The 57,671-nt window shown below is 42.9% G+C and carries 39 protein-coding genes and 1 pseudogene (1 of these 40 running past the window's edge); 19 read left to right on the top strand and 21 right to left on the bottom strand.

Features of this window, described 5'->3' with window-relative positions; translation table 11 throughout:
- Positions 1-1,553 carry the 3' portion of a hypothetical protein gene (locus B2400_RS17780; protein ID WP_293935514.1) on the top strand. The gene continues 769 nt to the left of window position 1, outside the view, so only the last 1,553 of its 2,322 coding nucleotides appear in the window; the start codon falls outside the window, past its left edge; the stop codon is at positions 1,551-1,553.
- 79 nt (positions 1,554-1,632) lie between these two features.
- Entirely contained in the window at positions 1,633-4,152 is a 2,520-nt protein-coding gene (locus tag B2400_RS17775; RefSeq protein ID WP_293935512.1) for a BamA/TamA family outer membrane protein, read from the top strand.
- Positions 4,153-4,200: 48 nt separating this feature from the next.
- Here the strand turns inward: B2400_RS17775 and B2400_RS17770 are convergent, their stop codons facing one another.
- The 14 genes from B2400_RS17770 to B2400_RS17705 form a co-directional block, all read right to left on the bottom strand.
- A complete protein-coding gene (locus B2400_RS17770; protein ID WP_293935510.1) occupies positions 4,201-5,232 on the bottom strand; it encodes a carbohydrate kinase family protein in 1,032 nt (343 codons plus the stop codon).
- Between the two features lie 24 nt (positions 5,233-5,256).
- On the bottom strand, positions 5,257-6,408 hold the full coding sequence (locus B2400_RS17765) for a Gfo/Idh/MocA family protein (RefSeq protein ID WP_293935508.1): 1,152 nt from the start codon (positions 6,406-6,408) through the stop codon (positions 5,257-5,259).
- On the bottom strand, positions 6,405-7,244 hold the full coding sequence (locus B2400_RS17760; protein ID WP_149524295.1) for a class I fructose-bisphosphate aldolase: 840 nt from the start codon (positions 7,242-7,244) through the stop codon (positions 6,405-6,407). Before B2400_RS17760 ends, B2400_RS17765 begins: the two co-directional genes overlap by 4 nt.
- 33 nt (positions 7,245-7,277) lie before the next feature.
- Positions 7,278-8,042 (bottom strand): PIG-L deacetylase family protein, encoded by a 765-nt coding sequence (locus tag B2400_RS17755; protein WP_293935505.1) that lies wholly within the window; start codon positions 8,040-8,042, stop codon positions 7,278-7,280.
- Between the two features lie 7 nt (positions 8,043-8,049).
- Positions 8,050-8,979 carry a hypothetical protein gene (locus tag B2400_RS17750; protein ID WP_260044238.1) on the bottom strand — a complete coding sequence of 310 codons (930 nt, stop codon included), beginning with the start codon at positions 8,977-8,979 and terminating at the stop codon, positions 8,050-8,052.
- Between the two features lie 53 nt (positions 8,980-9,032).
- Positions 9,033-10,115 (bottom strand): Gfo/Idh/MocA family protein, encoded by a 1,083-nt coding sequence (locus B2400_RS17745; RefSeq protein ID WP_286651560.1) that lies wholly within the window; start codon positions 10,113-10,115, stop codon positions 9,033-9,035.
- A 12-nt stretch (positions 10,116-10,127) separates the two neighbouring features.
- A complete protein-coding gene (locus B2400_RS17740; RefSeq protein WP_293935502.1) occupies positions 10,128-10,727 on the bottom strand; it encodes a 3-keto-disaccharide hydrolase in 600 nt (199 codons plus the stop codon).
- Positions 10,728-10,745: 18 nt separating this feature from the next.
- Positions 10,746-11,573 carry a 3-keto-disaccharide hydrolase gene (locus B2400_RS17735; RefSeq protein ID WP_293935500.1) on the bottom strand — a complete coding sequence of 276 codons (828 nt, stop codon included), beginning with the start codon at positions 11,571-11,573 and terminating at the stop codon, positions 10,746-10,748.
- Between the two features lie 164 nt (positions 11,574-11,737).
- Positions 11,738-14,671, bottom strand: coding sequence for a PVC-type heme-binding CxxCH protein (locus B2400_RS17730; protein ID WP_293935499.1), 2,934 nt, complete (start codon positions 14,669-14,671; stop codon positions 11,738-11,740).
- Positions 14,672-14,713: 42 nt separating this feature from the next.
- Positions 14,714-16,159, bottom strand: a complete 1,446-nt coding sequence (locus B2400_RS17725) for a neutral/alkaline non-lysosomal ceramidase N-terminal domain-containing protein (protein WP_293935497.1) — start codon at positions 16,157-16,159, stop codon at positions 14,714-14,716.
- Between the two features lie 35 nt (positions 16,160-16,194).
- Positions 16,195-17,655 carry a neutral/alkaline non-lysosomal ceramidase N-terminal domain-containing protein gene (locus B2400_RS17720; protein WP_293935495.1) on the bottom strand — a complete coding sequence of 487 codons (1,461 nt, stop codon included), beginning with the start codon at positions 17,653-17,655 and terminating at the stop codon, positions 16,195-16,197.
- A 182-nt stretch (positions 17,656-17,837) separates the two neighbouring features.
- Complete coding sequence (locus B2400_RS17715; protein WP_293935493.1) at positions 17,838-19,364, bottom strand: hypothetical protein; 1,527 nt, start codon at positions 19,362-19,364, stop codon at positions 17,838-17,840.
- Between the two features lie 20 nt (positions 19,365-19,384).
- Entirely contained in the window at positions 19,385-21,019 is a 1,635-nt protein-coding gene (locus B2400_RS17710) for a RagB/SusD family nutrient uptake outer membrane protein (protein ID WP_293935492.1), read from the bottom strand.
- Positions 21,020-21,047: 28 nt separating this feature from the next.
- Complete coding sequence (locus B2400_RS17705; RefSeq protein ID WP_293935490.1) at positions 21,048-24,275, bottom strand: SusC/RagA family TonB-linked outer membrane protein; 3,228 nt, start codon at positions 24,273-24,275, stop codon at positions 21,048-21,050.
- Positions 24,276-24,882: 607 nt separating this feature from the next.
- On the opposite strand from B2400_RS17705, the gene B2400_RS17700 reads away from it, so the two are divergent.
- On the top strand, positions 24,883-25,599 hold the full coding sequence (locus B2400_RS17700) for a GntR family transcriptional regulator (protein WP_293935488.1): 717 nt from the start codon (positions 24,883-24,885) through the stop codon (positions 25,597-25,599).
- Between the two features lie 621 nt (positions 25,600-26,220).
- Complete coding sequence (locus B2400_RS17695) at positions 26,221-26,421, top strand: hypothetical protein (protein WP_293935486.1); 201 nt, start codon at positions 26,221-26,223, stop codon at positions 26,419-26,421.
- A gap of 15 nt (positions 26,422-26,436) precedes the next feature.
- Here B2400_RS17695 and B2400_RS17690 read toward each other — a convergent pair whose 3' ends face one another.
- Positions 26,437-26,940 (bottom strand): hypothetical protein, encoded by a 504-nt coding sequence (locus B2400_RS17690; protein ID WP_293935483.1) that lies wholly within the window; start codon positions 26,938-26,940, stop codon positions 26,437-26,439.
- Positions 26,941-27,372: 432 nt separating this feature from the next.
- Between B2400_RS17690 and B2400_RS17685 the strand changes: the two genes are divergently transcribed.
- The 8 genes from B2400_RS17685 (at position 27,373) to B2400_RS17650 (ending at position 38,851) form a co-directional block, all read left to right on the top strand.
- On the top strand, positions 27,373-27,897 hold the full coding sequence (locus B2400_RS17685) for an RNA polymerase sigma factor (RefSeq protein WP_293935480.1): 525 nt from the start codon (positions 27,373-27,375) through the stop codon (positions 27,895-27,897).
- A gap of 63 nt (positions 27,898-27,960) precedes the next feature.
- Entirely contained in the window at positions 27,961-29,100 is a 1,140-nt protein-coding gene (locus B2400_RS17680; protein ID WP_293935477.1) for a FecR family protein, read from the top strand.
- 199 nt (positions 29,101-29,299) lie between these two features.
- Positions 29,300-32,929 carry a SusC/RagA family TonB-linked outer membrane protein gene (locus tag B2400_RS17675; RefSeq protein WP_293935475.1) on the top strand — a complete coding sequence of 1,210 codons (3,630 nt, stop codon included), beginning with the start codon at positions 29,300-29,302 and terminating at the stop codon, positions 32,927-32,929.
- Positions 32,930-32,941: 12 nt separating this feature from the next.
- Positions 32,942-34,420, top strand: a complete 1,479-nt coding sequence (locus B2400_RS17670) for a RagB/SusD family nutrient uptake outer membrane protein (RefSeq protein WP_293935472.1) — start codon at positions 32,942-32,944, stop codon at positions 34,418-34,420.
- 7 nt (positions 34,421-34,427) lie between these two features.
- Entirely contained in the window at positions 34,428-35,810 is a 1,383-nt protein-coding gene (locus tag B2400_RS17665) for a substrate import-associated zinc metallohydrolase lipoprotein (protein ID WP_293935470.1), read from the top strand.
- Positions 35,811-35,816: 6 nt separating this feature from the next.
- Entirely contained in the window at positions 35,817-37,130 is a 1,314-nt protein-coding gene (locus B2400_RS17660) for a DUF4302 domain-containing protein (protein ID WP_293935468.1), read from the top strand.
- Between the two features lie 266 nt (positions 37,131-37,396).
- The gene (locus B2400_RS17655; RefSeq protein WP_293935465.1) at positions 37,397-37,678 is read left to right on the top strand and encodes a hypothetical protein; all 282 of its coding nucleotides are present in this window, start codon (positions 37,397-37,399) and stop codon (positions 37,676-37,678) included.
- Positions 37,679-37,840: 162 nt separating this feature from the next.
- On the top strand, positions 37,841-38,851 hold the full coding sequence (locus tag B2400_RS17650) for a LacI family DNA-binding transcriptional regulator (protein ID WP_293935462.1): 1,011 nt from the start codon (positions 37,841-37,843) through the stop codon (positions 38,849-38,851).
- A gap of 1 nt (position 38,852) precedes the next feature.
- Here the strand turns inward: B2400_RS17650 and B2400_RS17645 are convergent, their stop codons facing one another.
- The 4 genes and pseudogenes from B2400_RS17645 to B2400_RS17630 all read right to left on the bottom strand — a co-directional run bounded on the left by B2400_RS17645 (position 38,853) and on the right by B2400_RS17630 (position 43,260).
- The gene (locus B2400_RS17645) at positions 38,853-40,193 is read right to left on the bottom strand and encodes an MFS transporter (RefSeq protein WP_260042764.1); all 1,341 of its coding nucleotides are present in this window, start codon (positions 40,191-40,193) and stop codon (positions 38,853-38,855) included.
- 74 nt (positions 40,194-40,267) lie between these two features.
- Positions 40,268-40,795 (bottom strand): annotated as a pseudogene (locus tag B2400_RS17640) (alpha/beta hydrolase); the annotation flags it as partial.
- 225 nt (positions 40,796-41,020) lie between these two features.
- Positions 41,021-42,139, bottom strand: a complete 1,119-nt coding sequence (locus B2400_RS17635; RefSeq protein ID WP_293935458.1) for an alcohol dehydrogenase catalytic domain-containing protein — start codon at positions 42,137-42,139, stop codon at positions 41,021-41,023.
- Positions 42,136-43,260 (bottom strand): alpha/beta hydrolase, encoded by a 1,125-nt coding sequence (locus tag B2400_RS17630; RefSeq protein ID WP_293935455.1) that lies wholly within the window; start codon positions 43,258-43,260, stop codon positions 42,136-42,138. The genes B2400_RS17635 and B2400_RS17630 overlap by 4 nt, the downstream gene beginning before the upstream one ends.
- 121 nt (positions 43,261-43,381) lie before the next feature.
- Between B2400_RS17630 and B2400_RS17625 the strand changes: the two genes are divergently transcribed.
- Complete coding sequence (locus tag B2400_RS17625) at positions 43,382-44,227, top strand: AraC family transcriptional regulator (protein ID WP_286651037.1); 846 nt, start codon at positions 43,382-43,384, stop codon at positions 44,225-44,227.
- A 6-nt stretch (positions 44,228-44,233) separates the two neighbouring features.
- Here B2400_RS17625 and B2400_RS17620 read toward each other — a convergent pair whose 3' ends face one another.
- Positions 44,234-45,817, bottom strand: a complete 1,584-nt coding sequence (locus B2400_RS17620) for an alpha-amylase family glycosyl hydrolase (RefSeq protein WP_293935451.1) — start codon at positions 45,815-45,817, stop codon at positions 44,234-44,236.
- 20 nt (positions 45,818-45,837) lie between these two features.
- Positions 45,838-46,656: a phytanoyl-CoA dioxygenase family protein gene (locus tag B2400_RS17615; RefSeq protein ID WP_293935448.1), complete on the bottom strand. Its 819-nt coding sequence runs from the start codon at positions 46,654-46,656 to the stop codon at positions 45,838-45,840.
- A gap of 428 nt (positions 46,657-47,084) precedes the next feature.
- Between B2400_RS17615 and B2400_RS17610 the strand changes: the two genes are divergently transcribed.
- From B2400_RS17610 to B2400_RS17585, 6 genes are read left to right on the top strand one after another with little or no spacing between them, the layout of a single operon-like run.
- The gene (locus B2400_RS17610; protein ID WP_293935446.1) at positions 47,085-50,048 is read left to right on the top strand and encodes a SusC/RagA family TonB-linked outer membrane protein; all 2,964 of its coding nucleotides are present in this window, start codon (positions 47,085-47,087) and stop codon (positions 50,046-50,048) included.
- A 17-nt stretch (positions 50,049-50,065) separates the two neighbouring features.
- The gene (locus B2400_RS17605; protein ID WP_293935443.1) at positions 50,066-51,646 is read left to right on the top strand and encodes a RagB/SusD family nutrient uptake outer membrane protein; all 1,581 of its coding nucleotides are present in this window, start codon (positions 50,066-50,068) and stop codon (positions 51,644-51,646) included.
- 17 nt (positions 51,647-51,663) lie between these two features.
- Entirely contained in the window at positions 51,664-52,680 is a 1,017-nt protein-coding gene (locus tag B2400_RS17600; RefSeq protein ID WP_260042772.1) for a SusE domain-containing protein, read from the top strand.
- Positions 52,681-52,693: 13 nt separating this feature from the next.
- Positions 52,694-54,529: a glycoside hydrolase family 13 protein gene (locus B2400_RS17595; protein WP_293935440.1), complete on the top strand. Its 1,836-nt coding sequence runs from the start codon at positions 52,694-52,696 to the stop codon at positions 54,527-54,529.
- Positions 54,530-54,538: 9 nt separating this feature from the next.
- Positions 54,539-55,189 (top strand): beta-phosphoglucomutase, encoded by a 651-nt coding sequence (pgmB, locus tag B2400_RS17590; RefSeq protein ID WP_293935438.1) that lies wholly within the window; start codon positions 54,539-54,541, stop codon positions 55,187-55,189.
- Positions 55,190-55,210: 21 nt separating this feature from the next.
- Complete coding sequence (locus B2400_RS17585) at positions 55,211-57,520, top strand: family 65 glycosyl hydrolase domain-containing protein (RefSeq protein ID WP_293935434.1); 2,310 nt, start codon at positions 55,211-55,213, stop codon at positions 57,518-57,520.
- Positions 57,521-57,671: the final 151 nt, after the last annotated feature.

Here is a 57,671-nt window from a genome sequence, read left to right as displayed (position 1 = left end):
TATTGAACGATATTCTCGCAAATATCGTCAATTTTGAAGGCGTTAAATCTTCATTTTACCCGATCCTGAAACTTAATGGAATTCCTGTGCTTTCTTCAGATATGGCAAAAGATAGCATGCTTTTAGGTGATTCCGTGTTTTACGACAAAGAGATCATACAGGGCGGATTGATGAAATACTTAGACGATCCTTACATCTTATCTTTTGGCGTAGAAGAAGGAGTTGAATCTCGAGCATCAGAGTTGAAAAGGAGTTTGCAGAAGACGGGATTAACCTCCTATATCTGCTTTCCATTAATTCATAATCAAGGATTGGTTGGAATTTTCGAACTCTATACAAAGGGTGAAGCCCGCTTAAACCGCAATATGCTCATTCAGGTACGATCGTTTTACGCGCTCTTGGCACAATTAGCGTATGATATTGTTCTATCCTTTAAAAGCGAATTAAACAACGTTATTCTTCATAAGTACACCTCCCTGCAATCTGCTGTGGAGTGGAAGTTCAATCAAGTAGCAGCGGAATACTTGGGCGAGGTTATTCACCTAAGTCCGGAGCCAGAACTGGAAAAGATTGTCTTTAATCGGGTTTATCCGTTCTATGCGGCGGTGGATGTTAAGGATTCGAGTCTTTTGCGCAATAAATCCTACAGAGAAGACATTCTAAAACGCGTCAACTTTGTTGCAAGTCTCATAGACCGGATGAAAGACATAGGTGTTTTATGCGTTGATAAAACATTTGTCGATCGATTTGAAGAGGTCAATAATTGGGCAACGGGGTCTAACTTAGAGCATTATCTACTCGATATACTATCCTTCTTTCAAGAAGATGTTCCAACCTTTCTGGATAAACTTGAAAAAGCAGAACCAACGATAAAAGCTTCCTTAGCGCAATGTCGCAGTAAATTGCAATACAGCTACGAAGACATGAATTCTAGCAATGAGTCTTTTGAGCGATCATTGCAAAAAATAAATCAGGTGGTGAAAGCTGAAATGAATCTATTTAATGCGCAGGTTCAGGAGATTTTCCCTTCCTATTTTGAAACGTTCCGGACGGATGGAGTAGAATACGACCTATACGTAGGGCAATCTATTTCCCCAAGAAATACATTCAAAATGGGCATGCTGAATCAAATCCGTAAGGAGCAGATTATCAGCATTGCTAAGATTGGACAGGCAACTCATCGATTAAAGGCATCCCTTGGCATCCCTTTAGAAACGACGCAATTGATCTTTATACACCCCAATCCTATTGATATTAGTTTTCGGGAGGATGAACGCAGATTTGATGTGGAGGGCTCTTATAATATCAGGTATCAGATTATCAAAAAACGAATCGACAAAGCTTTGATTCTAGATACCAACGAGCGTTTGGTGCAGCCGGGTCATATTGCCGTTGTCTACAGCAGAAGTCAGATAGCGCGCGATTTGCGAGTGTGTCTTCAGGAAGTTGCTCAAATGGGATTAATAGAACCAAATATCGAGGAGGTTCAATTAGAGAATCTTCAGGGCGTAAGCGATCTGAAAGCTATGCGCGTAAAAATAGTGTTAAAGTAAATTATAAGAATATAGGATGATGGCAGCATTCAGGCTCGTATCTATCAAGAATCTAATGGTTATATGCCTCTTATTGGGCATGTTGAAAAGTAATGCCCAGCAAGCAGACAGCATAACGACGGTTATCGCATCTGAATATGACCAGGTTGGCGCGGTACATCGCTTTTGGTTAGGCGATAGTTATCGAAAGCTCTACAATACGCCAGTGAGAATGCGTGTTATGGATCTGTCGAAGGAAAAAGGAGGCCTGCAAATCGTGAAGCTTGGCGGAGGGATGCAAACACAATCCTTACGACTGGCTGATCCTAAGGGTGTAGAATGGGTGCTCCGCTCCATTCAGAAATATCCTGAACGAAGCCTTCCGGAAAGTCTTCGAAAAACCATCGCTAAAGACATTGTACAAGATCAGATAGCCATTGCACATCCTTTCGGAGCATTGACCGTCCCTACGTTCAATAGGGCGCTTGAGATTCCACATTCTGCCCCTGAATTAGTTTATGTCGCGGATGACCCCGCACTTGGTGAATACCGGCCGATCTTTAAGAACAGACCTTACATGTTCGAGGCGAGAATGCCTTTCGAAAATGAAAAAACAGACAATACGGCGAAGGTAATTGAAAAGCTGTTGGAAGATAATGATACTAAAGTTGACCAGAAGCTGACTGCTAGAGCGAGGCTTTTAGATTTTGTGCTGGGCGATTGGGATAGACACGAGGATAACTGGCGCTGGGATCCTGAGAAGGAGAAAGGTAAGAAAACCTATAGCCCGGTTCCGCGCGATCGGGATAAAGTCTATTACAAAACTTCCGGTATATTCCCCATTCTGTTGTCTTATCAATGGTTGAAGGCTAATGTGCAGCCCTTTAGTCCGCATATCCGCAATGTTGCGCATTGGAATTTTAATGCCCGACATTTCGACCGATTTTTTATTAATCACTTAGATAGGGAGGGATGGCAAGAGCAGGTGAAGCAGATTCAACAGGTAATGTCGGATTCATTGATTCATCAAGCGATGTTGCAGATGCCGGATACGATTGTGAAGCTCAGTGCTGTCGAGTTAGAGACGAATATCCGCTCGCGTCGTGACGAGCTTGCCGCAACCGTCGATGAATATTATATGTCGCTTGCCAAGGTGGTGGACATCCCGCTATCAGCGAAACGTGAATTTGTCGATATCGACTATAACAGCGATGGCAGTATCACGCTGGATGTGCACAACAAGAAGAAAGATGGCACCGAGGGCGCCAGAATCATGAAAAGACGTTTCTTGCCTTCGGAAACGAAAGAGGTAAGAATTTACGGTATTGCCGGTGAAGACGAATATAAAGTCCATGGGAGCGGACAATCGCCTATTAAGATACGCCTGATCGGAGGGAAGTCACACGACTTATTTGCTGCTAGCAATAGCTTTGGCAAAGGGAACCAACTTTATATTTACGATAATAAAGCCGATACAGCGAATAGCTATGACAATATGAGCATGGCGAAGTTTCGTTTGAAAAAGGATACGGCCGTACATGCATATCAGTATGACAATTTTGTGTATGACCGCCAGGGGGTCTTAGTCAATCTCAATTATGGCGTGGATAGAGGTCTCATCTTTGGTCTTGGATACCTGATCGAAAATCAAGGATTTCGTAAAAGCCCATACGCTTATCGGCATGAGTTTTTGGCAAATTACCTAACAGGCGGCCAATCGTTCATATTAGAATACAAGGGAGATATTAAAAAACTCGTAGGCGATCAGGATCTGCAAATTCATATGCGCGCTTTAGGGCCATTCAATCAAAGTAACTTCTTTGGATATGGTAATAACACCGAATATCTAAAAGATGAAGAGCATGAGATCTCTTTCTACAGGAACCGATATGATTACGTCAATGCGGATATATTCCTAGGATACGAAGCGTTCAAAAATGCACGCTTGTTTTATGGTTCTACATCGGAGCTGTATCACAGTAAAGCTGATAAGAATGAAGAACAGTTCTTTCATGGTTTTAATCAGACCCATCCGGGAGAAGATATTTTCGGAACAAAATTCTTTACCGGGCTAGCTGCGGGATTCGATTTTGATACACGCGATAATAAAGCCAATGCGAAGAAAGGTTTGCGCTTATTCACGCGCTTGGATTGGAAAGCCGAGCTTGCCGGTCAACAAAGACAATATACTGCTCTAGAGAGCTCCTTAAGCCTTTATAAAACGGTCTTCAATGATTATCTGACACTAGCAAACCGCACAGGCATGCAAACTGTATTCGGCGATCCTTATTTTTATCAGCATGCGCAGATAGGAGGAGAGATGAGTCTACGCGGATTCAACTCTCAACGTTTCACTGGGAAAACAGCGCTGTATAACAATCTGGATGCTCGATTAAAGTTGGCAAACTTTAGTTCCTACTTACTTCCAGGAACGGTTGGTCTGATTGGTTTTTATGATATCGGTAGAGTTTGGATGCCGAACGAGAAGTCCGACAGCTGGCATATGGGTGCAGGCGGTGGGTTCTACTTTATGCCTGGCGACCTCATGATTATACAAGCGGTTGTAGGTGCTAGTAAAGAGGCGGTATTGCCTTATATCCGTATTGGACTGTCATTCTAAACTAAAACGCTACAACCTTCTGAAGGCTGTTGACGAGGATAAGCAGGTCTATTCTACAGCGCGGTAACCGTACTGTTCGCCGAGCTCGAGACAGCCCTGTAGGTCTAATATGCCATCCGAACAGGTTACATGGGTCAGACTGGCTGCTGCTGCACAAACACCGAGCTTAAGACTGTCTTCCATTGACCACTCTTCGTGGATGCCATAAAGTATGGCCGCTGCTAGCGCATCACCTGCGCCATTGCTTCCGATAATCTGCTCAGGCTTTAATCTAACGCTGGGCTGAAATAGGCTCGCGCCGTTTCGTTGTGCAGCATATACGCCCGCTGGATAATGAATAATGATCCATTGATTTACACCTAGATTAAACAAATAATCGCAAACCTCCTGACAACGATCTTGCATCTGCTGCGGTTCTTCAATATTCATCAAGTTGATCCCAGAGAGTTTGCTGGCTTCGAATTCGTTTAGGAAAAGGTAGTCAACATAGGGTAGCGAGCTTGGAACGACCGATTGAAATCTGTCGGAATCTTCACTAACTAAATCTATCGAGGTATTGAAACCGGCATTTTTCGCTTTTTCTAATAGATGGGATGCATCGGTACGGCCATCTTCTTTGATTTCATCCAATTTGTCCAATAGGAGTAAATAACCTAGATGAAAAATGCGAGCATTTGAGTTCTGAAAATCAAAATGTCGTAGACAGAGTTGCGCGCTTGCACCTCGATGATGAAAGAAAGTGCGCCTACCTGTTGGTTTTACAGATACGACGGTGGTATAGGAGGTGGACACATTGGGTATCATGGCAATTTGTTGGGTATCAATGCCAATCTGTTTACAATGGTCAACAATGCGGATACCGTGGAAATCATTGCCTACGAGTCCTAATCCTTCTAGTGGAAAACTCGCACCGAGCTGTGTCAGGTCGGTGAGAATATTGTAGGCAGAACCTCCATTGCTGATATATTCATCCAAGATGTTAACAAGCGATTGTTCTTCCGGAAACTTATCGATTACTTTCACCTCGTCCAGAATCCAACTTCCTGCTGCAAGAATACCCGATCGTGTCTTTTTTTCCATTATATTTTTTTGAATTGTGCGGTTTTAATTTACCGCGACTTCCTGTTCTAATACGACTGTCTTATTGTTTGCATGTGATGCTAAAGCTGCGGCGAAAACCTCATGGCTTGCAATGGCTTCCTCTAAGGTTACACAGCCAAATCGCCCAGCTAATTGCCCCTCGCGTTCGGCGAAATAAGCTGCAAGCATCTGTTGGAAGACGTCCGGAAATCCGGGTTCAAAGATGCCGCCGGTTACAGTTGGAAAGGGCACTTCAAATCCTAAGTCTACACGCTGCCAGGATTGCTCTTTGCCTTCGTTCCAATTATAGGTCCACAGCGCTTTGATATCTTTTGTACTATAACGAATACCACCTTCTGTACCTAATACTTCAATAAACCAAGTATTTGTTTCGCCTGGAGCGAGGCGTTTCATCTCTAACAACATTGGCACTGTTTCGCCATTTTCCATCTGCACGCGCGTGCTCAATGTGGCGTTGTTCCAGGTGTCGGCACTTGCTATACCGCCCTTGCCATCTGGTCTTTCGGTGATGATTTTTTGTAAATGTGCATATAGCGATTGTGGTTTCCAACCCAATCTAAGGGGGATATGGAGTGCATGTATGCCCAAGTCGCCCATTACACCAATTTCGCCACAATAGGCAGACTGTCGCTTCCAATTGATGGGTTTGTTGGGGTTCATGTCGCTGGCATGTAGAAAGCCAGCTTTAATTTCTATAATTCTTCCTAGTCGTCCAGATTTTACTTCCGATACGACGCGTTGTGGTCCAGGAAAAAACGGCATTTCAGAGCTGCATCGTGCAAACCGACCCTCTTGGTTTGCGACGTTGGCAATTCTTCTCGCTGCAGCAAGATCGATCCCAAAGGGCTTTTCACCCAATAGATCTTTTCCTGCCTGCAGGATGTCGATGTACAGCGATTCGTGCATATGATGGGGCACAGCAATGTAGACCACGTCGACCAGGTCGCTATGAATTAGCTCCTTGTAGTCCGTCGTCAATAGCGAGACGCTACCTATCTGCTTATACCAGCTTAAAGCCTGTTGATCAATATCGCATACTGCGGTCAATTGAACCTGAACAGGAAAGTCTTTTAAAGCAAACCATCTTCCAAATGCACTGGCGGCCTCTTTGCCCATTAAGCCTCCGCCGATAATACCGACATTTACCGTTTTCATATTCCGTCTTTTAATAAGCTAATAACATCTTCTGGTTTTGCGCCACGGTGTACAATTTCCATTAAAGCGCGCGTCATGCCTGCGGGGTTAGCATGTTGAATAACATTCCTTCCATATACAATTCCGCAAACCCCTTGTTGCATCAATTGATAGGTACGATCTAATATTTCCTGATCGCTGGCTTTCCCTCCGCCGCGTACAAGCACCGGGATATCGCCCGCTACTTCGACAACCTTATGGTAGATCGACACATCGTCCGTAGGATCGGCTTTGATAATGTCAGCACCTAATTCTACGCCTTGACGAACTAAAGGGATTATTTTCTCCGGATCGCCATTGACCATATAACCGCCTGCTTCGTTATTCGGACGAAAGACCAACGGCTCGACCATTAATGGCATCCCGTAGCGTTCGGCTTCGGGTTTAATCTTCAATATATTCTGTATACATTGGTCGGTCACTTCCGGTTCATCAGGGATACTAAATAAATTGACCACTACACAGGTAGCATCTAAGCGAAGGGCTTGCTCTACCGGGTTTTCGATCATTCTGCTGAACAGGCTGCGTGGAAGTTGTTTTCCATAAACATTTGCAACGTCCGTTCTCAGCACCAGCGAAGGTTTATGACGACCAGGAATTCTTTGTAGGTAATTTGCTTGTCCGACGGTCAGTTGAATAGCATCTGGAGCGGCATCAACGAGCACTTCAACGGCTTTTTCTACATCTTCGATTCCATTCAGGAAAGCATATTCGTTAAAAAAGCCATGATCTATAGCGACGTCAAAGCAGTTGCCCGACTCGTTGTTAAATAGTCGATTTAAGCGATATAATTTCATGTGTCTAGGTTATTATTTTATCCAATTTGTTTATTAACGCTCGTGGACTAAGTCGCCGAGCTCCTCTTTTAAGATATTGTTCTGCGGATAGGCATGGCCCAAATGCTGTCGATATCCTTCGCCGTAACTTGCGTTGATTTCTTTTCCTCTTTTCTCGCCAAAGCTTTTCATGGCAATGATGTATTCATCCATTCCATGATGATCGCGAAGCCAGTTTCTTTGGGAGGCATGGCATGCCAGCATATCTTCTTTCAGTTGGATTTTGGAAGAGATGTCGACGATCATTCCCGGCTCTACGGGCTTTCCAAAGCGGTCTTTGCCTTCCATGGCATCCACATAATAAAGATGTGGTGTATAGAAATAGGGCTCTAGGCCTTCTGTTTCAATATTCATTATTCCGGCACTAAAGCAGGCTGTTTGAATAATCTTGCTGGTCATTTCATGGTCGACCATGTAACAGGATGGGCTCATGGTAATAACGACGCTAGGCTTCGTTTTACGAATCAAAGCTATGGCCTTGACGATGGTTTCTCTGTCGTACATGACGAATACATCGTCGCGTTCCAAGCAATGATAGTCTGCATCCAGCATCGCAGCGGCATCTGCGGCTTCTTGCTTTCGAATCTTGCTTATTTCTGCTCTTGGATGTACTGTCGTACCACAGTCTCCTGGCGTCATAGTAGCCATCACAACATTCCAACCCTTGTCTTTCAAGAGCGCTAAAGTTCCTGCGCAGCTGATTTCTGCATCATCAGGATGTGCTACGATGGCTAATACCGTTTTGTTTGTGTTCGTCATATTCAGCTTAGTGCATTTCGGTTGTTACAGATTTAATTGCCGGACGGTAGTAATGAAATTCTACGTTCGGGTGATCGGCTAATAGGGACATAGGAACCGCGGTGTCGACAATTCCTTTTGATATCATAAATGGTGTCAGGCGCATTCCGAAAGCATTATCATGATTTCCGGCTTGCCAGATGGATACACGCTCCGCTTTCCATGTTTCAACAGGTCCTACGGTCGTCGCTTGTTGCGGTACACCAACAACATAACCACCTCCGGAAGTTCTGGCATTCTGCATCAACGTAATCGGATGGAGGTCAACAATTCTCGCGCTCAGGTTTCTATACTCTTCCACGGTTGGAGGATTATCTGCATATTTTCCGGTACGCTGTAGTGGATCGTTGAATGCCCAATGTTTGGCATCGCCCTGTCCGCCTTGCATCGTCACACAGCGAAACTCATCAAAGCTCTTGGTGTATTCCGCCAAGCTCGACGCCAAAGGATAATGTATATTTTCATCCGGCATGCGCAGTTCCGGCTTGATATGGTTGAACAGCATGTCGTTATTTGCTTTCACGAAGGATAAGGGATGTGTAGCTGGAACCTCTGTGCCATTTTCATACCATTCATCCATTCCCCAGAAATGACAGTTTTTTAGGGATATATTCAAGCTGTTTACCAGTTGAGCAACTAGAGGTAGCTGTTCAGTCGGCCCAATGGGGCCGCAAATTCCAGCAGGAGAGGAGGCTGTGGCTTGTTGCCAGGCCTCAATGTATTGCAATGCCTCCGCCAGGTAAAAAGACTCTAGTGTATCGTGGAAAATCACTTTGAATCCTGGTCTGGAAAGCTGTAAAATATCTTCTGCCGTCAATTGTGCTGCATCGCGCATAATCTGTTCATCGATGGTCGTATAATCCCACCAGCCTTCGGCCAACATGCTCTTTTTTCTCATTTCTCTTCTATTGATTTAGGAAATTATGTTTGATTGAACTCGAATTCTTATTGTTATAAGCGAACCACCTGCCCTGTCTTCACCGACTCATCCGCGGCAAAAGCGATTCTTAAACTATTTACAGCATCTTCCATATGATCGCTCAGGTCGATGTCTTCTTTTATCGCTTTTAAAAAATAAGCCTGCTCGCGATCGCATAAGCCTTGATGATCCGGCTCATCGGTCAAGTCGAGCCATTCGTCTTCTAGGGCGAATTTTTCGTTCTCATCGAGTGCCGAATGATGGCGTAATATGGATTCCGTCTTCGTATGTGCTTCGATGGATCCTGACTTGCCCGTTCCGCCGGCTTCTTTAGCGACAATGGATACAGAACCTTTCGGACCTACCACATCTTTCACAAAGAAGGCTGTTTCGGATACCATTGGTCCCCAACCCGCCTCGTACCAACCTACCGAACCATCTTCGAAACGAATCTGGAGGTTGCCGTAGTTATAGTTGTCTGCCGGGATTTCATCCGTCAGTCTAGCCCCAATTGCATATACTTGCGTAGGTTTAGAACGGGTCATTTGACACATCACATCAATATAATGCACACCACAGTCTACAATCGGACTTAAGCTTGCCATGAGGTTTCGGTGCAAGGTCCACATCGCTGTATCGCTCTGTTGGTTCAGGTTCATGCGCATTACCAATGGCTTGCCGAGGTCGGACGACATCTCTACAAATTTGATCCAGGAAGGATGGTGTCTTAGAATATAACCGACTACGAGTTTTTTTCCGGTCTTTAATGCTACTTCCTGTACATGCTCTGCCCCTTTCACAGAGCTTGCAATTGGTTTTTCGACAAAGACATGTGCTCCGGCTTCCATAGATTTCACTGCATATTCTTCATGCGTATCTGGATAAGTCGATATACAGACCGCATCGGGTTTGGTTGCCGCTAAGGCAGTTTCAAAATCGTCAAATAGTGGATAAACATTGCCCATTTTCTCGTTCAGCACTTCTTTGCTTTTCCCTCGGGATACAATGCCGCATATTTCAAAGCCATCCATTTTATGGTATGCCCAAGCATGTGAGGCGCCCATGTTGCCACATCCTACGACCAGCACACGCACTTTATTGTTTTCCTTTTCCATAGCTTGATCTTTTTATAGTTCTTTAATACAGATGTCTCTCCATCTCACTTTAATACCTCCTCCGTCGTGGATTTGAAGTGCAATAAAACCCTTCGCTTGACCGATCTTCTCATCATCTAATTGCACCATTTGCTTACCGTTCAGCCAAGTAGTAATCTTATTTCCCTTGGCCAAGATTTTCATGGTATTCCAACCATCAGGGCTTAATGCTTTTTGCGCTTCCTGTGTAGGCTTGATTAACCAGCCTCGACCATAGGATTCATAGATACCGCCGGTATGTAGTCCCGGCGGAGCTACTTCCACTTGCCAACCTTTGATCTTGACACCTTCGATGTCGGAGCGGATGAATACCCCCGAGTTTCCATTGGCTTCTAATTTGAATTGAACCGATAGTTCAAAGTCTTTGTATGGGCTATTGGTTGATAAATAACCGTAGCCTTTGTCTGGCCCGCTTTCACAAACAAGTTCTTTATTTTCCACATACCATTTCTCGGTTCCATGAATGGTCCAACCGCTAAGGTCTTTGCCATTAAAGAGTTGCTTGCACTGTGCCATCGCTTGGTTGCTCACAAGTAGCAACGCTAGGCTGAGCACGGAAAGTATCGTTTTCATATAATTGCTTTTTTAGGTTTATTTTTTACCAGCTTTCAATGGGATCATATCCAGTCGGCGAACAAACATTTCTGCGCCTTCCGACTGCACTTGAATCTTTCCTTTTGAAGGTCGAACGTTGATGGCTTGGTTTACGAGCTTGCCATTAACGTAGATGTCGATTTTATCGCCTTTAACCACACATTCTAATTTGTTCCACTCACCTACAGGTTTGTCTACATCCTTCGCGCCACGGAAGCCTAAAACGTCTTTCCAGTTCGGGTCTCTTCCCCACCAATTGATACGCCCTTTATTGACTGTCACGAGTTCACCGCCCTTCTGGTAAACAGGAGTCGTGCCGTGACGTTCTTTAGCAACCGGACTGGTGATGGAGAACGCATCTGTGCCATCCCCCACGACGATAAAGTCGCCGACGCCGCCTTCGATGATATTACATTCGATAGAGCGCATCCAGATACCTGAATAGCCGCCATCTTCACCCACGGAATGAAAAAGTAATCCATTATCGCGTGCTGCATTTTTACGGGAACCAAATGTCATTTCGCCCCATTTGAACTCCATAATGAGTTTATAATTTTCGTATTCCTCATCGGTGGTAATACATCCCCATTCTTCGCCGGAGATGCGTAGAATTCCATCATTGATCGTGAATACACCCTTTGGATCTTGGTTTCTGCCCCGATCTTGAATAAAGATATACCAACCGTCAAGATTCTTCTTGTTGAACAATTGAATGGTTTTCGGTTTAGGCTTTTCGCCGTCGGTTTCTTTCTTGGGATCTGTGTGGGCTAATGCCGTTGAACTGAGCATTATAAATAGACATGCTATTCCGAGTAATTTTCTCATAATTTAGCCTCCTTATGTATAATTAGTATTTTCAGTTTAAGTATTACATCTTGGAACGTTTGACGCTCCAAGATGTAAAAAAAAAGGTTATTTTACTTTTGATTTTTAGGTTGATTACACAAATATATAAATTCCAGTTGTATATACAAGTTAAATTGAAAAAATTAGTTCGAATCTCCTTTTTTAAGGTATTCGATTAGATTTGCCATGTCTTCCTTGGACATTGCTTTTTCCATTCCATCCGGCATTAATGACAGTCCTGAATTGGTCAAAGTCTCAATATTACTGCGCAGCACAGCTTCATCAGCTCCTGTTGCTGTCCGAAGGGTAAGACCATTGTCCGTTTCGGATACCACCCAACCTGACTTTGTACTGCCATCTTTCGTTTTAACGATCACCGATTGGTATTGCGGATAGACTTCATAATTGGGTACCAGAATATGTAAGAGCAGTGCATCTGCCGGCTGATTCTTGATGCCGGAAAGGTCGGGACCTACTTGCCCCCCTTTGCCACCATAGGTATGGCAGACAGCACACTGGGCCTGAAAAATAGCCGCTCCTGCGGAAGCCACAGGTTTCGCATTTTTCAGCACGTTTTTATATTCTTCATAGACCGCCATACGATCACCGCCTTCAAGCTCTTTGAATAAAACCGTTGCTCGATCAGCGATAGCTTTGTCCTTACTTTTCATAAGGCGAGTTCTATCGATCGAGGATATTTCAGCGGCGGCAATCTGGCCGCTTTCAATAGCTTTAAACAGGACCGGCAGAAATTTCGTATTGGAAATAAGCGCAGAGATCACAGTAGGTTTTACTTTCGGGGAGTATGCCTTCCATTTCGCTTTGTCTGTTAACAATTCGGCACCTTTTGGATCCTGCAGTTTCGCAATGGAATTTATGGCTTGAATCTGCACCTGCGGTGAATAATGAGCGCTCAATAGCTGACGCAGTGCATCATTAGATTGTTCATAACTCGTGTAGCCTAATAGTGAGATAGCGCGGCTTTGCTTATCCGCCGTATCTTTTAAGGCTATCTCCTTAATTTTACCAACAAAGCTATCCAAGCTTTCGTTTGAAGTGCTGTTGATGGCGTATAATAGTCCTTTATTATTTGGTTTAAGTTCTTGCTTTCTACCATTCAATGCTTCTGATAGCCCTAGCATGGCTGATATTTTCCACTCGTCTACAGCATCCGGAGTCACCAAGCGATGGAAGAAATCGGAAGCCTCAGCAATCGTTCCACCATGGCCTAGCAGTCTTCCTAGGTCTTGCATCACAGCGGCGTAAGCTTTCGGTTCGGCCGATTTCATGCCAGTAAAAGCGGTGATAAACTCTTGAGAACGACCCGACAGCCCGCTTAAAACGGCTGCACGGCTCCACTTGTCTGCACCATCTTTAGCTGCAATTTTAGCTAAGGCTTGTACAGCTTCGTTTGTGTTGATATTGCCTAACGCGATCGCCGAATAATATCTTACGCGTGCCGAAGGATCTTCAGCGAGCTTGTTCAGGGCGGATTTCGCCTGATCGTATTTTGTATTGCTAGCAAGGATTTGTACCGCTTGCTCACGAATGGAAGCTTCGTCGCTCGCTAATGCTTGATTGAGACTTTCCAAGCTAAGCATTCCCAAATTATGAGCTAACCAAAGTGCTCGGGCTTTCCCCTCGTTATTGGAACTCTTAGCAATGGTTTCTTTTAGTAAGTCAGCGATATCAGCAGGCTTGGATTCTAAAAGTAAGCGAAAAGCGGTCGCTCTTTTCCATTCATCGGCTGAGCTTAGCGCGTCAACCAAGTCTTTGTTTGTAGATCCTGTGGCCACTTTTCCGGTTTTATCCTCATCCCCTTTGTCGAAGTCCTCGCGCACAACTCTATAGATTCTTCCATCTGTTTTTCCGGCTTCAAAATCCAGTTGCCCACGCATCTCTTCAGGAACATAGGCCGGATGATCAATAACCTTCCGGTGCATGTCGACAATGTACAGGGCTCCTTCCGGACCATGTTGTGCATAGACTGGGCGGAACCATTCGTCAGTAGATGCTAAAAATTCCTTTCCCTCATTTGCTATTGCGGATGTGAAACTAGCGCCGTTTTCTTTGACAATTTGTCTTTGAACTAAGTTCTGCGCCGATTCACAGATAAAGATATTGCCTTTATGCTCTGGTCTTAATGCAGTTCCGTTGTATACGACTAAACCACTTGCTGCCGTAAAAGTACCGGTATGGGATTTCCCCATGAGGTCTGGAATGTACTCAGCGGTAGTCACAGCATTACTGATGGGATAGACCACCGCATTGGCTTCCACTGGTGATACATTTTGTACCATTTCATTGAATGTCAGATGTGGATTGCGCGAAAGGTTCCAAGGCTCCATCACGATCTGCATGACCGGATGACGATTCGATGTGCCGAAGCGATGGCCATAGGGATCCATCGTTAAGCCGAATTGGCTTTTTCCCCCGGTAACCTGAAACTCAAAAGTCTCTGGATTGAAACGACCGTCGGCTGCGGTGTAAGTTACTGCCGGACGATCAGGATGCTCTGGAGAAGTAATATTACCTCCGTTTAGACCTCCTGTAACATAGACCCAGCCGTCCAAGCCTAAGGTCGGATGGCTCATGCGTATTTGCGAGGTTTTTGTGTCGTTGAATCCGGTTAGCACAGTTTTCTTTATATCAGCAACCCCGTCGCCATCGGAATCTTTGAAATAGTAAATATGTGGTGCACAGGTGATAAATACACCTCCTTTCCAAGGGAGAATTCCATTGGGGTAGGTGAGACCTGTTGCGAATTCGTTTCTTTTATCATAAGTGCCATCGCCGTCGGTGTCTTCAAGCAATACGATTCTACCAAGTGTTGTTGGCTCTCCTTCTTCTGCCGGGTCTGGATATCCACGATCCTCGACAACATACATCCTTCGATTTTCGTCGAAAGCGAAAGCTACCGGATCGATGACCATAGGCTCATAAGCCACTGGCTCGATACGAAGTCCCTCCTCCAGCTGAAAGGCATCTAAAGCCTGTTGGATTCGTTCATTCTCATGTTTCTGTTTACAGCCGACGAGCAATACGAGTAGGGATGCGGCTAGAATAGGGTGTCTCATTGGTTTTATAATTGAGTATAGACTTTTAGGTTTCTAGAGGGATTATTTTCCCGATTTATGATCATTTAATAGGCGTAGTAAGACAGCAAGAATCTTATCTGCTGCTGTTTCTTCTAAATAGCTCGAACGCGCACGCCAGGTTTCATATCCTCCTAATTTGTGATGTCTAGCGGTAGGGAGATAACCATTGTAGCCGTTGGCCAGCTCGATGTTAAAAGTCGGTTTAAATGGACTTTTCGCTTTTAATTCCAAACCAATTTCTACGAATACTTCCGCAGGAATCGCAGTAATTGCTAAATCACCAATTTTGAACACTTGGAGAATTAAATCAACTTGATCAGGATAATCTCTTAGCAGTAAGGTTTCACGTGCGTAAATTTCTTCCAGAGACTGCATTGTGGGACCGGCGGCTTTTGCAACAATGCCTTCAGCACGTTTAATGTCCTGTGCTGTTGGTTTTCTTACACCCAATCGAATCTCTTCTTGTTTAGCAGCTAGTTTTATTGAGTTTTGTTGAGGAGCATTTTTAATGGCTGAGTAGGATGCGCTAGCAACCTTATCAGCTACAGAGCGTATCTTTTCATAATGAGGAAGTGCTTCTGTTTTCTTTCCGGGCCAATTGATATTGTTGATATCGCCACTGGTTCCATTGCTCATGATGCCGACAAATGGCGGGTCATTTAATGTATTCTCGCTAAGTACAAGGTCTCCGATTCTATCGGCGAAGGCTCCGTAATAATCTGCGGATATCTCCCCTGGTCCGGTTCCACCGACATAGTGTAAGGAGTAGTTTGCAAGTACGGCAATCGGTTTACCATCCACAGTTTTTAAGAATATGCTAGGGACCTCCGGGTCGATTGGCCCAGCAGGTTTGTCCATGTTAGGATTTTCAACGCCCGGGTTCATCTTAACCTGATCTTGACCGCCAAAAGGATTTGGCATCGCAGTTCCAGGCTTCATATACCAACGGCGGTTAAAGACTTCCGATTCCTCTTTTCCCACACCCCAAGAGATAACTGCAGGCGCACGATTTTCATGAGCACGAATAAGTGCGTCTGCAGTTCTTTCGACGATAAAGTCTACATAGGCTGGATCGGGATCACTTTGAAAGACTCCGCAGGCCGTGCCTGCAGAGTGTGTATGTGTCGCCGACATCATCATATTTTGTACCGGGATTCCGGTAAACTCGGAAGCGCGCTGTTTTGCTTTGTCCAGCGTTTCTCTGGATACCATACATAGATCCAAAACCACAAAACCTAACTTCGTCTGCCCGTCATCCAAGACCAATGCTCTGGCGTGGATATCATCATGCACATGCCTCACCGTCACGTCCTGCATATTCCCATTGATAGAAGAGCCTATTTTGGGGGTGATGGTGCTTTTTGCGGCGCCCGCCTGAAATACTTTGTTGGCGGAATTGCTCTGCGCAAGGGCACTGCCCGTGAGAAAGAGCAAGGATAATAGGAAGGTACAGACTGAAGATTTCATAGCGTTTTTGGATTTGATTAGTATGCTGTTCTTGTTTAATTCATCTGAGAAAATAAGTTGGTAATCGTGCTGAAGACTTTTCTAGAGGCATTTATCTCGACGCGATTCGTTCCTAACCAAGTCTCATATCCACCAAGTTTATGCTGCTCTGGAGTAGGCAAGTAGCCGTAAGAGCCATTGGCAAAGGATATTGTGAAGGTCTTATTTTTTGGATATTGCGATTTTAGCGCTAGGCCAGACTCGGCGAAGGTTTCGAAAGGGATGGCTGCGATTTGAAGATCGCCGATGCGGAACGTTTGTAATAACACAGATATTTCCGTAGGCCATTCATTCTGCAATTGAGTAATGCGCTGCGCATAGGTTCTTTCCAGTGGATGATTGATAGGTTTTGCGTCTTCAGGCATAGCAATTATTTGCTTTGCTAAGGCAAGTTGTTTGTCAGTTGGTTTACGAACCATGAGTGTCTGTTCCGCTTGTTTTGCTTGTAGTTTCAGCCAAGGTTGGTATTTTACGTTTTGTAATGAGCTGTATACTTTTTGCGCAACGTCGTTTGCTACAAATTTCATTTTCTGATAAGGAGCATCTTTTGGTGGAGCACCTTGTACATTGACATTGTTGATGTCTCCAGAAGTTCCGTTGGTCATTATTCCAACAAAAGGTGCTTCCGGGTTATTTTTTGTGAGCAGCTCTTGCATCCGGTTTGCGAAGACGGCAAAGTAGTCCGCAGAGATATCGTGTTTAGGCACTCCTCCGATGTAATGTAATGAGTAATTTGCTAGGAGCGCAATAGCACGGCCATCAACTGCCTGTACCGATAGAAAGGATACTTCAGGATCGGTTGGTCCTGCAGGTTTCACAATGTCGGGATTGCCAATACCTGGGTTAAATCTTACCGGTTCTTTTTCTCCAAAAGGATTTACGACAAGATCTTTCATATGCCATCTTCTATTGAACACATGTTCAGGAATGTTCACCGAGCTCCAACCTATCTTTGCAGGCTCCATTCTGTAGATCGCCATATCGACAGCATCCGCTATTCTTAGTGCTAGAAAGTCCTGATATCGATCCAGACCTTCCTGCGGATTCCATCCACGGCGTTTTGGTCCTTCCCCTTCAGCACTGGTTGCGGAGTGGGTATGCGTGCCGGCGATCAGGATATTCGCTGTAGGGATTCCTGTACGCGCGTTGATTTCTTTTTTAGCTGCATCGCAAACTTTACGCGCCAATCCGATATTATCACAGATAATAAAAGCGAGCTTGCTGTCGCCATCGTCTAGCACTAAACTTCGAGCATGGAGTTCATCGTGGATATTCTTGGCCTCCGGAGGAGTGCCAAAATTGCCAACAATACCACCGCCTAAGTAAGGCGTGATGACGGTTTTCGCAGCACCAGCCATAAAAGTGCGTTGTTGCCCAAAACTCAGCGTCGCTGATAAGATGAAGAGCATTGAAAGTAAGAATTGTTCTACAATCTGTATTTTGATTTTTCTTTCCATAATTATAAGGTTAGGGTAAAAGCCTTACAGATATGATGTGAAATTTGTTCAGGTATGAAGTTTTTAATGCGGAGTCATCTTTAGGTTTTATCGTTCTCAACAGACTCGTCTTGTAAATATACAACTTGTGTAGACAAGAACAAATAGTTTACATCTTTTATCTTCTTAAATTTTTGTTTTCTTTATTTATGCTCAGGAGGTACATTGCCATATCCCCATGCTTGTTTAAATGCTGCTGGAGGAGGAGGACTCGGCACTTTGCCGGGAGTCATTTGATTTGCCAGTTCAATTCCTGTATTAGCAATTTGTCGACCTGCGGACACTTCCAAGTTCGAATAAGACGTTAATCGTGTTTCATAGCCTCCACCGTTCGGCCCCATCGCTTCCTCCGTCGGAACATAGCCAACACATCCATTTGCCAGTTCCACGATGAATGTGAAAGGAAAATGACTAGCTTTCTTGATATCCAAACCAAATTGCACGAAGTATTCTGCAGGGTTCGAAACGAATGCGACCGGTCCTACTTGGATGGCCTGTACTTCTACTTCTGCTTTCGGCCTTTTCTTAATCATGGCGTCTAAAAGAAGGATTTCCTTTGCGAACGTCCATTCTACACTTCCCGATTTTTCCGGCCCTTGTTTCACTAATTCCAAAGATTTTTTGACCTTTTCCTTGGTAGGAATTCTACGGTTTACGGTCCATACTTTCTGTCTGGAGTCTAAAGGAATATCCGAACCTGCGCCACGTTTCGCTAATAACATGGTTTTGTATGCTTCGGCACCAACGCGACCGCCCACTAATTCCCACCATTCTTCCGCAGAGGGGTTTGCATGCTTTGCCATATTGTCTACCTGCGTAATATCACCGCAGGCTCCCTGCATGAACACGACCGGCAATGCGGCATTACCCGTCACTCCCCGCAATGTTCTTTCCATGGCTCCAATCCAATTCGCGGATATCCCATCAGGATTTGTGGTCGCATGACAGGCGAAATTGACGACCATGCCTAATAAGTTGTCTTTTAAATCCCAAACACCAATAGTTCCTACATCCGGATCGATTGGACCTGCATAATCAATGATATCCGGATTTCCTACGCCAGGATGCGTATAGGTCAAACCGTTTTTCATTCGCATTCGGCGGTTAAAGGCAACTTTATCTTCTTTACCAACGCCAACCGCAAGCTTAGCATCTTGAAGATTAGCATTTGCATCCACGACTGCTGCGACAATTTGATGTTGCAGATATTGTATAAATCCGGGATCCGAAACGATGGACATATTCGTGGCAAGATGCTTAATCAAAGGGTCTGCATCATCAAAATCGCCCGGTTCGGACATGGCGATGGGACCCGAGGAATGGGAATGTGAGGCTCCTATCATGATGTCCTTTCCGGAAATACCGCAAGCCGACTCTATTTCTTCGCGACTAATTTCCACAACACGGCGCGTTATAAAGATAAGATCGACCCCTACGAGCGCCACTTTCTTCTTTCCATCATCAAATACGACGGCGCGGACTTTACACTGGTCGTGAAACTTCTTATGATGGCTTTTGCCATAGTTCCCCGGCTGCTCCATGCCAATATCAGGCGTGATATCCTTTTCCGAAAAGCCTGCTCGAAAAGTAGGAGCAATCCCATTAAGCGGTTTAGCATGTATCTGAGCGATTAGAAAAACAGCGAATATGGATGTTATTATATATTTCATAATTTTTTGATTTATATCCCTTATTGCCAACCTGGATTCTGTGTCAAATTCGGATTGAGTGTAATTTCTTGTGTCGGTATTGGATAGAGATAAAGTTTATTATCCCATTTTCTTGCAGCAAAGCCTGGATAGATAACACGTAAATTTCCATTGGCAGGGTCTCTAGCGCCAAGTATTGTCTTCGGGTTTTCTAATAGCTTGCCTGCTTTCCAACGAACCAAATCGTCCCAACGGTCTCCTTCTGCGGACGTTTCTATTCTCCGTTCTCTGCGTATTTCATTTAGAAGCGGTGAGATTGGTACTTCCCAATTCGGCCAGTTCGGATCAGTAAATCCGACAGCAACGGTCAGATGGGGCATCCCCACTCGATCGCGTAACAGGTTAATTGTTCCATCTAAGACATCCTGCGTGCATTCGCCTAATTCAGCTTTTGCCTCCGCATAATCCAATAGCACTTTTCCGTAACGATAAATGAAATCATCAATTATAGAAGTGCTCGGCAGACGATCTTTTTCGAAAGGGCTGTATCCCTTGATGATAAAATAGCTTGTCGGACAATTGGCATTCAGGAATTCTGGCATTTCCTTATAATTCACAGTCCCATTATCAAAAATGCGATACGGGCGATCTTCGCGATAAATCGATTGTCGCATTCTAGGGTCTCGGTTAGCAAACTCATCAGCGAAGTTGGCATCGCCTTTATAGAGTGGACTCAATGCAATTGGTAAACCGTCTTCGCATAGATAGGACTCGACAAAATCCTTGCTGTATCCAGTTTGCGGCTCCCCGAGCTGACGAACGTTGTTGTGCATCCGTTTGTCTGTAATGAAGCGCTGCACTAAAATGCCTTCCGAATTACCTTTAAGTTCGTATTGAACGAATAGATCGAAGAAGTCTTCTTCCACTTTCCCTGTTTTGTAAACTGAGAATTGGTTTGAATTGATAATCTGCTCAGCAGAACTCGCTGCTAGTCTTAGGAGTTCTTCGTGTCCTGTTCCTACTTGATGATATTTGCGGAAAGTGCCTTCGAAAAGACAGACCTCGGTTTTTAAAGCCAGCGCTGCATACTTCGTTAATCGGTCGGCAGTTGAACTTTCAGGCAGGTTCGCGATGGCGAAGTCAAGGTCTGCCAGAATATTGTTAGTCACGGTCTCTCTACTGTCTCTAGGTGCCGTTAGTTCGGGTGACTCCGGTGTTAGGCTCGTATTCAGCCATGGCACTTCGCCAAATTTCTTCAGCTTTTCTAAGTAGTGGAAGGATTTAAAAAAGCGTATTTCTCCCTCCGCTCTCTTTAGTGCCGGGTCGGTGATGGTCATCGTGGCAATGCGATCAAGGGCATAGTTACAACGACGTATTTGTAGCCAGTCAGTTTTTCCCCAGCCCCCGCCGGTTGCCGGAACGTTGTATTCATTCCAAGTGTAAATATTTCTACTGCTCGGTATTTGGTTGTCACTTGCATTATCAACATTGAACCAGGCAAGCCGTGCATCGAAAAGTGTAGCGTAGAACTGGTTTGCATACATTTCCACATCGGATACTGTTTTCCAAAATGTCGCATCGCTGATTTCGTCTAAAGGATATTTTTCTAGGTAATCGTCATTGCAGGAAGTTGCTAATAGTATAGCCAACAAACCTATTTTGTATATCTTGTTCATTGTAGTTTCTTTAGGTAATGAATGCTGATTAAAAACTGAAGTTTGCGCCAAACGAAAACGAACGGAACATCGGATAAGCACTTGGTCCCGCAAGTTCCGGGTCAGAAATCTTAATCATTTTGGTTAATGTCCATAAATTGCTTCCCGTAAAGAATACACGAATTCGATCCGAGCTGATACGTTGTGTCAACTCTTGCGGAAGTGTATAGCCTAAGGTTAATTGCTTCAAGCGTAGGTAAGCGGCATTTTGTAGATATCGCGTTTGTACTGAAGTTATGTCAGCAGCTCCAGCAATAATTGGCCTAGGGAAGAAAGCATTGGGGTTTTCAGGCGACCAGTAATCCATCGCAACCTTTGGGATGCCCACCCACTCGTTCGAGTATTGGGTGAGGTAGTATAAATTAGAAATTACTAGATCACGTTTTCCAACGCCTTGAAAAAAGATGTCCATGTCGAATCCTTTCCAGGCTAGATTCGTTCTGAGACCGAAGCTATATCGAGGGGTATTGTTTCCGATGATACTCATGTCGCCCGGGTCGCTCAGCGTTTGTGCTCCACGTGTTATCTTACCATCACCGTTGAGATCAACCATCCATAAATCGCCGGCCTGTCTTTTTCTACCATTGATATTGCTTTGGTCTAGCGCAAGGGCCTCTTCGTCAGTTTGAAAAAGACCTCCGGTGGTTAATCCCCAGATGTTTCCCATGTCGGCTCCCTCGTAATAGTCCGAGATGAGGCCTGAAGGATTACTAAAGCGGGTAATCTTGGCAATATAGTCTGATAAAATTCCTGTAATTCCATATCTAAAATCGCCTACCTGATCATTCCAGTTTAAGGTTAGGTCAAATCCCGTGGTTCTTAGATCCGCTGCATTCGCTTGAGGTTCTGTTACGGCTAATACGGCCGGAAGTGTTTGCGACTTCGTCAGCATGTTTTTCGTGTCGCGTGTATAGAAGTCGAAGGAACCGTTCAATCTGTTCTCTAAAAATCCGAAGTCTACACCGAAGTTTTTCTGCGTCACGGTTTCCCAAGTCAAGCTCGAACTCACTAGTCCTGGAGCGATTACCGACATCGGACGATCGCCGTTGATTAGGTAGTTCACCTCGGCAGCCGTCATTGTCGCTATATAAGGATAATACAGGTCGATATTCTGATTTCCTAAGTTACCATAGGAGGCGCGGAATTTTAGTTGATTTATACTCTTCTTCAAGGGCTCAAAGAAAGGCTCATTATCCACACGCCATCCTACTGAAACGGAAGGGAAAAATGCAAACCTGTCGCGTTGAGCAAACTTGGAAGTACCATCGTATCGCCCATTAAATTCTACCAAATAGCGATCAGCATAGCTGTAATTTATACGGGAAAATGCTCCGCGGATAGCATACTCGTTGATCCCATCGTAGGCAAATCGGTCGCCTGAAGCTAAATTGATATAAGGAACCTCGTTAATGATCAGATTTCGACGTTCGGCACTAACGGAGTTATATTGTGCATGCTCTTGGTTAAATCCTAGCATCGCCTTGAAATAGTGTTTCTCGGCAAAAGTTTTGGTATAATCTGCGTATGCATTGAACACATAATAGCGATCGTCGTAATTAGAACGGGTTACTCGATTTGGATTACTTCCGCCGTAATAACCCATTACCTCACCAGCAACGTTATAGAATGGCTGTTTTGCTAGATAGGACAACTCTTTAGTAGCCTTATTGTTGAACGAGTAGTCCACATTGATGGTCACCTCTTTTACGGGTGTTAGCTTGACCAAACCGGTCATCCACATATCGTTTATGTGACGGGTTTGATAACCGCCTTCGCTTAACATTTGCGCCGGGTTAAAAATAGAGCCCTCATGCGCCCAGTTGCCATTGGGATCCTTTACAGGCTGAGTGGAGTAGACGTTGGTTTGGTAGATGGTACCATCTTCCGGAAAGGAATTCCGGAATTGCGGATCGTTGGGCGGAAAATGTTTGTTGCCGTTGTTGATGCTTACCTTTGTTCCAACCGTAATCCACTCTTTGATATGGTAATTTAAGTTGGTCATGAAGTTGTAGCGTTTATAATACTCATCAAACAAATCTTTGTTCGCTAAGCCGTTCTGCTTGATGAAAGAGAAGGATGAGTAGTAGTCAAACTTTTCTGAACCGCCAGTGATGCTAGCCGTATGCTGCTGCATGGGATAGCTTTTATTCATCAGCACATCTTCCCAGTTGGTATTAGCGACTCCTCGCCATTCGTCCGTCGAACTTGGGTGTACAAAAGAATTGGGTTTTGACGGATCATTATAATGTGCCATCATAGCTTCCATCGTAAGATCATCGAAATAGTTTCTTCCGTTGACCCGCATAGATGCCTCATTCATGTAAGCGATACGATCTTTGGTGTCAATAAAATCAATCCTACTTGTTGGGCTATTGGAAGAAAATAAGGTTGAAAAGCTGATTACAGGTTTATCTTTTTTTCCGGATTTAGTGGTGATAAGGATAACACCATAGGCTGCCCTGGCGCCATAGATGGCTGCTGAAGCGGCATCTTTTAATATCGTCACGCTTTCAATATCCGAAGGACTGATGAGGTTCGGATCCATCGGTATGCCGTTGACAAGAATCAATGGACCTCCTCCGTTGATGGATGTATTACCACGAACATTAAAGGTGGAGCCCTTTCCAGGGGCACCGCTCCCTTGTGTAACGTTTAGGTTGGGGGCTGTTCCTTGTAATCCCTGTCCCAGCGTGGTAATCGGACGGCTTTCGAGCACTTCTGAAGTAACCGTAGATACTGCACCAGTCAGATTTTCCTTTTTCTGTGTACCATATCCAATCACCACTACATCGCCGATAGAGGTCACGTCAGATTGTAGCGTCACATCCGTAACGCCATTTCCGCCGACAGCCATTTCCTGCGTAATATAGCCGACGGTGCTGAAAACGAGCGTGTTCGCGTCGTTATTCGTTTGTAAGCTATACTGACCGGCTGCATTGGTAGATGTCGCCGCTGCCGATCCTTTCACTTTCACACTCACCCCCTCCAGCGGAACGCCGTCGGCATTTCGGACTGTACCTGATAATGTTCTTTGTTGATTGCTGTTGTTTTGTACAACATTTGTTCTTTTGAGCGTCTTACCCTTTATCAAGGAGTGAGAATCACGTTCGCTCTCGGAGGTTGCCGAAAGATTCCCGGTATTCATGATCAGTCCTGCGCTGATAAAGAATACTCGTAGGATTCGCGATAGTTGCTCTTGGCTGCTAATCTGTTCCATATACATTGTTTGAATTAAACTTGACTCTTTTCCCTTGCCGGAATCGCCAGGCATGGGGGTATAGCGAATGTTTGTACACAAGAATGCTAGGCCCCTTTATTCGCTATAGGTTTAGGGCTGCGGTACTAGGTAAATCTTTAAGTCGTCGTTCAGTGAATCCAAATGTATCTAATGCACGGTTTAGGAATTTCTCAAGCTAACCATTTGGATGCATCATCTATGTTTTCAGCATGTATAGAGAAGGGTTTTGCAATAGTGATTGCTATTGTCTTCTCATAATTTTCGGTATTAAGTTTATCCGTTGATATAATTAGTTGAACAAATATAATAAAATACTTGTATATACAAGAAAAATGATAAAAAAAGTTATTTTTTGTAATTTAGTTATATTTAATTATCTATAAAAGAGAGGGTTATTATTATTAAATTGTATCTGGAAAAATATTATATGTCTATACAAGCATTTCTGGTAATGAATAATTATAATCGATATGACTTCATTTTGGATACATATTCAACAGATTAAATAATTGAACCTGTATATACAAGAAAAGGCTTGAAAAGTACGAGTAGTTGAGTATATTTGTTTTTAATAAACATGGAGCTTATGCAAAGATCGTCGGGAACCCCTCTCTATAAGAAAGTATTCGAAGAGTTAAAGAGCAAGATTGATTCAGGGAAATACAAAATGGGTGATTTATTGCCCTCAGAGAACGAGCTTTGTAAGCTTTATTTCACTACGCGCCCCACGGTGCGCCAGGCACTTAATGATTTGAGCAATCTTGGTTATATAGTCAGACAGCACGGTAAGGGTAGCATTGTCTCTGAACCAAAAAACGGACTTGGGATTTTATCGCTTAAGGGTTCTACTGCAGGTGTGGGAAAACATAATTTGAGAACAGCTATAATCACGAAACCCATCAAACAAACCTGGCCTGATTCCTTTGAATTTGAACTGACCCCGGAGGAAAAAGAAGCAGGTTCTATTTACCTTTCACGTCTACGTTACGTGGATGGTTTGCCCACGCTTTTTGAAGAAACCTATATCTCCCATATAGACTTGCCACGTTTTACGCTCCATAACCTGGAAAAAAACTCACTCTTCGAGACACTGAAGAATTATCACGATGTAGAGGTGAAAGAGGGAGAACAAAAAATATGGGCAATTGAAGCATCCAAAGATTTGGCGGAGATGTTCAATATCAAAGTAAAAAAGCCTGTTTTGCATATGAAACGTCGTTTAAAAACTAATAAGAAAAACCTGTTTATCTATTCCTTTTTATATTGCAACACACAGGACTTCTTTATTCAGGATTATTTCTAATCGGAATGACGTATGCATGTGGACTCGGTGTGGTCATCTTCAGCCGTTGAGTGGATAATTTTATTGTAAGGCATCATCAGCTTTTTTATGAGACTTTCTTCTAAGTTCATAAGGGCGTCATATTGCGGTCAAATCTGCGCTCGCTTACTGTGTTCTCACCCGCTTGCTTGTTTAGGATTGTAATAGAACCCGTCATGATTATTCTTCTAAAGAACGAGTTTGTATGACCATATACTCGCTCTAGTCTATTCTAAGACATGGAAAAGGAATTCAATATAAAAGTCTACTATTCTACACTATAGACTTATTTAAATACCATCTCTTCAGTTTTTTAGCACCGGATATTAAGCTGTCAGGATAGTTCAGGACGGTTTATGAATCAATATTAAATATTGCTTAAAAAGGCATCAACAACTTGCTAAATGTCAGTGGATTAGGTTTCGTCGAAAGAAAACATAATGTGACTGTGTTTAAAAAAGGGGGGGGAAATATGGTTAATATTTCCCACTGTTCTACAGGTATGTTTGTTTTGAGAAGACCAATTTTGTTCACTAACTAAAATCTACAAACTATGGAAAGAAAATTACGTTTCATTCGATGCTGGTTATCCCGTTACTAACTATGGTGTTTACACAGGCGCAGCAACGGAAATACTCCGGTGTAGTTAGGGATATAGAAGGAAAGCCAGTCGTTGGTGCCAGTATCGTTGTGGAGGGACTGATGTCGGCACCTCCTCGTTATAATGGACAGTATAGTGTCCGGGCCAATCAGGGTAGTAGGATTAGCTACTCTCTTGTCGGTAAGGAATCCATTACAATCTGAAAAGTTAATAGATTTTTATGCTCGTGTTTTTGCGCGCTGAATGAGCTTTAATAGATAGTCTCTGTTTTTTGAGGCGCTGACCCATTTCGGAAGGCGGCTACCGATGCTGCGGTTCATATACAATAGTCCGGAGCGCTGGCGTAGATGATCTTTAATATGTTGCTCAATGACTTCCAGGTGCTGCACATTATATGCCCACAGCAGTCCATGCACTGTTTCGATCTGATACCATACACTGAACCCGAAGAAGGGGTCGATTGGAGCATTCATATGCAAAATGCCTCCATAAACGCCTTTTCCACGGCTATTTTGGTAGAAAAGGACCTTCGGCGTATTCGCAAGCCGTATGGCATAGCCGCAAGCATAGCAGGAAAACCGAACCTTTTCTTCGATTTCATCTCTCGATGCATTCGCTGTCACCCCAATAACCACGGCTTTTTTCTGACATTTTGGACATGCCACATCTATGCGCTCCGTGAAATCGCTATTTTGAACTGAATAGGCATTAACTGGCTCCATTTTTTAATTCGCAGGTCGGTTTTATTGTAGGATAGATGTATATTCCTATCGCAAAGATAGAACAAGATAAGCGATAGTTTAATACCTAGTGCAGGGTATCTTTCTAAGTCAAGTTTGTCGAGCGTTCGTTTAAGTTTCCCCTTATTGTACTAATGCGTTTGAAAGTACAGTAGGGGGAATTTAAAACTTCAATCAAAATTTAAATTAGTGACGGAAAGAGGTAGCAAATTGAGAGAAGTTACATTTTACAGGTTAATTAATGCCAAACCTCGACCATCTTTCAAGAAATCTTGAGTTTCTTTTATATTTACTTAATATTATTTTAATATTCTCTAAAAATTTATACATTTACCCCGAGCATTTAAATTATGAAAAGCAATTCTTCTCGGGACTTGCATCATACACTAATAATTGAACAAAGGGTAAATCGTAATGGTAGTCGCGGATAAGGTATTATTTACTAAATACTATAAACTGCTTTGTTTCTTTGCATGGAAGATGGTCAAAGATCAAGCATTAGCCGAAGATTTGGCCCAGGACGCCTTTGTTTCATATTTTCAGAATAAATCACGCGTATCTACTGATGAAGCTGCAATCAAGGGGTTCCTGTACTCTGCAGTACGTTTTGCTGTATTCAACCAAAATAGAAAAAGCCATTCTGAAAAGAAATATTGGGAAAGAAGTCCATTTTCTGAAGCAGACACTGTCGACTACGAGCATAACATAATTCAAGCAGAATTTACATTCGAAATCCATGCTGCCCTTCAAAAACTTCCAGAGGCATGCCAGAAAGTATTTACCCTTAGCTACCTTGATGGGATGACTACGGAAGAAATAGCCAACGAGCTTGAGGTAAGTATCAACACCATTAAAACCCATAAAAAGAGAGGTTTAAAAGCACTAAGGGATATGTTGCGCCCTGAATTCTTCTCCTTATTTTTACTCTTCTTAAAATAATTTCACTTTTTTTATTTCCCTGTCACCCCAAAGTCCTATTTGCGTTTCTTAGTCTTAGGTAACATGATTATAACCGCAATCAGAATAGCTAAATTATTGGTCAAAAAGTATCGTAACGAACTTACGGACCAAGATCGAATGGAATTAGAGCGATGGTATTCAGCCCATCCTACGAATAAACCGTTCGAAGATACACTTATGTCCAACGATGTCGACGAAAAAGAGCTTGCATGGTTGGATTCCATAGATACTGAAGCTGCTTGGAAGAAAGCTGAGAAACGACACCCAAAAAGAAAAAAAATGATCTATTGGGGTGCCGCAGCGGCAGTTCTTGCTTTTGCTAGCTTTGGCTATTTGGCATTAAAGGACAATTCGTCTCCCGATGCAATTCAACAAGCTGAGACAGTTTCTGTTTATATGGAAGACGTTAATCCCGCATTGCTTGGCGCGAAGATCATTCTTGCGAATGGAGAACAAAAGCAGGTTGCTGAGAAATTAAGCTTATCGGAGAGTAGCAATCTTTTTACTACGGAGAGCGAATCTCAGAATTTATCAGCGCGTTCCGTTGTTACCATGTTGAATACGTTAGTCGTTCCTATGGCGAATCATTTTCAACTAACTCTTTCCGATGGAACGTCCATTTGGGTTAATGCTAATAGCGAGTTAAAATTTCCTACAAAATTCAGCGAAAGTGAAAGAAAGGTCTACTTGAAAGGAGAGGCTTATTTCGAGGTTGCCAAGGATGCAAAAAAACCGTTCTATGTAGTGACAGAAAATGGGACAGTGAAAGTTCTAGGAACACACTTTAATGTCTCAGCCTATGGAAATACATCCAAGACAACCCTTTCCGAAGGTTTGGTAGAGGTTTCTAAATCCGGAAATAGAGAGATCATTAAACCAGGTCAGAAGGCTGAAATAAAAGGAGATGAGATACAAGTTAAGAAAGCTAATCTTCAAAAAGATCTAGCTTGGAAAAACAATGAATTTTATTTCAACAAAGATAACATCGTAGATATTGCAACCCAGTTAAAGATGTGGTATGATTTAGATGTGTCCTTAGGATCTGATGTATCACTTACAGAAACTTATTCGGGAGAGATTAAGAGAGATTCGAAGTTATCGGAGGTAATAAAAATGTTGGAATTCGTCAGCGACCTAAAATTTGCACTGAACAAAAATAAATTATTGATAACCAAAAAATAGATTATGGAAATAAAAATTTACACAAACCAAGAGCAATAAAAAAACAGGAGTGTTGCAGCACCCCTGTAAGTTTTATCAAGTTAAAAAACAAATAGTAACCTAATTCATTAACTCAATTATCAAATGTATGAATAACATTTCATTTGGCAAAAGGGCTCGAAACCTCTATGGTTCCCCTTTTGGCATAATTATCCGAATTATGAAAATTACAACATTTCTCTTGTTGGTTTTTATGTCTTGTGCTTATGCCGATGGAATTGCACAAAACGTTTCCTTGCGTCTGAAAGATGCAAAACTAGAGGATGCTTTTCTTTCTATATCCAAGCAAACGAAATATAAGTTTCTATATAGCGACGATGTTTTAAGGCATGCACCTAATGTAAATCTTAATGTTAATAACGCTCCATTAAGGGACGTATTGGAGCAACTATTGAATGATGATAGCTTTTCATTTAAGATTATTGCAAATACCATCTCTGTAAATTACAAGCCATCAACAAAAGTACTCGCGACTACTGTAAACGCTGTTCAACATCAAGTAAGTGGAACGGTGAAAGGATCAGATGGAAAGGCGCTTTCAAATGCTTCTGTTCAAGTAAAAGGCGGTGCTGCAGGAACGTCGACCAGCGACAATGGATCGTATAGTCTTAACGCACCAGCGAATGCTACTTTAGTCGTTCGTTATGTGGGTTATAGAACTAAAGAAATTGCAGTGGATGGTCGCTCGACGATTCACATCGTGTTAGAATCCTCAGAACAAGCTATTGACGAAGTAAACGTTGTTGCAACAGGATACCAAAACTTAGATCGTAAGTTATTTACCGGTGCTACAACTCGTGTTAATGCAAAAGATGCTGAAAGAAACGGGGTGCCAGATATCTCTAGAATGCTAGAAGGTCAAGTGGCAGGTGTTGCCGTTCAAAACGTGTCAGGTACTTTTGGAGCTGCTCCGAAAATCCGTGTGCGCGGTGCGACCTCCCTGTCTGGAGAAAATAAACCTCTTTGGGTAGTAGACGGTATCATCCTGGAAGATCTTGTGAATATCTCAAATGAAGCGTTATCAACAGGGGATGCTAATACCTTAATCGGTTCATCGGTGGCAGGATTAAACCCGGATGATATCGAATCTTTTACCATCCTAAAAGATGCTGCTGCAACAGCGATGTACGGTGCAAGAGCCATGAATGGAGTTATCGTCGTGACGACTAAAAAGGGTAGAAATACAGATGGTAAACCAAATGTAAACTATTCCGGTAACTTTACAACTTACTTGAAACCAAATTACGACCAATTCGACATTATGAATTCTGCTGAACAGATGTCGATTCTGTTAGAGCTAGATAATAAAGGATATTTCAATCACTCTAGTGTTTCACGAAGTTCAAGTGGTGGTATTTTCGCTAAGATGTACAACAAAATGTACGAGTATGATGAGTCGAACGGAACCTTTGGTTTAGAGAATACTACAGAAGCAAAGCTCGGTTTCCTTGAGCGTTATGCGAAAGCGAATACTGACTGGTTCGACGTACTTTTCAAAAACTCGTTATTGCAAGACCACTCCGTAAGTATAACTTCAGGATCTGCAAAATCGCAAACATACTTATCAACAAGTTTTGTACATGACTCTGGACAAACCTTAGGTGATAATGTTAAGAGATATACAGCGAACTTCAGAAACAATATGCGTTTCAGCGAGAAATTTAGCGCTGAAATCTTGGTTAATGGATCCATCCGTGATCAACGTGCTCCAGGAACGCTGACAAGAACTTCAGACCCAGTTTATGGAAAGTATTCTAGAGATTTTGATATCAACCCATATTCATATGCCTTAAACACTAGCCGTTTAATTACGCCTTATGATGAATTTGGAAACCTTGAGTACAACACCATTAACTACGCGCCATTTAATATCTTAAGCGAGCTTGACAACAACTATTTAAATCTAAACAATATGGATTTAAAAGTTCAAGGGGGCTTGCGCTATAAAGTTCTTCCCCAATTAACAGCATCTGTCGATGCAGCTTACCGTTATGCAACAACAGAAAGACAACACTATATCAAGGAAGAATCAAATATGGCAAACGCGTTCAGAGCGGCTGGCGATGCAACAATTGCTGACGGTAACAAATATCTGTACAACGATCCTGATTTACCAAATTCACTTCCTCAGGTTATTCTTCCTGAAGGTGGTTTCTTCAATTCTAACATGAATAACCTGAAAAACTTTTATTTCAGATCGAACTTAGAATTTGATGAGACATTTAAGCAACATCACCGACTGAATCTATTTGGATCATTCGAGATCAGACATACAGATCGCCAGAATTCCGAATATGAAGGTGTCGGATACCAATATGCAAACGGAGGACTAGTGAATCCAAACTACAGGTTCTTCAAAAAGATGATCGAAGCAGGTGATCCATATTTTGGTATGGGTTATGAGTACGACCGTTTTGTTGCAGGTATGTTCCGTGCAGCATATGCTTATAAAGATAAATACAGTATTAATGCCACTACACGTATTGACGGATCGAATAAATTAGGCGAATCTAAAGTTGCTCGTTGGTTGCCTACCTGGAATATTTCAGGTAAATGGAATATTGACCAAGAAGATTTCTTCAACCAAGACAATGGGATCTTATCAGCTGTCGGAGTTCGTGCGACTTACGGTTTAGTTGCAAGTCTGGGGAGTGCCACAAACTCTGCCCCTGTATTCTATAACCGTATCTCTTATCGTCCTTACGAAGATGAGAAGGAAGCAATTACGTTCATCAGCGGCCTTGAGAATTCAGAACTTACATGGGAGAAATTATACGAGTTGAATATCGGAGCTGACTTACAGTTATTCAATAAAATCGATGTAACTGCTGATTGGTATAAACGTGATATCTTCGATTTAATCGGTACGATCAGAACATCAGGTATCGGTGGACAGTATAACAAGCAAGCTAACTACGCGGATATGAAAGCTTCTGGTTTTGAATTAACGTTAGCGGGATTTCCTATTCGAAGAGAAAGCGGATTTACTTGGAGAACTCAATTCAACTTTGGTATCAACAAAAATGAAGTAACGAAGTTAGATGTTAACCAGAACATTTGGACGCTTGTACGTGCCGAAGGTGCCGCGGTATTAAACCACGCGCAAAGAGGCCTGTTTTCAGCGAAATTCGATGGCTTAGACCCGAATTATGGTTTCCCTACTTTTATCGGAACAGAGGGAATTAAAGATACTTATATCAACCCTCAAAGTGAAGACATCGATTATTTAACGTACCATGGCCCGGTTGACCCAACATTTACAGGAGGTTTCTATAATAACTTCAGATATAAGAACTTTGGTTTAACGGCTTTATTCACATTCTCTACAGGTAACTATATTCGTTTACAACCGACTTACGAAGCATCGTATAATGATCTTACAGCAATTAGTAAAGATATGGTAAATCGTTGGTTAATGCCTGGAGATGAGCAGCTTACCAATATACCGTCTTTGTTGGATGCACATACAATGAGCTACAACGTATTACGTCCGAATGGATCAGCCGTATCAGCTGTTTATCCTTATAACATGTATAATTATTCTGACCAACGTGTTGCGAAAGGTGATTTTATTAGATTGAAACAAGTACAGTTATCTTACACCCTGCCGCAAAACATCGCGAGCAGATTAAGAATGACAACAGCGCAAGTATCGTTGGTAGGAAACAACATCGCCCTACTTTATTCTGACAAGAAGCTTAACGGAGCAGATCCAGAATTCTTTAACAACGGTGGTGTGGCAATGCCAGTTCCAAGACAATACACGCTTTCACTAAAAGTTGGATTTTAATACCTGATAACAATGAAAATTTATAAATATATTCTATTAAGTTTCCTAGGGGTTGGTACACTAACTTCTTGTGAAAAATATTTAGATCATGCCCCTGATATGCGAACCAAGATCGATAATGTCGAAAAAGTTGCGCAGTTGGTAGGCTCTGCATATCCGCGATATAACTATCTAGCAATGGCAGAATCATATTCTGATAATGTCATGGACAAGGGGCCAGCGATTGGTCATATTGATGATCCTTATGTTTCCTATTACATGTGGGAAGATGTTGAGGGCAGTGGAAACAATACCCCAACACAATATTGGAATGGCGTTTATGAAGGGATTGCAGCCGCAAACCAAGCTTTGGAGGCAATTGCCGACAATAACTTTGGAGCGGAAGCAAACGCATACAAAGGCGAAGCCTTAGTCGCGAGAGCTTATGGGCACTTTATGCTGTCAGTTTTCTTCGCAAAGGCTTATAATATTGCAGGTGATAATTCGTCTCCAGGTATCCCGTATGTTGATACACCAGAAAAAGTCGCTTTGAAATCTTATGATAGAGAAACTGTAAAGGATACATACGACAAAATCAGGAAAGATCTTGAAGAAGGACTTCCATTATTGCAAGGTGGTAAATGGAAGGTTCCAAAATATCATTTTACATCTGCTGCAGCTAACGCTTTTGCCGCTCGTTTTTATATGTTTACAGGCGAATGGGATAAGGCGATTGCTGCTGCAAATAATGTTTTCCCAGGAGGAGATTATTCTGGGAAAATTAGACCGATCACAACGACAATTCAAAATTACAGCTTAGCACAACAATTGATCGAGTTAACCAAAGCAGATAAAGATTATAATCTCTTATTGCGGGAAACTTACTCAGTTTATCAAAGAACTAACTCGTCTATTTATTCGAGATTCGGTTATGGGCAGCGAAAATATAATGAGATGTTCAACACACCTGTATTTACAGGAACAACTATGCATTCGAGAGGGATTAGCTATAGCTCAGGACAGCATTACTCGGTGTATATGTATAATGAATATTTCTACTACACCAACGTACAAGCTGGAATCGGCTATCCTTATATTATGCAACCATTGCTTACTGCAGATGAAGCATTAATCAATCGCGCGGAAGCGTATGTGCAAAAAGGCGATTTTGGAAAAGCATTAGCAGACATTAACCAATTTTTAAGCACAAGAGTTCAAAACTTTGCTATCGGTACGCATGGATTGACCGTGGAGAAAGCTACCACTTCTTATGGAATAGACGATCCGAAAAAAGCACTAACTGAAGCGATCTTAAGAATCAAGCAAAGAGCATTTATGTCAGAAGGTGTTCGTTGGATGGATATCGTTAGACATAAACTTCCAGTAACTCACATAGTAATTGCTCCTGATGACACTGAATCTGAAATTGTTCTTGAACCAAATGATTTAAGAAGAGTATTCCAAATTCCTAGTGAAGCACAATTAGCAGGTGTTGAACTTAACCCAAGGTAAAAAAGTTATGAAAAGATTATTCAACTGCATATTAGCACTAACCCTAGGGTTAGGAATATCATCTTGTAGTAAGGATGAAAACTTAGATGTCGATTTAACTAAATATAATTATGACACCTTTGAGAAACTTCCAATAGATGATTATATACATACCAACTTAACAGTTCCTTATAATATTGAAGTGGTATACCGTTTTGACAGAAGTCAAACTGATATCAATAAAAACATATCGCCTCCGCAAATTGAACAAGTTCAACCGGCTGTTGATATGGTGATTAATGGCTTCTTAAAAGTGTTTGAAAAGGTCGCAGGTCCAACGTTTATCAAAACTTACACGCCTAAACAGTTTGTATTGTTTGGTTCGCACGCTTATAACTCCAATGGATCGGTGACTTTAGGAACCGCAGACGGTGGACGGAGAGTGGTACTTTATGATATCAATAATGTCAATCCTAACAGTCCGACTGATATTAAGCGTCGCTTAAGAACGATTCACCATGAATTCACGCACATCGTCAATCAAATCGTTGCAATTCCTCCTTCATTTAGAGAGGTTACGACAGACCATGTTGCGGACTGGACCGCTGCTGCAAATACAGACGCGGAGGCGTTGCGCCTAGGATTTATTTCACAATATTCAAGAAGTAGCTTTGGCGAGGATTTCGCAGAAACCGTTGCCCATCTATTAATCGAAGGTCAAGCGTACTATAATCAACGTATTGCAGCCTCTTCTGAGGATGGTGCAAAGAAACTAAGAGCAAAGCAAACCATCGTTGAAGACTACTACAAACAGTTCTTTAATATTGATTTTAAAGAATTACAGTACGAGATTTACTTGATGCTAAACCAGACTTATGGTGACCAAAGTCAGGCGTTTTTGACGAACTTGAAGAACAACCGTGTTGCTTCAATTAACTTCAACTTAGATTCAGGTACTGAATACACTTTGTACGGTAAATCGGCAGCGTTTGACGCCGTTTGGAAAGAAGTTAAAGCGAAATTACCTACGATCTCAAACAACGCAGGTCGTCAGGCGATATCTTTCAACTTAGTTTTCCTAAATGAGAATAAAGTTCAATTACAGGCTGCGTATAAAAACGCTGCAGGATCTAATTTTGTGGCATGGTATGATTTCACGATTACATACAATACTGATGGCACAATAAAACTCAAATATGTAGATGAAGGGCTGACTGATACAGGATATGGGAATGGTCGAGTTGTAATCGAAGGTTGGAGGGCGTTAATTACGTACCTAGAAACAAATACGTTCAGACCTGATTGGGTATCGCCGACTATCGTTGGTTATAACAATTCCATGAAATTCGCTGGATTCTATGTCGCTGGCGATGAAACTAATTACTTGTATGGTCCTGTAACCTTAAAATAAGAAAAAATGAAAAAGATATTAATATATATAGTTGGCCTTTTCTTATTAGCTGGTTGTGAAAAAGAAAAGGTAGATCTTACGTTCGGCGAAAAGCCTGAAGAACGTGCGGGTGAGCGCCTAGCGGAACTTCGGAGCTTGTTAACATCAGCTGAAAATGGTTGGAATGCAAGCTTAAATACTGGAGGCAAAGGAGGATACGGTTTTTTCTTTGATTTCGAAGATGCCAAAACTGTAAACATGTTGAGTGATTTAACAGCCGAAACCTCATCAACGTTAAATTCATCAACCTACCGAGTTATTTGGGCAATGAATGCGTCATTGGTATTTGATACGTTCAATTATTTAACGATGCTTCAAGAACCTTCAGGAAGTTACGGAGGAACAGCACCTAACGGATATCAAAGCGATATTGAATTTGAATATTTGAAAAGTTCTGGTGATAGCTTGTTTATGGTTGGAAAGAAATATAAGCAAGCATTAATATTGACAAAAGCCTCTGCAGCTCAAAAAGCAGCGTACTTGGATGATGTGATGCAAAAAAAGAAATCCCAGATTTCGCAATATTTGAACACGCACTTTAACAATTATATTACAGTAGAGGGAGTTCCTAATCCAGTTAGTGTGAATCTTAGCAATACAAGTAAGACCTACACATTTCAAACCGTTATGGAAGATGGCAGTGTTGGCTCGGTTACTGGTAAGTTCCATTATACAGCAGATGACATTTTGTTCTCCCTACCAATTGAATTGAATGGGACTGTTTTTGCAAGAGCTAAGTTGTTGAACGATGTACTGACACTCTATGATAGCAATGGAAAAGCGTATCCAGTTATGCAAAGTCAAGAACCTGTTTTGTCGGCTGAGACCCTGTACGGCTATAATAAATCGTACAAGTCCTTCGGAACGAGAGCGGAAGAAAATACTCTTCCGGCAGTTAATATCAGCTCTACATATCCAGCGATATTAAACAGCGTAAAAAATAAATTTGGAACTGTTAAATTCCGTTATGTAAACTTTAAGTTTGAAGGTAGAAATAAGATGTCAATTAACGTGTACTATACTTCAAGTGCGAACTTTACTGCGACAATGACTGTAGATTATACTTATGAGAATGGCATAATTACACTTTCTAACCCTACAGGAAATACGACAGGAAACTGGAACACAAGACGAACTGCTTTGAGAGACCTAGAAGATTATATCTTAAATAACAAGACTTTCAAAGTTGATTGGGTTAAAAATGATGCAGGTATACCAGTGATAGGATGGTATGCTGTAAATGATCCGACGGCTGTTATTTATGGTTTCCCAGGTGAATAATTAGCTTTCGAAAGAAATCAAATTCCCTAATCATTCATAAAAAAGAAAGGCTGCCACTCGGCAGCCTTTCCTATTATCGCTCCTTCCAACCTCAACCCTTCTTTAGCTTAAAACCCTTTCACTCCCTTTTCAAACTCAATGTATAACCCAATCATAACCGCTATCAAAGGGCTTTGATATGGGTCTGAAAAGCTTATAATAAACAACATCCTCAAATCATTCCTCAAAAAGATTCGCTATCTTCAAGTAATAGCCAATCCGAAACTATGAAAGATTATAAACTAGTCCTCGCTTATGGCTCCTTTCTGCTCAATGTCGCATATTTTGGCTATTGGGTATATTGCTCGTCTATGCATGAAACCATGGTCGATGCGGTGGCAGCCTTCGAAAAAGTGCCAATCTTTGGACATTTTTACTGGGATGTTATTTTCTTTATCGCAACGATCCTCGCTATCATTGTTTTCGCTAGGCGAAAGGGTATCCTCAGTAAGGCCGCTCTGATCTTGCAGATTCTCTTTGCAAGCGGATACCTGTGGACACATATGTAAACTGCAGGAGATAAGCGTTCTTCGTGGAATCAATCCCTTAAAATACTTTAGCAGTAGATGTGCAAATTTGCTATATTAGCGCACAATCTTTATGAATAGAATCGCTGTAAAAACATCACCTCTATCCGTGAAAGATTGTGCTAGTATAAGATAGACGCTGTTATGGCAAAGATTGATATTATCCAATTGGCAAAAGTGCTGAACTTGTCGAAGTCCACGGTTTCTCGTGCGTTTCGGGACAGTAGTGATATCAATCCGAAGACGAAGGAGCGTATCTTGAAGGTTGCGAAGGAACTCAATTACCAACCGAATCATTATGCGAGCAATCTGCGCGAACAAAAGAGTAAGACCATTGCCATTGTTTTGCCAGAACTAGCCAACAACTACTTTACTCAGATTATTCAGGGCGCCGAGAAGGAAGCTAAAAAGCACGGTTATCATATCTTGATCTTTGTTACCGATGATGATATCGCAAAAGAACGCGATTTCATCCGTAGTCTTGCGAGTGGGCGTGTTGATGGCGTCATTATGTCGGCATCGGGCGAGTCGACGGATCACAGTTATTTGGAGAGCATCAATTACGAGCATCTTCCGATTGTGCTGTTCGACCGTATCTATGATGATATAGATCTACCAAAAATTGTTACAGACGATTACCATAGTAGCTTTGTGGCAACGGAGCATCTTATCCAGAATGGCTGCCAACGTATTGCTTATCTGGTTATCAATAAGGAATTATCGATTGGTAAGACCCGTATGCAGGGCTATGAAGATGCGCTGAAGAAATATAAGATTCCATTACGGAAGCGCTTGATTATTGACTGTTCAAATTCTTATGAGGAAAACAGCGAGATTATTGAGACAGCTATTCGCAAGCAAGCACCAGACGGGATCCTCGCCTCGGTAGAGCGTTTAGCATTTTCAACCTACTATGTGTGTCGACGTATGGGCATACAAATTCCGCAAGACCTAAAGGTCGTATCCTTTTCTAGCCTGGAAATAGCAGGGCTGTTGCATCCTCCGCTATCTGTTGTGCGCCAACCGGCAGTGCTAATCGGGGAGAAGGCTGCCGCAACCTTATTGAAGCAGCTTTCAGGAGAATCATTAGCGGAAGAGGAAAAGTTTGTAATGATGCGTTCGGATTTAGTTGTCCGAAATTCTTCACAAGCTTAAACTAGTCTGCCTTGACGGTCATCGTCGAGGCTGCCGCAAGAAGCATAAAAACTCCCGCCATCGTTAAACAATACACCGCCTGATGTTGAAATACATGCTTCACCAATACGGTCCCAAGTACTCCATTGACCAATTGAGGCAAGGTGATAAAGAAATTGAATAAACCCATATACAAGCCCATCTTCTTTGCGGGCACAACGCCCGATAGGATGGAATATGGCGTAGCCAATATACTTGCCCAGGCAATGCCAACCGCAATCATTGGTATATACAATAAGTTGGGGTCTTGTATAAATAGAATCGATATAAGGCCAATACCTGAAACGCCTAAAGCCAGCATATGCGTTTTCTTTTTCCCTATAGCCTGATAGAGTTTGGGTAGGATAAGGGCGAATATCGTCGCCACCAAATTGTACACCCCGAACAGCACCCCGGTTAAATTTCCGGCATCGGCATAAGCTGCGGACGAGGTATCCGACGCGGGCAGGTGGTAAATATGTTGTGCAATGGCGGGCGTCGTGAATACCCACATGGAAAACAAGGCAAACCAAGAGAAGAACTGCACTAAGCCCAGTTGCTTCATCGCTGTTGGCATATTCTTAAAGTCTTTAAATATAGAGCCAAAGCTATGTGCATGCTGTTCCTCGTCATCAGCATGCTCGTCAAACGAACGCAGTTCTTCCGCAGAGTATTCTTTCGTCGTGATGACTGTCCACAACAGGGAGAGCACCAATACGATCGCTCCGGCATAGAATGACCAGATAACATTGTCGGGCACATGTCCCTGTTCTGCGACTTTCGAGACGCCAAGATATTCGGAAAGTACATAAGGCAGGAATGACCCTATAATGGCACCAGCTCCAATTAAGAAGGTCTGCACCGCATAGCCATAGCCATGTTGTTCCTTGGGCAGGTTGTCAGCAACTAAAGCCCGGAAAGGTTCCATCGAAACGTTAAAAGCAACGTCCATGATCATTAGCATCCCGGCGCCGATAAGTAAGGGCGGGATCAGTAGGGTCAGGACGGAAGCATTGGGCATCAGGGCAAGGGCTGCCGCTGCCACCAGCGCTCCGCCTAGAAAAAAGGGTCTGCGTCTTCCCAATCTGGTCCAAGTCTTATCCGAGAAATAACCGATAATCGGCTGAATGAGCATCCCTGAAAGGGGGGCAACTAACCAAAAAAGCGATAAATGTTCCACATCGGCACCGAAGGTTTGTAGTATGCGGGAGGCGTTTCCTGTCTGCAGGGCAAAGCCAAATTGTATACCGAAAAACCCAAAGCTCATGTTGAAAATCTGAGCACGGGTAAGCCTAGGCTTTGATCGTTTTGAAGTCTGTTGCATGTGTAGTTTCGTTTATTGATTGGTTTCTAGAAACGTAAATTAAAAAATAATATCGTTTTCATAATATTATTTTTTCAATAGTTCCAGCTATGCCCACCTTCAAACTCTTCATAATCGTGGGGAATATTGGCTTCTAATAGCTTAGAGTGAAGTTTTTGGTTGTACGCAAGGAGTAGATCATCTTTTCCACAATCGAATCTGAAGTAAGGCAATCGTTCTTTGTTAGCTATTAAACTATCTATCAAGGATAGTTCTGTATCCATTTGGTAACTGTCGAGATCTTCTTCTACAAAATGTGCAAACTCATTAATGCTGGTAATGGACGAAAGGCCGGCGAACGAAGTGAAAACATCCGGATGTCGAGCGCCACTTCTCATGGCGCCATAGCCGCCCATAGAAAGCCCTGCAATAAAGAATTTGGAAGCCTGACTGATCTGATCTGGGGCTAGCTGCCGGACAACTGCGATGACATCCTCCACAATCCAATTTTCAAAATCCTGTTCCTGATGTTTTACATAGCCCGAACCGTCGCCCCAAAGCCCGTCAGAGGGCATCACAAGAATCAGTGGCTTGATTATGCCCTCTTTTATTGCTTGATCGACCTGCTCATGAACGCCCGACGATAGCGGCTAGCTCCAGGCACTTCCATAAACACCATGCAACAAAATCACTACCGGGACATCCATAGGACAATTTTCTGGTATATAGATGCAAATATCCCCACGTGTCCTCAACTGTGGCGACTTAATGGTAACAAAGTGTAAATTCCGGATACCGTAACTGGGATTAGATTGCTCTATGGATCTGAATGTTTCTTTCATAAATGATTATTTAAATAGGATAACGCCCTTCGCATTTTTGCCCTTCAGCATATCATCAAAGGCTAAAGGCAAATTCTCTAAGTTATAACGTGCAGAAATCATTTCATCCAATAGCAATTCGCCATGCTGATAATGTTGGATGATACGATCGAAGTCTCTATGCGGGTTACATTTACCATACAGCGGATTCAGGTATAGTTTGTCCCATTCGAATAGGTTCATATCGAACAGTATTTCCTGCTCGATTCCACTGACTTGTATGGCAGTTCCTGCATTTCTGATCATCGCAAGTGGTGCGGCACCGAGTTCGGGGCGAGCGGTACATTCAAAAGCATAATCTGCGCCCCTGCCACCGCACAATTGCTTCACCTGCTCCGCCATTTGTAATAAGCCTTGATCCTGAGCGTCGGCCAGTAGACAGTGGGTGGCCCCAAATTGCTTCGCCATTTCCAATCGTTTTGGATTGACGTTAATTCCAATGATCATTCCTGCATTAGCGATTTTGGCAGCTTGGATAACGCTCAAACCTACGCCGCCGGTCCCCAAAACAACGACAGAACATCCAGCTTCGACTTTCGCAGCATTGACTACCGAGCCATAACCTGTCATAACCCCACAACCTATAATTGCAGCACATTCATAGGGAAGTGTTGCGGTCTTTATTTTCGTCACGGCTGCGGCTTTGACTAGCGTATATTCCGAAAGCATTCCTAGGTGAAAGGATCGCGCTATAGATTCGCCCTTCCACAGGCAGCCAGCTGCATGTGCATGTCCTAAATTACTGGCATGCCCTTGCCCCGTGACAGGTGAATTCTGTTCGCAGATATGATAGTTCTCCAACTTACACTGAAAACAGGTCATGCATGGGATTGCCCAGTTTAGCAAAACCGGATCATCGGGTTTCACGTGGCTAACATCGGAACCGACTTGATAAACGATGCCAGCACCTTCATGGCCTAATACTAAGTGCTGGTTCCAGTTGAGCGAGTCATAATCCGTATGACAGACCCCTGCAGCCTTGATTTTAACGAGTACCTCATCCGGGGCGGGTTCAGCCACCTGAATGTTGTCAATAAAGTATTGGCCTTTTCCGTCGGTGATCGCTGCTCTGCACGTTATTTTCATTTTTTTGGAAATAGAAATTTATAGGGTATGTGTAATCTTTTTGACCAAGCAATTTCATTGTGCGGGTCGTCCGGGAACTCTTCATACCGCAGATCGATATGTTTGTCTTTCCCTATAATGTCTCTCACTATTCGGTTGCTCGGGAGGAAATCATAGTCGAGGTCTTTGCCTCCGCAATCCAAGTAGATTTTGCTATGTTGGAACGGAGCTAGATCGTTTCTGATCTGCTCCATGATATTCCCGTCGTCGAAATAAAACCCGCTGGATAAGCAAGCGGCTTTGGAGAAGATCTGTGGATATTTGTAGAGGGCATAAAAGGAGATTAAACCCCCCATAGAAGAACCAATGATCGCTGTATGCTCTCTGTCGGTCTTTGTTCTGTAGGTTTTGTCGATAAAAGGTTTCAGTTCGGTACTGATAAACCGTAGGTAATTATCGCCTTCGGGCGTTCCGTTATATTCAATCCAACGATCTTTAGTGTTGGCCATGCCGAGGATGATGAATTCCTCAATTTCTCCTTTACGCATCAGACTATCGGCTATTTCGTCCATACGCCATTCGCTTCCGCTCAAATTAGTATGATCGAAAAGGTTCTGTCCATCATGGGCATATAGAACCGGGTATCGCTTATTTGAGTCTTTCTCATAGCTCGGAGGAAGCCATACGACAATATTGCGGGTGTTGCGAAGAAAGCTGCTCGAGTAATTGTGATGATAGCGCACGCTGCCTAGGATACTTCGCTGATAGATATCGTTCCAATTGCTTGGGCTGAGGGTGATTGTTGTATCCTTCGTCAAGGTGAATTTGACAGGTTGTGCGCTATGTCCGTTTCCGTTGTAGAGCGCTTCCTTATAGTAAGATCCTCGCGTAATCTTAAACTCAATAGGGCTGTTTACAGGTAGACTGTAGGTATCCTCCCATACATTGTTTCCTTTAGGTTTTAGCGCCTTGCTCTTCGGATAAATCCAAAATCCCCAAATGCCTTGATTGCCAATTGGCAGAACAGAATCCTGAGCGGGTGTGGTCGCAGGGGCGATCACACGAATCGTTAATTTGGCGTCCTGCGCAAAAAGCGAAAAAGCGAAGACAGTCAAGAGGGTCAGTGTGACAAATTTCTTCATTGCTGTTTATAATGGTTATACTAAGTTATTAGTTTTCAATAAGTACTCGTCGTACAATTTTAATCGAAATATGGCTTATTTTGGAAATTTCACTTAACTTGATGGATAGAAAGTCCAGTATATGCAAAAAGCAAAGCCCGAGATATTACAGAACGGTCTGCAGGAATCATTCTTGATTCGGACCTTTGGCCACGAGGCATTTTTGGCTCCCTATCACTATCATCCGGAGTACGAGCTTACTTATATTATCCGTGGCAAAGGAAAGCGCTATGTCGGCAATCGTCTGGACGATTTCGGCGATGGCGATTTCGTATTGATTGGTCCTAATCAGCCTCATTGCTGGAAATTGGATCAGCCCGATACAAAAGCCTCTGCGGTCGTTATACAATTTACGCATGACTTCCTGGGTGCTGACTTTTTCGAAAAACCGGAGTTTTCCCCAATTAATACACTGTTGAAAGAGAGCCAGGCGGGGCTTAGCTTTCCCCAACCTAAGGAAATGACCAAATATATCCTTCGCCTTCGCAAGTCGGAAGGGGTAGAAAGGATCCTTCATTTGCTGGAATTATTGAAATTGCTTACCGAACAAAATTATAAAGCTATCGATATCGGAGCGTTGGAAAACAACAGTGATAGTAACACCGATAGCAATCGGATCAATGTGATCATGGCCTATATTGTCGAGAACTTTAAGAACGATATTAGCTTAGACGATGTGGCTAATGTGGCTAATCTGACACCGAATGCCTTCTGTAAATATTTCAAGAAGCTGACGCGAAAGACCTTTGTGGAGATGTTGGTGCAATATCGGATGAACTATGCTGTTCAACAGCTATTGCATACCGACGATCCAATCAGTGCCATCGCTTTAGCCTCGGGTTTTAATGATATGTCTTATTTCTACAAAACTTTCCGATCGAAGATGGGGATGAGCCCTCTTGCCTATCGGAAAGAATTTATGGAATAAGAAGGCTCAATTGATAGACCATACCTGCGTACTATAGCCAGCAATACTAATCGCCTGCTGCTTGTTTTTCCACTCGCCTGTATTTTGACCATAGACTATTTTCGGCACCCCCTCTGCTATGGGGATCTCAAGATTTACGGCATCTGCTGAAAGATTGATCAAGACCATTGCTTTCTTTGGCCCTTTGGTTCTGTAGAAGCTGACGACGCTTTTGCTATCATTTGGGATGGATTGGTATCCCCCCTGAATGAGTAGGGGTTCTTGTTTTCGAAGCTTAATCAAGGCTTTATAAGTGTTGAGAAGTGAATTAGGATCGCTCGCTTGCTCTTCTACCGAAATGCCATCATTGCTTTTTACCGTGCTGGTTTCCCACCAGGGGCCAGAGTCTCTATAGCAATAGGCCATTCCCGGACTATCTTTATCCTTTGTCCATTCGAAGGCTTCCCGATAGGGTATTTCATTCGCATCGGTAATGCCGCCATATTTACCGAAGAAGCTGTCGCCCAGCATTCCGATCTCTTGTCCGTAATAAATGGATGGTACTCCTGCCATCAATAAGTTTAGCGCCGCGCCGACTTTTTCCTTGCCTTTGTCTTGCTTTACCGCGGTAGAGAAGCGCGGGATATCATGGTTTTCGATGAAGATAATTTGGTTATTTCCTTCCGGAGTATCGCGAAAGGTCGTGTCCGCATAAGCCATGATCTTGCCCTTGTCCATTGTGCGTATGGCTTGCTGGATGCGGAAGGCAAAGACCCAGTCTACTTTAGCTTTCGTCAGGTAATCGATTCCATAGGCCCCCCAGTCGGCTTGTTCGGCCATAATATGAATCTTCGGGTTGATGCTTTTCAGTGTATCAATCAGCGGAACCCAAAAGTCTTTGAATAGATTCGTCAATCGACCTTTGTTATCAAGGTCGTCCATCATATGATCGAGCCGGAATCCATCAACGCCATCCTCGAAGTTTCCATCTTGATTAGGGTCGAGCCAATAGGCAAAAAGATCTTTGTTGTACTGTATCACATTTTTGTTGAGCAGATTTATGGTAGTAATCTTTCTGCGCTGCCCATCATATCCTCTTAAGTCGTATAGATCGAATACAATAGTGGATGGCTTGCGCTGTTCTTTATCGTCGTAAAGAATATAGTCGGAGTAGGGCGAACTTGGATTTCCATAAGAGTCGGTGTACCAGGGATGATCCTCCGTTACGTATTGGGTTTCCATGTCCATGTATAGCTTCATGCCGCGTTTGTGCATTTCTTTCACTAAAGACAGGTATTCCTCCTTAGTTCCGTAGGTCGAGTCGATTTTCTCGAAAGCGCTGGAATAGTAGTTATGGTAATATACCGACTCATACAACGGGGTCATTAAAATGGATGTAACTCCGAGGTCCTGAAGATAATCAAGCTTCTGTTGGATGCCGGGTAAATCGCCATGCTGATCACCATTGCTATCAAAGAAACTCCGCTGGAAGACATGATAGATAATCTCGTCTTTAACCGAGTCCGTATCTGTTTGCTTCTTCTGACAACTCGTGAGCATTCCAGCAGCCCAGCATAGTGTCAAAACGAGAATGTGCTGTAGTCCTTTCATTTGCTTTTCTCCTTCAGCTTTTACAATAAGAGCGGATTAATTTCGGAGTCTGCTAAGCTTCCTGCTTCCTTACCCATTAGCCATTGCTGTCGGTCATTCTCCTGCCATTTATGCTTCGCTTCGGTTACTTTTGCCCCATCAGCATAGTAAATGATCGTCATAACGGCGCGCATCTTATCCGAGGAGTTGCCCGGTGCATTGTGAATTGTATAGCCATAATGGAATGTGGCATCGCCCGCATTCATGTAGTCGGGATGTACGACAGGGAAGTTGTTTTCTTTGACATATTCGGAGAATGTTTTTTCCGATTCATCCGAAATAATAACATCCGATACGTTGTTTTGCTTGTGAGAACCTGTGGCAAAGGTCAGCATTCCCATCTCTGGATTGGGAATATCGACAAGTGGCATCCACATGGTGATCGTATTGTTGGTGTCCAATGGCCAATAGTTTTGATCTTGATGCCAGGGCGTCGGGCCGCCGCCAGCTTCTTTGAATAAGGCCTGATCATGGTAGAGCCTCACATTTTCAACACCCAATAGGTCAGCGGCGATCTTTGCGAAACGCTTCGCCATCACGAACTGCTTCACTTGCTCATCGACGCGCCAAAGATTCATGATCTGTAAAAAGGCTTTGCCATAGGTGTCCCGGTCTTCCAGCTTTCTTTTTTCTTCGTTATGCTTGTCGGCCGCTTGACTGATTACCTCGCGGAAATGTTCCGCAGTTTCTCTATCTAATATATCGCGAATGAGAATATGTCCATTATCTTGAAACTCGGCAGTCTCTGCTGCGGATACAGGTTTTACCTGACCAAGAATTTGATTCGTTTTTGTGCTCATGATTTATAAAGTTGGTTTATACTCAAAGTTACGGACGAAGCAGAGCAGACTCTCGGGGGGATTTAATCTGTTATATGGTTTATTTTATCCTGATTGCCTTTCGTGATATTAATTTTGATAAAATAGACTGTATTGATTCGCGGTATTATTTGGGAAGCTTTTTTCTGTAAATAGTAGATTTTAAGAAGAAAATGCTGTTTTGATTCGGGAACGTTCTCGAATATTACCGGCGGTTTTTATGGTTTTTGAGTCGATTATTGTTTTGTAAATACAATAAAATCAATAGGTTACAAGATTAAAATGCATAATTTTGTATAAAAATAAAAAAATCAGAAAACTCTTTTTTTTATAAATTTTCTACAATAATTTAGTAGTCAACCAAAAGGGAGACAATGTACGTCTGCCGATTATAAACAAAAAATAAAGTTATGGTTAGGGATTTTTACAATTGGCACTTTCGGCTAATAGTTATCTTCATCTTCAGTTTTCAATTTGTTTCGGCTCAACAGAATTTACAGCTTTCGGGGAAAGTGGTAGATGATGCGGGTAAGGAGCTTGCTGGAGCGACGGTAAGTATTAAAGGAACAAACATGCAGGTTTCAACGGATGAGTCCGGGAACTATGTATTGCAAGGAATAAATGCGGGGGCTATGATCGTACAGGCGTCCTATGTTGGCCACGCCAGCTCGGAACAAAGCATAAACCTGACGGCTTCGCAAAGTTTAAACTTCACTTTATCTTCTAATGCCGCTGAAATCGGTGAGGTTGTGGTGATTGGTTATGGCGCGGTCGAGCGTAAGCATGTGACCGGAGCAGTTTCCAATGTGCAATCGAAGGACTTTCAAAAAGGGGCTATCACTTCTCCGGATCAATTGATACAAGGTAAGGTATCGGGTGTTTCTATTACCTCCAATGGGGGGGCGCCGGGTGCAGGAAGTACGATCCGCGTGCGCGGGGGAGCTTCATTATCCGCAAGTAACAACCCGTTAATCGTTGTGGATGGAAACCCACTAAGTGGTGAGAATGTATCAGGAGCCGCAAACCCACTTTCGCTTATCAATCCGAATGATATCGAATCGATGACCATCTTAAAAGATGCGAATGCGACAGCTATCTACGGTTCTAGAGCGTCTAACGGTGTTATTTTGATTACAACTAAAAAGGGCAAGATGGGCAGACCGAAGCTGAATCTATCCACTGTAAATTCGCTATCGACGATAGCAAATCAAGTGGATGTCCTAACGGCTGATCAGGTGCGTTCTTATGTGAATGAATATGGAACTGCAACGCAGAAAGGCTTAGTAGGATCGGCAAATACAGATTGGCAAGACCTAATTTATCATAATGCATTTACCACAGATAACAACATCTCTCTGTCGGGCGGTGTAAAAAATATGCCTTATCGTGTTTCCATTGGATATTTGGAGCAAGCAGGTACCTTAAAGACGGATATGCTTAGAAGAGGAACCGCAGGGGTAAATATTTCTCCTCGTTTCTTTGACAATCACTTGAAATTGGATATCAACTTTAAAGGTACATTGACGAATCAAGAGTTTGCAAATACAGGAGCGATTGGTTCTGCCATTGTATTCGATCCTACGCAAAATGTATATGATCCGAACAGTCCTTATGGTGGGTTCTTCGAATGGCAAGAGGGCGCAGTTCCGAATTCCTTGTCGCCAAGAAACCCGGTATCCTTGTTAGAGAACTATGGTAATAGAGCGGCTGCAGGTAGAAGTATCGGTAATGCGCAATTGGATTACTCTTTCCACTTCCTTCCGGAGTTACACGCAAATATTAATGTGGGTTATGATATCGCTTCAGGTAAAGGTGCAACCAGCATTCCTGATTTTGCGGCATCAAACTTTGCAAACAAAGGCTTCTTTCAACGCTATAGAGGCAGACAGAACAATACCTTTATCGAGGGATATCTGAACTACGTAAAAGACATCGAAAGCATCAATAGCAATATTAACGTAACAGCAGGATATGGCTATTACGATAATAAAGAGACAAACTACAACTTCAATTCTTATAACGCGCATGGCGATATAATCACTACGCCAGTGCATGTGGACAATGTTCCGCAGAATAGATTGCTTTCTTACTATGGAAGATTGATCTACTCTTTTGCTGACCGATATATCCTATCCGGTACCATTCGTGCGGATGGGTCTTCGAAATTTAATCCGGACGGACGTTGGGGTATTTTCCCTTCTGCAGCATTTACATGGCGTATTAAAGGAGAGAACTTCCTGAAGGATAACAACAGTGTATCTGACTTAAAGCTTCGTTTAAGCTATGGCGAGACTGGAAATAAAGATGGTATTACGAACTATGGTTATATCCCGGTTTACTACTACAGTACGAATGAGGCGCAATATCAAATCGGAGATCAATTCTACCATGTGTATTCGCCAATTGCATATGATAAAACTCTCCGTTGGGAATCTACTGCGACAACTAACATCGGTTTAGACTATGGATTCTGGGGAGGACGCATCTATGGTGCAATCGATGCTTATCATAAGAAAACAAAAGATTTGTTGGCAACGACGGAAATCTCTGTAGGAACGAACTACAGTAACCAATTATTGACTAACGTTGGTAACATGGAGAATCGCGGTATCGAGGGTAGCATCAATATTCAGGCGGTGAAGTCAGAAAACTTCAATTGGGACTTAGGTTTCAATATGACGGTTAATGAAAGCAAGGTGACTAATCTAACCTTGAATGATAACCCAGGATATCAGTTGGCAGCAGGTTGGATTACCGGTGGTACAGGTAATGTGATCCAATATCACACAGTAGGTTTGGCACCATTCCAATACTATGTTTACAAGCAAGTTTATGATCAGCAAGGGAATCCGTTAGAAGGCGTATATGAAGATTTGAATGGCGACGGCGCTGTTACTCCTGCCGACCGGTATTATTATCAAAAACCGGCACCAGATTACTTCATGGGTTTCACAACATCCATCAATTACAAACGCTTAACGTTGAACACGGTATTGAGAGCAAGCTTCGGAAACTATGTTTATGATAATATCTCTTCCAACTTCGGCGTGGCTCGTAATATTTTAAATCCTTCGGGCTTCATCAATAACGCAACAACGGATATCTACAACACGAATTTTAATAATAACCAATACTCAAGCGATTACTACATCAACAATGCATCCTTCCTACGTATGGACAACCTAGGTTTAGTTTACAACGTCGGAAACTTAGATAAAGAAGGAACGGTGACAATGACGATCAATGCGAATGTTCAGAATGTATTCACCGTCTCTAACTACAAAGGAATTGATCCGGAATTGTTCAATGGTATTGACTATACGCTATATCCAAGACCAAGAGTTTATTCATTAGGATTGAACTTCGGGTTTTAACATTAAATAAGAAATTCATGAAAAGATTAATAAAAAATACGATTTGGGGCAGCATGCTGATCTTGTCTGTTTCTTCATGTAGTGAAGACTTATTGAACTTAAGCCCAAAGAATGATATTACTGCAGATCAGGTTTATGGATCTGAGCAAGGTTATAAAGAAGCTTTCCTAAAAGTGTATGGCAGTCTGTCGATGACTTCTGGTGGAGGCGAAGGAGCAAGTGATCTAGCAGGTATTGATGCCGGCCAATCTGATTTCCTTCGTCTGTATTGGAATATTCAGCAATTAACATCAGATGAAACCTTATGTGTCTGGAATGACCCTGGCGTTCCTGACATGGTCTATGGTACTCCCGACGCAGATAATATCATGGTCAAAGGATTATACACCCGCTGTATCTACACCATCACCGTGGCAAACGAGTTCCTTCGTGAAAGCACGCCAGACAAGCTGTCTGCCAGAGGAATAACTAATACTGCGGAGATTGACGCTTATCGTGCAGAGGCGAGATTCGTCAGAGCTTACCAATATTGGGTATTGCTAGATTTATTCGGTAATCCTCCTTTTGTAACTGAGGAAAATCTGATAGGTAAAGTCTCTCCTAACCAAATCAAGCGTCCCGACCTGTTCAATTATGTGGAGAAGGAATTGTTGGAGATCGAACCATTGATGAAAGCACCAAAGCAGAACGATTACGGGCGTGCAGATCAGGGGGCGGTTTGGACCTTGTTAACAAGATTATACTTGAATGCGCAGGTGTACACAGGAACTGCTAAATACACCGAAGCAATTACTTATGCGAATAAGATTGTCAACGGAGGATACGCTTTAGCGAGCAATTATGCGAACTTATTCTTAGAAGATAACTATGTGACGAGCAAAGATGAAATCATCTTTACCATCAATTATGATGGCGTAAAAACTAGAAACTACGGCGGTACGACTTTCTTGATCAACTCACTGATCAACGGTGAGATGGGCCCTGCTTCATTTGGAGTTCCTACTGGTGGCTGGGGTGGTAATCGTGCTACGAAAGCACTTCCTACCGCTTTCCCGGATTATAGCGGCAACACCGATAAACGAGCGATGTTCTTTGGCGACAAGCTAGAGAATGATGAGCTAGGAGAGTTTAAAGATGGTCTTCGCGTAACGAAGTTTAAAAATGTGAAATCAAACGGTACGCCTGGTGCTTCGCAAGGAGGAACATTCAGCTCCTTAGACTTCCCGCTATTCCGATTGGCAGATGTTTACTTGATGTATGCGGAGGCGGTACTACGTGGCGGATCCGGAGGTTCTACTGCACAAGCATTAGGCTACTTCAACCAAGTGAGAGCTAGAGCGTATGGTAATGCTAGTGGCAATGCATCGGCAATTACGCTGGATGATATCTTAAATGAGCGCGCGAGAGAGCTATACTTTGAAGGATATCGCAGAACAGACTTAATTCGTTTTGGGAAATTTACAGGTGGCAATTACATATGGCCATGGAAAGGTGGAGTTAAGGACGGAAGGTCTATCGCGGATTTCAGAGCGCTCCTTCCGTTACCATCATCTGATGTTATTGCCAATACCAACTTAACGCAAAACCAAGGCTATTAACATTAATACTAGAAATTATGAACCTTATTAATAGACTTCTGATATTATTCTGCCTGAGTAGCCTGATGTTCACTTCATGCGAAAAGGATGAAGTAAAAACAATAGCAAAAGACGGGCAATCAGGTAATCTGACGAGCTCAGCAACATCTGTTGCATTATCGAAAGCAACCTTGAACGACAAGGTCATTGAGTTTAACCATACGCTTTCTGATTTCGGCTATAATGCTGGAATTACTTATTCTCTTCAATTTGGATTGAAAGGAACCAACTTTACGCCAGCAAGAGAGGTCGTACTAGAAAACGGAGTGACTACGAAATCCTATACCGGACTTGAGCTAAATAATCTTTTGTCGGCTATGAACCTATCATTTGATGAAAACTCAGATGTAGAAGTTCGTCTGAAGTCGGCAATATCAAATAGCGTTGCGGTTTACAGTAATGTGGTCAATATCAATACTAAACCTATTCCATTGACTTCATGGATCTATCTACCGGGAGCATATCAGGGATGGAACCCTGCAACGGCAGATAGTTTGATCTCACCTACAGGCAACGGTATTTATACTGGTATCCTACGCTTCCCGGCCAAAGATTCGGAGTTCAAAATTACGCCTGCGAAGAATTGGAATGTGAACTACGGAGATGGTGGCAACGGAACTATTAGCCCAACAGGAGGCAACTTTAAGTCTATTGCCGAGGGCACCGTGTTGATCACTATGGATATGAACAGTAATACCTGGACGATGGAGACGGCAGCGACATGGGGCATGATAGGAGATGCGGTTCCAAATTCGAACTGGTCGGTTGATGCAGACATGAAATTCGTAAATGATGGCGCTGGAAACTGGGTGCTTCAGACTGTTCTTAATCCAGGTAAATTCAAGTTCCGTAGAAACCATGATTGGGGAACCAACCTAGGTGGCAGTGGAGGTACATTGACATTGGGCGGTGCTGATATCGCGATTACGGAAACTGGAAACTACACCGTGACCATGAACCCGACTGCTTTAACTTATACAATCGTAAAAAACTAAACAACAAACAAATATGAGGATCGTTATTGCCATTATTTTTATTTTTATACATCTAGCCTCCTTCGCGCAGGTAGATCGTATTGAACCATTGAACTGGTGGGTTGGAATGAATAATCCCAATGTTCAATTATTGATCTATGGCAATAACATCGCTAAAAAAACAGTCCGAATCGACTACCCCGGTGTTGAGCTAATCAAACAACAGCAGGTAGAAAACCCGAACTATTTATTCTTGGACCTCAAGATACATCCAGATGCAAAAGCTGGAAAGGTTTCTTTGGTATTCCAAGAAAAAGGAAAGAAAGATTATGTGAAAGCGTATGAGCTAAAAGCACGAGATGCCACTAAGCGCGCCCTCCAAGGCGTTGATGCGTCAGACTTCGTCTATCTCATTATGCCGGATCGCTTTGCCAATGGCGACCCTTCCAATGATCGTATTAAAGGTATGGCCGATCAATCCCTAAATAGGGATAGCATGTACTATCGTCATGGTGGCGATTTACAAGGAATCATCAATAATCTCGATTATCTGGAAGAGCTTGGCGTCACAGCGTTATGGCTAAATCCAGTATTGACCAATGATCAGCCGTTGACCTCCTATCATGGTTATGCAAATACCGAAAGCTATTATGTTGATCCTCGGTTTGGTGGTAATGAGGCATACCGTAAGTTGATTGAGGAATGCCACAAGCGAGGCATCAAAATGATTCAGGACCTAGTGCATAATCATTTCGGAACGGAGCATTTTACGGTAAAGGATATGCCGATGAAAGACTGGGTACATCAATGGGACAACTTTACCAAAACTAATTACCGCGAGCAGGTGCATATGGATCCTTACGCGGCAAAGGCGGATAAGGACATCATGTTGAATGGTTGGTTTGATAGGCATATGCCGGATATGAATCAGCATAATCCATATGTTAAAAATTATATCACCCAAAGCCATATATGGTGGATCGAGGAGATGGGAATCGATGGGTTCCGCTTAGATACCTACGCATACAACGATTTAGGCTTTATGGCAGAATGGGGAAAAGCAATCGATGCGGAATATCCTAAGATGACCTATTTCGGTGAAACATGGGTACATGGAATTCCGAATCAGGCTTACTTTACCAAAGCCGACAAGATCAGCCAGGGTATTGATACCAAGTTGCAGGGGGTGACGGATTTCCAAGCCTATTGGGCAATCAATGAAGCCCTGAATGGGAAGTTCGGATGGATGGACGGCGTAGTCCGTCTTTACAATACATTTGCCAGCGACTTTATGTACGAAGACCCTTATCGTAATGTCGTATTCTTAGACAACCATGATTTAAGCCGTTTCTTATCTGTCGTAGGTGAGGATTTCAATAAGTATAAATCAGGTATTGCGTGGTTATTGACGACGCGCGGCATCCCGCAACTGTATTATGGAACAGAGATTCTGATGAAGAATTTCGCTAGTCCTGACGGTCTTGTACGTGAAGATTTTCCAGGCGGATGGAAGAACGATAAAGCCAATAAGTTTACTGCTGCCGGACGTACCGAAAAAGAGAATGAAGCATTTAACTATGTTAAAACACTAGCGAATTATCGCAAGAACAATTCGGTTCTTCAAGACGGGAAGATGCTGCAATTTATACCCGAAGACGGTATCTATGTTTATTTCCGCTACAATGATCATAAACGCGTAATGGTGATCATGAATAGCAAGCAGGAAAGTGTAAAGCTTCAAACCAAGCGCTATCAAGAGGGCATAGGTCAATATACGCAAGCAACCAATGTCGTGACTGGGGCCAATATTGAAAACTTAGAAGAGTTGGATATCCCAGCGGTTAGCACACAGGTATTCGAGTTAAAATAATAGTTTAAGATGGGATTGCAAGCATGTTTATTTGATCTGGACGGTGTGTTGGTCGACACCGCTAAATACCATTACCTCGCCTGGAAGCAATTAGCAAACTCGTTAGGGTTTGACTTTACGGAGCTTCAAAATGAAGAGCTTAAGGGCATCAGCCGCGTGGAGAGTTTGAAGAAAATACTCACATGGGGCGGTCTGGATTTCCCCCAAGAACGACAGGATGAACTTGCCAGTTTAAAGAACAGCTGGTATGTGGAAATGATCTCCGAAATGAAGGCGGATGAAGTACTGTCCGGCTCATTTGAGCTGTTGGAAGAACTTCGGGAAAATCAGATTAAGATCGCATTAGGCTCCGCAAGTAAAAATGCGCAGCTAATCTTGGATAACACAGGGCTAACGCCGTATTTTGATGCCATCGTAGATGGCAATGTGGTCAGTAAATCGAAACCCGACCCTGAAGTTTTCTTAAAAGGAGCCGAGATGTTGCATATTTTACCGAGCGGCTGTGTGGTCTTCGAAGATGCAAGCGCAGGCGTCGAAGCAGCATTGCGCGCGACCATGAAAGCCATTGGAATAGGCTCGCCCAAGGAGCTCAGCAAGGCCCACCTGGTCGTTGAAGATTTGACAAAAATACAATTGAAGGCCATTCAAAATCTGTTTTAGCACATACATAATTATCTATTTATGAAAAACTACATCCAAGCCGATCCCTGGAATATTATTGAAGAGGGCTTTGACCCTCACCTAAATAAAATATCCGAAAGTTTATTTAGTATCGGTAATGGTAAAATGGGGCAAAGAGCAAACTTCGAGGAAGCATATTCCGGTGAAAGTCTGCAAGGCTCTTATGTGGCGGGAATCTACTTCCCAGATAAAACCAGAGTGGGCTGGTGGAAAAACGGATATCCGCCAACATTCGATAAAGTTATCAATTCGACGAATTGGATAGGCATCGATATTTACATCAACAACGTATTATTGGATTTAGCCCAATGCCAAGTAACCCAGTTTAAACGGGTGTTGAATATGCAGGAGGGTTATCTGCAGCGCACTTTTAGAGCAACGATAAATGAGGGGCAAGAGATTGAGGTGAATAGTATCCGCTTCTGCAGTATTGCTGATGATGAAATCGGTGCGATACAATACAGCTTAACGGCATTAAATTTTGATGCCGCGATTAAAATCGTGTCGAAGTTGGATGGTGATATCGTCAATGAGGATAGTAATTACGACTTTAAGTTTTGGGAACCCGTAGCGGATCAGCAATCCGAAAATGGGGTATTCTTACAGACCAAGACTTTGAAGACGGGGTTCGAATTATGTGTTGGCGCGAAGACGCAGATATATGCGGATGGGCACTTAGTGAAACTAAATCAACAGGGCGTATTACAACAAAATAAATGGATAGCAGAAGAGTTTCACTTGGATATTGCTTCAGGCAACACGATTAACATCGTTAAGCTCGCCTGTGTGCAGTCATCGCTCAATCATCCTGCGGAAGCTTTATTGGCAACCTGCGAGGAAAAACTTGCAATCGCGAATACCGTGGGATTTGAGAAATTGAAAGAAACGCAGAAGGTAGCTTGGGCGAACAAATGGTTGCAAAGCGACATTCAAATCGAAGGCGATGTGAAAGCGCAGCAAGCAATTCGTTTCAATATCTTCCAACTGTTCCAAACCTATACCGGTACTGACTCCAGACTAAACATTGGTCCTAAAGGTTTTACGGGCGAGAAATATGCGGGTGCTACCTATTGGGATACCGAAGCCTATTGCATCCCGTTCTACTTGTCCACCGCACCGCAGGAAGTTGGCCGCAACTTATTGGTCTATCGATATAACCATTTGGAAAAGGCGATTGAGAACGCCGAGATGTTGGGCTTCAAAAATGGCGCAGCCCTATATCCTATGGTTACCATGGATGGAACAGAAAGTCATAACGAATGGGAAATTACATTCGAAGAGATCCATAGAAATGGTGCAATCGCTTATGCGATTTACAATTACATCAACTATACCCAAGATTTGGACTACCTCGCACAATATGGCTTAGAGGTGTTGGTTGCCATTGCGCGCTTTTGGGCACAACGCGTAAACTGGAGCGAGGAACGCGAGAAATACGTTATGCTTGGCGTGACGGGTCCTAATGAATATGAAAACAACGTCAACAACAACTGGTATACCAACTACTTAGCTGTATGGTGCTTGAACTATACGCGTGAAGCGCTGGATTACGTAAAACAAAAGGACGCTGCGCGCTTCGAAGCGATCTTGGATAAGATAAGTTTCGATCTAGAAGAACTCGAACTATGGCAAGAAATTGCGGATAACATGTACTATCCTTATCATGAGAAGCTAAAAATCTATCTTCAACAGGACGGCTACTTGGATAAAGAGCAATGGTTGGTGAAAGATCTTCCGGCTTCTGAGCGACCTTTAAATCAGAAGTGGAGCTGGGACCGAATTCTCCGTTCTTGTTTTATCAAGCAGGCGGATGTTTTGCAGGGCATGTACTTCTTCGAGGACCAGTTTGACTTAGAAGATATACGTAGGAATTTTGATTTCTATGAACCTCGTACGGTACATGAAAGCTCGCTGTCGCCCTGCATACACAGTATTTTAGCTGCTAAGCTCAATGACGAGGCAAGGGCATACGAATTCTATTTACGAACCGCAAGACTAGATTTAGACGATTATAACAATGATACCGACGACGGGCTGCACATCACATCCATGGCAGGAACTTGGATGAGCATTGTACAGGGCTTCGCTGGAATGCGTATCAAGAATAATCAATTATATTTTCAGCCCTTCCTTCCTGAACAGTGGAAATCCTTTACTTTTAATATTGGGTTTAGAGGTAAAATTTTATCCATCCGTATCAGCAAAGGAGAAATGGAAATCGAAAACACGTCCAGCGAGGTGCTAGACGTGCAAGTAGGAGATGCGAATTATTCCATTCCGGGAAATTCTTCGCAGATTATTAATATCTAAGGATTTATATTGAAAAATCAGTTATAGTGTTGATGAAGGTGTCTAAAAAGGCACCTTCTTCTGTTTTATAGCTTTTGCGATTTCATTACTGTTTTCATTTTTGAGTTTTAAGCAGTAAGTCGATATTTTATGGTTTTAACGCTCCTGACTC

This window comes from Sphingobacterium sp. UBA6645 (assembly GCF_002455685.1).
GTDB lineage: Bacteria > Bacteroidota > Bacteroidia > Sphingobacteriales > Sphingobacteriaceae > Sphingobacterium > Sphingobacterium hotanense.
The sequence above is the reverse complement of the archived record's forward strand: the minus strand, read 5'-3'. Positions and strand labels throughout refer to the sequence as shown.

What these genes read in the sequence shown, in the direction of transcription:
- B2400_RS17765 (WP_293935508.1), bottom strand. Translation starts at nt 6,408, where the DNA reads ATGAAAACGGTAAATGTCGGTATTATCGGCGGAGGCTTAATGGGCAAA.
- B2400_RS17650 (WP_293935462.1), top strand. Translation starts at nt 37,841, where the DNA reads ATGGCAAAGATTGATATTATCCAATTGGCAAAAGTGCTGAACTTGTCG.
- B2400_RS17735 (WP_293935500.1), bottom strand. Translation starts at nt 11,573, where the DNA reads ATGAGAAAATTACTCGGAATAGCATGTCTATTTATAATGCTCAGTTCA.
- B2400_RS17605 (WP_293935443.1), top strand. Translation starts at nt 50,066, where the DNA reads ATGAAAAGATTAATAAAAAATACGATTTGGGGCAGCATGCTGATCTTG.
- B2400_RS17740 (WP_293935502.1), bottom strand. Translation starts at nt 10,727, where the DNA reads ATGAAAACGATACTTTCCGTGCTCAGCCTAGCGTTGCTACTTGTGAGC.
- B2400_RS17620 (WP_293935451.1), bottom strand. Translation starts at nt 45,817, where the DNA reads ATGAAAGGACTACAGCACATTCTCGTTTTGACACTATGCTGGGCTGCT.
- B2400_RS17710 (WP_293935492.1), bottom strand. Translation starts at nt 21,019, where the DNA reads ATGAACAAGATATACAAAATAGGTTTGTTGGCTATACTATTAGCAACT.
- B2400_RS17770 (WP_293935510.1), bottom strand. Translation starts at nt 5,232, where the DNA reads ATGGAAAAAAAGACACGATCGGGTATTCTTGCAGCAGGAAGTTGGATT.
- B2400_RS17680 (WP_293935477.1), top strand. Translation starts at nt 27,961, where the DNA reads ATGATTATAACCGCAATCAGAATAGCTAAATTATTGGTCAAAAAGTAT.
- B2400_RS17635 (WP_293935458.1), bottom strand. Translation starts at nt 42,139, where the DNA reads ATGAAAATAACGTGCAGAGCAGCGATCACCGACGGAAAAGGCCAATAC.
- B2400_RS17585 (WP_293935434.1), top strand. Translation starts at nt 55,211, where the DNA reads ATGAAAAACTACATCCAAGCCGATCCCTGGAATATTATTGAAGAGGGC.
- B2400_RS17720 (WP_293935495.1), bottom strand. Translation starts at nt 17,655, where the DNA reads ATGGAAAGAAAAATCAAAATACAGATTGTAGAACAATTCTTACTTTCA.
- pgmB (WP_293935438.1), top strand. Translation starts at nt 54,539, where the DNA reads ATGGGATTGCAAGCATGTTTATTTGATCTGGACGGTGTGTTGGTCGAC.
- B2400_RS17760 (WP_149524295.1), bottom strand. Translation starts at nt 7,244, where the DNA reads ATGAAATTATATCGCTTAAATCGACTATTTAACAACGAGTCGGGCAAC.
- B2400_RS17730 (WP_293935499.1), bottom strand. Translation starts at nt 14,671, where the DNA reads ATGAGACACCCTATTCTAGCCGCATCCCTACTCGTATTGCTCGTCGGC.
- B2400_RS17630 (WP_293935455.1), bottom strand. Translation starts at nt 43,260, where the DNA reads ATGAAGAAATTTGTCACACTGACCCTCTTGACTGTCTTCGCTTTTTCG.
- B2400_RS17610 (WP_293935446.1), top strand. Translation starts at nt 47,085, where the DNA reads ATGGTTAGGGATTTTTACAATTGGCACTTTCGGCTAATAGTTATCTTC.
- B2400_RS17665 (WP_293935470.1), top strand. Translation starts at nt 34,428, where the DNA reads ATGAAAAGATTATTCAACTGCATATTAGCACTAACCCTAGGGTTAGGA.
- B2400_RS17685 (WP_293935480.1), top strand. Translation starts at nt 27,373, where the DNA reads ATGGTAGTCGCGGATAAGGTATTATTTACTAAATACTATAAACTGCTT.
- B2400_RS17655 (WP_293935465.1), top strand. Translation starts at nt 37,397, where the DNA reads ATGAAAGATTATAAACTAGTCCTCGCTTATGGCTCCTTTCTGCTCAAT.
- B2400_RS17645 (WP_260042764.1), bottom strand. Translation starts at nt 40,193, where the DNA reads ATGCAACAGACTTCAAAACGATCAAAGCCTAGGCTTACCCGTGCTCAG.
- B2400_RS17690 (WP_293935483.1), bottom strand. Translation starts at nt 26,940, where the DNA reads ATGGAGCCAGTTAATGCCTATTCAGTTCAAAATAGCGATTTCACGGAG.
- B2400_RS17675 (WP_293935475.1), top strand. Translation starts at nt 29,300, where the DNA reads ATGAAAATTACAACATTTCTCTTGTTGGTTTTTATGTCTTGTGCTTAT.
- B2400_RS17615 (WP_293935448.1), bottom strand. Translation starts at nt 46,656, where the DNA reads ATGAGCACAAAAACGAATCAAATTCTTGGTCAGGTAAAACCTGTATCC.
- B2400_RS17670 (WP_293935472.1), top strand. Translation starts at nt 32,942, where the DNA reads ATGAAAATTTATAAATATATTCTATTAAGTTTCCTAGGGGTTGGTACA.
- B2400_RS17705 (WP_293935490.1), bottom strand. Translation starts at nt 24,275, where the DNA reads ATGGAACAGATTAGCAGCCAAGAGCAACTATCGCGAATCCTACGAGTA.
- B2400_RS17750 (WP_260044238.1), bottom strand. Translation starts at nt 8,979, where the DNA reads ATGAGAAAAAAGAGCATGTTGGCCGAAGGCTGGTGGGATTATACGACC.
- B2400_RS17725 (WP_293935497.1), bottom strand. Translation starts at nt 16,159, where the DNA reads ATGAAATCTTCAGTCTGTACCTTCCTATTATCCTTGCTCTTTCTCACG.
- B2400_RS17595 (WP_293935440.1), top strand. Translation starts at nt 52,694, where the DNA reads ATGAGGATCGTTATTGCCATTATTTTTATTTTTATACATCTAGCCTCC.
- B2400_RS17660 (WP_293935468.1), top strand. Translation starts at nt 35,817, where the DNA reads ATGAAAAAGATATTAATATATATAGTTGGCCTTTTCTTATTAGCTGGT.
- B2400_RS17715 (WP_293935493.1), bottom strand. Translation starts at nt 19,364, where the DNA reads ATGAAATATATAATAACATCCATATTCGCTGTTTTTCTAATCGCTCAG.
- B2400_RS17775 (WP_293935512.1), top strand. Translation starts at nt 1,633, where the DNA reads ATGTTGAAAAGTAATGCCCAGCAAGCAGACAGCATAACGACGGTTATC.
- B2400_RS17600 (WP_260042772.1), top strand. Translation starts at nt 51,664, where the DNA reads ATGAACCTTATTAATAGACTTCTGATATTATTCTGCCTGAGTAGCCTG.
- B2400_RS17745 (WP_286651560.1), bottom strand. Translation starts at nt 10,115, where the DNA reads ATGGAAAAGGAAAACAATAAAGTGCGTGTGCTGGTCGTAGGATGTGGC.
- B2400_RS17625 (WP_286651037.1), top strand. Translation starts at nt 43,382, where the DNA reads ATGCAAAAAGCAAAGCCCGAGATATTACAGAACGGTCTGCAGGAATCA.
- B2400_RS17700 (WP_293935488.1), top strand. Translation starts at nt 24,883, where the DNA reads ATGCAAAGATCGTCGGGAACCCCTCTCTATAAGAAAGTATTCGAAGAG.
- B2400_RS17755 (WP_293935505.1), bottom strand. Translation starts at nt 8,042, where the DNA reads ATGACGAACACAAACAAAACGGTATTAGCCATCGTAGCACATCCTGAT.
- B2400_RS17695 (WP_293935486.1), top strand. Translation starts at nt 26,221, where the DNA reads ATGGTGTTTACACAGGCGCAGCAACGGAAATACTCCGGTGTAGTTAGG.